The organism is Bradyrhizobium liaoningense (genome assembly GCF_018130955.1).
Lineage (GTDB): Bacteria > Pseudomonadota > Alphaproteobacteria > Rhizobiales > Xanthobacteraceae > Bradyrhizobium > Bradyrhizobium liaoningense_C.
The window spans coordinates 1-57671 of the sequence record NZ_JAFCJM010000023.1 but is presented as its reverse complement, the minus strand read 5'-3'; the positions used below and the strand labels follow the sequence as shown (position 1 = coordinate 57671).

The 57671-nt window shown below is 63.6% G+C and carries 48 protein-coding genes, 1 tRNA gene and 3 pseudogenes (1 of these 52 running past the window's edge); 28 read left to right on the top strand and 24 right to left on the bottom strand.

Annotation, left to right across the window (positions count from 1 at the left end; all coding sequences use genetic code 11):
* On the top strand, positions 1-149 hold the 3' end of the coding sequence (locus tag JQ632_RS20210) for a sterol desaturase family protein (protein WP_212404331.1). 589 nt of this gene lie to the left of the window's left edge; 149 of the gene's 738 nt are visible here — the last part of the coding sequence; the start codon falls outside the window, past its left edge; the stop codon is at positions 147-149.
* Between the two features lie 135 nt (positions 150-284).
* Here JQ632_RS20210 and JQ632_RS20205 read toward each other — a convergent pair whose 3' ends face one another.
* On the bottom strand, positions 285-1421 hold the full coding sequence (locus JQ632_RS20205) for an acyl-CoA dehydrogenase family protein (protein WP_212404330.1): 1137 nt from the start codon (positions 1419-1421) through the stop codon (positions 285-287).
* Positions 1422-1692: 271 nt separating this feature from the next.
* On the opposite strand from JQ632_RS20205, the gene JQ632_RS20200 reads away from it, so the two are divergent.
* Positions 1693-3246 carry a long-chain fatty acid--CoA ligase gene (locus JQ632_RS20200; protein WP_212404329.1) on the top strand — a complete coding sequence of 518 codons (1554 nt, stop codon included), beginning with the start codon at positions 1693-1695 and terminating at the stop codon, positions 3244-3246.
* Between the two features lie 94 nt (positions 3247-3340).
* Positions 3341-4552, top strand: a complete 1212-nt coding sequence (locus JQ632_RS20195) for a hypothetical protein (RefSeq protein WP_212404328.1) — start codon at positions 3341-3343, stop codon at positions 4550-4552.
* A gap of 3 nt (positions 4553-4555) precedes the next feature.
* Here the strand turns inward: JQ632_RS20195 and JQ632_RS20190 are convergent, their stop codons facing one another.
* A complete protein-coding gene (locus JQ632_RS20190) occupies positions 4556-6061 on the bottom strand; it encodes a glycosyltransferase family 2 protein (RefSeq protein WP_212404327.1) in 1506 nt (501 codons plus the stop codon).
* 42 nt (positions 6062-6103) lie between these two features.
* Positions 6104-6862, bottom strand: a complete 759-nt coding sequence (locus tag JQ632_RS20185; RefSeq protein WP_212404326.1) for a helix-turn-helix transcriptional regulator — start codon at positions 6860-6862, stop codon at positions 6104-6106.
* Between the two features lie 186 nt (positions 6863-7048).
* Here JQ632_RS20185 and JQ632_RS20180 point away from each other — a divergent pair, with 186 nt between their 5' ends.
* From JQ632_RS20180 to JQ632_RS20155, 6 genes are all read left to right on the top strand, one after another.
* Positions 7049-9319 carry a marine proteobacterial sortase target protein gene (locus JQ632_RS20180; RefSeq protein ID WP_212404325.1) on the top strand — a complete coding sequence of 757 codons (2271 nt, stop codon included), beginning with the start codon at positions 7049-7051 and terminating at the stop codon, positions 9317-9319.
* A 198-nt stretch (positions 9320-9517) separates the two neighbouring features.
* Entirely contained in the window at positions 9518-10084 is a 567-nt protein-coding gene (locus JQ632_RS20175) for a class GN sortase (protein ID WP_212404324.1), read from the top strand.
* A 182-nt stretch (positions 10085-10266) separates the two neighbouring features.
* The gene (locus JQ632_RS20170) at positions 10267-11259 is read left to right on the top strand and encodes a glycosyltransferase family 2 protein (RefSeq protein WP_212404323.1); all 993 of its coding nucleotides are present in this window, start codon (positions 10267-10269) and stop codon (positions 11257-11259) included.
* Positions 11260-11318: 59 nt separating this feature from the next.
* Positions 11319-11543, top strand: a complete 225-nt coding sequence (locus tag JQ632_RS20165; protein ID WP_212404322.1) for a hypothetical protein — start codon at positions 11319-11321, stop codon at positions 11541-11543.
* A gap of 10 nt (positions 11544-11553) precedes the next feature.
* On the top strand, positions 11554-13773 hold the full coding sequence (locus JQ632_RS20160; protein ID WP_212404321.1) for an acetate--CoA ligase family protein: 2220 nt from the start codon (positions 11554-11556) through the stop codon (positions 13771-13773).
* Between the two features lie 85 nt (positions 13774-13858).
* Complete coding sequence (locus JQ632_RS20155) at positions 13859-14683, top strand: MlaD family protein (protein ID WP_212404320.1); 825 nt, start codon at positions 13859-13861, stop codon at positions 14681-14683.
* Positions 14684-14694: 11 nt separating this feature from the next.
* On the opposite strand, the gene JQ632_RS20150 is transcribed toward JQ632_RS20155, so the two are convergent.
* From JQ632_RS20150 to JQ632_RS20140, 3 genes are all read right to left on the bottom strand, one after another.
* On the bottom strand, positions 14695-17820 hold the full coding sequence (locus JQ632_RS20150) for an autotransporter domain-containing protein (RefSeq protein WP_212404319.1): 3126 nt from the start codon (positions 17818-17820) through the stop codon (positions 14695-14697).
* A gap of 835 nt (positions 17821-18655) precedes the next feature.
* Entirely contained in the window at positions 18656-20158 is a 1503-nt protein-coding gene (locus tag JQ632_RS20145) for an NAD(P)/FAD-dependent oxidoreductase (protein ID WP_212404318.1), read from the bottom strand.
* 118 nt (positions 20159-20276) lie between these two features.
* Positions 20277-21038 (bottom strand): trypsin-like serine protease, encoded by a 762-nt coding sequence (locus JQ632_RS20140; RefSeq protein ID WP_212404317.1) that lies wholly within the window; start codon positions 21036-21038, stop codon positions 20277-20279.
* 93 nt (positions 21039-21131) lie between these two features.
* On the opposite strand from JQ632_RS20140, the gene JQ632_RS20135 reads away from it, so the two are divergent.
* Positions 21132-21767 (top strand): HAD-IA family hydrolase, encoded by a 636-nt coding sequence (locus tag JQ632_RS20135; protein WP_212404362.1) that lies wholly within the window; start codon positions 21132-21134, stop codon positions 21765-21767.
* Between the two features lie 72 nt (positions 21768-21839).
* On the opposite strand, the gene mtnA is transcribed toward JQ632_RS20135, so the two are convergent.
* From mtnA to JQ632_RS20120, 3 genes are all read right to left on the bottom strand, one after another.
* Entirely contained in the window at positions 21840-22943 is a 1104-nt protein-coding gene (mtnA, locus tag JQ632_RS20130; RefSeq protein ID WP_212404316.1) for an S-methyl-5-thioribose-1-phosphate isomerase, read from the bottom strand.
* A 16-nt stretch (positions 22944-22959) separates the two neighbouring features.
* Positions 22960-23835, bottom strand: a complete 876-nt coding sequence (locus JQ632_RS20125) for an S-methyl-5'-thioadenosine phosphorylase (protein ID WP_212404315.1) — start codon at positions 23833-23835, stop codon at positions 22960-22962.
* A gap of 274 nt (positions 23836-24109) precedes the next feature.
* Positions 24110-24382, bottom strand: a complete 273-nt coding sequence (locus tag JQ632_RS20120; RefSeq protein WP_212404314.1) for a phosphopantetheine-binding protein — start codon at positions 24380-24382, stop codon at positions 24110-24112.
* 312 nt (positions 24383-24694) lie between these two features.
* Between JQ632_RS20120 and JQ632_RS20115 the strand changes: the two genes are divergently transcribed.
* The 4 genes from JQ632_RS20115 (at position 24695) to JQ632_RS20100 (ending at position 28573) form a co-directional block, all read left to right on the top strand.
* Entirely contained in the window at positions 24695-25915 is a 1221-nt protein-coding gene (locus JQ632_RS20115) for an acyl-CoA dehydrogenase family protein (RefSeq protein WP_212404313.1), read from the top strand.
* A 68-nt stretch (positions 25916-25983) separates the two neighbouring features.
* Entirely contained in the window at positions 25984-26964 is a 981-nt protein-coding gene (locus JQ632_RS20110; protein ID WP_212404312.1) for an amino acid--[acyl-carrier-protein] ligase, read from the top strand.
* A gap of 13 nt (positions 26965-26977) precedes the next feature.
* Positions 26978-27850 (top strand): acyl-CoA acyltransferase, encoded by an 873-nt coding sequence (locus JQ632_RS20105; RefSeq protein ID WP_212404311.1) that lies wholly within the window; start codon positions 26978-26980, stop codon positions 27848-27850.
* 102 nt (positions 27851-27952) lie between these two features.
* Positions 27953-28573 carry a trans-aconitate 2-methyltransferase gene (locus tag JQ632_RS20100; protein ID WP_212404310.1) on the top strand — a complete coding sequence of 207 codons (621 nt, stop codon included), beginning with the start codon at positions 27953-27955 and terminating at the stop codon, positions 28571-28573.
* Positions 28574-28728: 155 nt separating this feature from the next.
* On the opposite strand, the gene JQ632_RS20095 is transcribed toward JQ632_RS20100, so the two are convergent.
* On the bottom strand, positions 28729-29616 hold the full coding sequence (locus JQ632_RS20095) for a branched-chain amino acid aminotransferase (protein ID WP_212404309.1): 888 nt from the start codon (positions 29614-29616) through the stop codon (positions 28729-28731).
* A gap of 150 nt (positions 29617-29766) precedes the next feature.
* Between JQ632_RS20095 and JQ632_RS20090 the strand changes: the two genes are divergently transcribed.
* The 4 genes from JQ632_RS20090 (at position 29767) to recQ (ending at position 35277) form a co-directional block, all read left to right on the top strand.
* On the top strand, positions 29767-30702 hold the full coding sequence (locus tag JQ632_RS20090) for an alpha/beta hydrolase (RefSeq protein WP_212404308.1): 936 nt from the start codon (positions 29767-29769) through the stop codon (positions 30700-30702).
* 303 nt (positions 30703-31005) lie between these two features.
* Positions 31006-32307, top strand: a complete 1302-nt coding sequence (locus tag JQ632_RS20085) for an O-acetylhomoserine aminocarboxypropyltransferase/cysteine synthase family protein (protein ID WP_212404307.1) — start codon at positions 31006-31008, stop codon at positions 32305-32307.
* Positions 32308-32319: 12 nt separating this feature from the next.
* Positions 32320-33315 carry a homoserine O-succinyltransferase gene (locus tag JQ632_RS20080; protein ID WP_212404306.1) on the top strand — a complete coding sequence of 332 codons (996 nt, stop codon included), beginning with the start codon at positions 32320-32322 and terminating at the stop codon, positions 33313-33315.
* A 96-nt stretch (positions 33316-33411) separates the two neighbouring features.
* On the top strand, positions 33412-35277 hold the full coding sequence (gene recQ, locus JQ632_RS20075; protein ID WP_212404305.1) for a DNA helicase RecQ: 1866 nt from the start codon (positions 33412-33414) through the stop codon (positions 35275-35277).
* Positions 35278-35555: 278 nt separating this feature from the next.
* Here recQ and JQ632_RS20070 read toward each other — a convergent pair whose 3' ends face one another.
* The gene (locus JQ632_RS20070) at positions 35556-36569 is read right to left on the bottom strand and encodes a 1-aminocyclopropane-1-carboxylate deaminase (protein WP_212404304.1); all 1014 of its coding nucleotides are present in this window, start codon (positions 36567-36569) and stop codon (positions 35556-35558) included.
* 163 nt (positions 36570-36732) lie between these two features.
* Here JQ632_RS20070 and JQ632_RS20065 point away from each other — a divergent pair, with 163 nt between their 5' ends.
* Positions 36733-37197 (top strand): Lrp/AsnC family transcriptional regulator, encoded by a 465-nt coding sequence (locus JQ632_RS20065; protein WP_212404303.1) that lies wholly within the window; start codon positions 36733-36735, stop codon positions 37195-37197.
* 108 nt (positions 37198-37305) lie between these two features.
* Positions 37306-38457: a PLP-dependent cysteine synthase family protein gene (locus JQ632_RS20060; protein WP_212404302.1), complete on the top strand. Its 1152-nt coding sequence runs from the start codon at positions 37306-37308 to the stop codon at positions 38455-38457.
* Positions 38458-38465: 8 nt separating this feature from the next.
* Here the strand turns inward: JQ632_RS20060 and JQ632_RS20055 are convergent, their stop codons facing one another.
* A complete protein-coding gene (locus JQ632_RS20055) occupies positions 38466-39641 on the bottom strand; it encodes a cupin domain-containing protein (RefSeq protein WP_212404301.1) in 1176 nt (391 codons plus the stop codon).
* A gap of 167 nt (positions 39642-39808) precedes the next feature.
* Here JQ632_RS20055 and JQ632_RS20050 point away from each other — a divergent pair, with 167 nt between their 5' ends.
* Complete coding sequence (locus JQ632_RS20050) at positions 39809-40369, top strand: carboxymuconolactone decarboxylase family protein (protein ID WP_212404300.1); 561 nt, start codon at positions 39809-39811, stop codon at positions 40367-40369.
* Positions 40370-40373: 4 nt separating this feature from the next.
* Here the strand turns inward: JQ632_RS20050 and JQ632_RS20045 are convergent, their stop codons facing one another.
* Entirely contained in the window at positions 40374-41210 is an 837-nt protein-coding gene (locus JQ632_RS20045; protein WP_212404299.1) for a hypothetical protein, read from the bottom strand.
* 263 nt (positions 41211-41473) lie between these two features.
* On the opposite strand from JQ632_RS20045, the gene JQ632_RS20040 reads away from it, so the two are divergent.
* Complete coding sequence (locus JQ632_RS20040; protein WP_212404298.1) at positions 41474-41722, top strand: hypothetical protein; 249 nt, start codon at positions 41474-41476, stop codon at positions 41720-41722.
* 459 nt (positions 41723-42181) lie between these two features.
* Entirely contained in the window at positions 42182-43513 is a 1332-nt protein-coding gene (locus JQ632_RS20035; RefSeq protein ID WP_212404297.1) for a TadE/TadG family type IV pilus assembly protein, read from the top strand.
* 30 nt (positions 43514-43543) lie between these two features.
* Here JQ632_RS20035 and JQ632_RS20030 read toward each other — a convergent pair whose 3' ends face one another.
* Positions 43544-45115 carry an amidase gene (locus JQ632_RS20030; RefSeq protein WP_212404296.1) on the bottom strand — a complete coding sequence of 524 codons (1572 nt, stop codon included), beginning with the start codon at positions 45113-45115 and terminating at the stop codon, positions 43544-43546.
* A 277-nt stretch (positions 45116-45392) separates the two neighbouring features.
* Between JQ632_RS20030 and solA the strand changes: the two genes are divergently transcribed.
* Positions 45393-46580 carry an N-methyl-L-tryptophan oxidase gene (gene solA, locus JQ632_RS20025; protein ID WP_212404295.1) on the top strand — a complete coding sequence of 396 codons (1188 nt, stop codon included), beginning with the start codon at positions 45393-45395 and terminating at the stop codon, positions 46578-46580.
* 168 nt (positions 46581-46748) lie between these two features.
* Here the strand turns inward: solA and panC are convergent, their stop codons facing one another.
* The 4 genes from panC to bioB all read right to left on the bottom strand — a co-directional run bounded on the left by panC (position 46749) and on the right by bioB (position 50413).
* Positions 46749-47600, bottom strand: a complete 852-nt coding sequence (gene panC / locus JQ632_RS20020) for a pantoate--beta-alanine ligase (protein ID WP_212404294.1) — start codon at positions 47598-47600, stop codon at positions 46749-46751.
* A gap of 13 nt (positions 47601-47613) precedes the next feature.
* Positions 47614-48486, bottom strand: a complete 873-nt coding sequence (gene panB, locus JQ632_RS20015; RefSeq protein WP_212404293.1) for a 3-methyl-2-oxobutanoate hydroxymethyltransferase — start codon at positions 48484-48486, stop codon at positions 47614-47616.
* A gap of 25 nt (positions 48487-48511) precedes the next feature.
* Positions 48512-48967, bottom strand: a complete 456-nt coding sequence (panD, locus tag JQ632_RS20010) for an aspartate 1-decarboxylase (protein ID WP_212404292.1) — start codon at positions 48965-48967, stop codon at positions 48512-48514.
* 393 nt (positions 48968-49360) lie between these two features.
* A complete protein-coding gene (gene bioB / locus JQ632_RS20005; RefSeq protein WP_409363501.1) occupies positions 49361-50413 on the bottom strand; it encodes a biotin synthase BioB in 1053 nt (350 codons plus the stop codon).
* A 121-nt stretch (positions 50414-50534) separates the two neighbouring features.
* Here bioB and JQ632_RS20000 point away from each other — a divergent pair, with 121 nt between their 5' ends.
* The 3 genes and pseudogenes from JQ632_RS20000 to JQ632_RS39505 all read left to right on the top strand — a co-directional run.
* Positions 50535-51173, top strand: coding sequence for a GntR family transcriptional regulator (locus JQ632_RS20000; RefSeq protein WP_212404291.1), 639 nt, complete (start codon positions 50535-50537; stop codon positions 51171-51173).
* Between the two features lie 97 nt (positions 51174-51270).
* Entirely contained in the window at positions 51271-51576 is a 306-nt protein-coding gene (locus JQ632_RS19995; RefSeq protein ID WP_212404290.1) for a Dabb family protein, read from the top strand.
* Positions 51577-51632: 56 nt separating this feature from the next.
* Positions 51633-51809: pseudogene (locus JQ632_RS39505) on the top strand (methylmalonate-semialdehyde dehydrogenase (CoA acylating)); the annotation flags it as partial.
* 87 nt (positions 51810-51896) lie between these two features.
* Here JQ632_RS39505 and iolB read toward each other — a convergent pair.
* From iolB to JQ632_RS19975, 5 genes and pseudogenes are all read right to left on the bottom strand, one after another.
* On the bottom strand, positions 51897-52703 hold the full coding sequence (iolB, locus tag JQ632_RS19990; RefSeq protein ID WP_212404289.1) for a 5-deoxy-glucuronate isomerase: 807 nt from the start codon (positions 52701-52703) through the stop codon (positions 51897-51899).
* Between the two features lie 154 nt (positions 52704-52857).
* Positions 52858-53100: pseudogene (locus JQ632_RS19985) on the bottom strand (3D-(3,5/4)-trihydroxycyclohexane-1,2-dione acylhydrolase (decyclizing)); the annotation flags it as partial.
* Positions 53097-55019: a bifunctional 5-dehydro-2-deoxygluconokinase/5-dehydro-2-deoxyphosphogluconate aldolase gene (iolC, locus tag JQ632_RS19980; protein ID WP_212404288.1), complete on the bottom strand. Its 1923-nt coding sequence runs from the start codon at positions 55017-55019 to the stop codon at positions 53097-53099. The gene iolC and the pseudogene JQ632_RS19985, both read right to left, overlap by 4 nt.
* 18 nt (positions 55020-55037) lie before the next feature.
* Positions 55038-55139, bottom strand: a pseudogene (locus tag JQ632_RS39500) (AP endonuclease); the annotation flags it as partial.
* Between the two features lie 483 nt (positions 55140-55622).
* Positions 55623-55712 (bottom strand) — tRNA-Ser (locus JQ632_RS19975).
* A gap of 195 nt (positions 55713-55907) precedes the next feature.
* On the opposite strand from JQ632_RS19975, the gene JQ632_RS19970 reads away from it, so the two are divergent.
* Entirely contained in the window at positions 55908-56249 is a 342-nt protein-coding gene (locus JQ632_RS19970; protein WP_212404287.1) for a hypothetical protein, read from the top strand.
* A gap of 29 nt (positions 56250-56278) precedes the next feature.
* Here the strand turns inward: JQ632_RS19970 and JQ632_RS19965 are convergent, their stop codons facing one another.
* On the bottom strand, positions 56279-57625 hold the full coding sequence (locus JQ632_RS19965; protein WP_212404286.1) for an IS4 family transposase: 1347 nt from the start codon (positions 57623-57625) through the stop codon (positions 56279-56281).
* Between the last annotated feature and the right edge of the window lie 46 nt (positions 57626-57671).

Below are 57671 nucleotides of genomic sequence, written 5' to 3'. Positions count from 1 at the left end.
GCAATTACGGCGACCTTCCGATCTGGGACAGATTGTTCGGCACCTATCGCGACGCCAACGAATTCGCGCCGCGCTGCGGCTTTCCGAATCACAATGAACGCCATCTGGCGCGGATGCTGATGTTTGAGGATGTGTATGACCGGCGGTAACCAACTTCGTTATTCCGGGGCGACGCGCAGCGTCGAACTATGATGCGCAATTGCGCATCGTAGAATCTCGATATCGTCACACTCATCTCCAGGTTCCGGGTTCGCGGCTAACGCCGCGCCCCAGAACGACGGCCGTCACAACCCCATCTGCCGCGACGCCAGGTCCTTCATGATCTCCTCGGTGCCGCCGCCGATCGCGTTGACCTTGACCTCGCGGTAGATGCGCTCGGCCTTGATGCCGCGCATGAAGCCGGCGCCGCCGAAGATCTGCACCGCTTCCGAGGCGCAGAACGCCATGGTCTGCGTGGCCTGGTTCTTCATCATGCAGATTTCGGCAACCGGGCTCTCGCCCTGCTCCAGCCGCCAGGCGAGCAGCTCCAGCATCGCCTGGGATGCGGCGACCTTCTGGGCCATGTCGACGATCTTGTGCCTGATGACCTGGTGCTGCGCGAGGGGCTTGCCAAAGGTCTTGCGTTCCCTGGCATAGGCGATCGCCTCGTCGACGCAGACGCGCGCAAAGCCGGTGCAGCCCGCCGCCATGCCCATGCGCTCGCTGTTGAAGTTCTGCATGATGATCTTGAAGCCCTGGCCTTCCTCGCCGATCAGGTTCTCGGCCGGCACGCGGCATTCGTCGAAATGCAGCGTCGCGGTATCGGACGCCCACCAGCCCATCTTCTTGAGCTTGGTGCGCGACAGGCCCGGCGTACCGCCTTCGATCAGCAGCAGGCTGACGCCGCCGGCGCCCTCGCCGCCTGTGCGCACGGCAACGGTCAGATAGTCGGCGCGCATGCCTGAGGTGATGAAGGTCTTCTCGCCGCTCACGACGTAGTGATCGCCGTCGCGGCGCGCCCTGGTACGGAGGTTCGCGACATCTGAGCCACCACTCGGCTCGGTGATCGCGAGCGCGGAGATTTTTTCGCCGGCGAGAATTTGCGGCAGCACTTTTGCCTTCACCTCGGGCCGCGCGGCGCGCGCGATCGGCGGCGAACCGATGGTGTGGCTCATCAGGGACGCACTGACGCCGCCAGCGCCGGCTCGCGCCAGCTCCTGGCTCGCCACGATCTTCATGAACTGGTCGGCGGCGATCCCGCCATATTCCTCGGGAAATCCGAGACCCAACAGGCCGATCTCGGCCGCCTTGCGATAGAGCGCGCGCGGAAATTCGCCGGCCTCGTCCCATTCATGCGCGAATGGCTCGATCTCCTTCTCGACAAAGCGACGCATCACGTCGCGAAACGCTTCGTGCTCGGCGGTATAGAACGGGCTCTTCATCGCTGTTGCTTTCGCTTGGCGCGCGATTCTCGTGAGCCACCATGGCCGGAACAGAGCGCATCCACTTGCGCGGAGTGGCTGCCAGCGGCAAGGCGCGCCGATCAAGCCACGCCCCAGCAACTCAACGCAAGACAGTTTTCGCAACGCAACGCCCAACTCCCGGACAAAAAAGAACCTTGTGCAATGACTTCCGGCCGGCCCTCCGGGGCCGGCCCGGCATGTTGCAAGACGTTGGAATTGGCGCGGCGCAAGACCACGCGTGGAGGACAGATTGCCCGTTCGCTACTACGACTGGATCGCCCATCACAGCCGCCGTACCCCTGACAAGGCCGCGGTCATCGACCTCGCAAGCGGACGCCGCTTCACCTATTCGGGGTTCAACGATCGCATCGCGCGTCTCGCGACGCATCTGCGCGACAGCCTGAACGTCTCGCGCGGCGACCGCGTCGCGGTGCTGGCACTCAACACGATCGATACGCTGGAGGTGCAGTTCGCCTGCGGACGGCTCGGCGCCGTGTTCCTGCCGCTGAACACTCGCCTCACCGTTTCCGAGCTGCAGTTCATCGCAGGCGACGCCTCGCCCAAGGTGATGATTTGCGACACCGATCTCGCCGAGACCGCGTTGAGCGTGGCAAAGCTCTGCGGCGTTGCCTCCGCGCTGCTGCTCGGCCCCGGCGGCTCCTATGAGGCCGGCATTGCCGCAGCGAAGCCGCTCGCGCGAAGCGAGGAGGTCACGCTCGATGACCTCTCAACCATCATGTACACATCGGGCACCACGGGCCATCCCAAAGGCGCGATCATCACCCATGGCATGACGTTCTGGAATTGCGTCAATCTCGGCGGCCCCGCCTACATCAGTCCGTCCACGGTGCTGCTGACCGTGCTGCCGCTGTTCCACACCGGCGGGCTCAATTGCTACACCAACCCCGCACTGCATGCCGGCGGCACCGTGCTGATCATGCGCGCCTTCGATCCCGGCCAGGCGCTGCAACTGATCGGCGATCCCGCGCAGGGCATCAACGTGTTCTTCGGCGTGCCCGCGATCTACCAGTTCATGGCGCAGCATCCCGCTTTTGCGACCACCGACATGAGTCGGCTCGTCATCGGCGGCGTCGGCGGCGCGCCGATGCCGGTGCCGCTGCTCAAGGCCTGGGAAGCCCGCGGCGTCGCGCTCCAGCAGGGCTATGGCATGACCGAGACCTCGCCGTCGGTGCTGGTGCTCGACCGCGAGGATGCGGCGCGCAAGGCCGGCTCCGCCGGCAAGCCGGTGCTGCACACGGAGGTCAGAATCGTCCGTCCCGACGGCAGCGACGCCGCCATCGGCGAGCTCGGCGAACTTTGGGTTCGGGGGCCGAACGTCACGCCCGGCTACTGGAATAGGCCGGAGGCCAACAAATCATCCTTCACGGACGGCTGGCTTCACACGGGCGACGCGACGCGCGTCGATGAAGACGGTTTTTACTATATCGTCGATCGCTGGAAGGACATGTACATCTCCGGCGGCGAGAACGTGTACCCGGCCGAGGTCGAGAACGTCCTGCATCAGCTCGGTGCCATTGCGGAGGCCGCGGTGATCGGCATTCCCGACGCGCAATGGGGCGAGGTCGGCATGGCCATCGTCGCGGTCAAGCCGGGCGAGCGACTGAGCGAGACTGACGTGATGGCGCACTGCGCGGCCAATCTCGCGCGCTTCAAATGCCCGCGCCAGGTCCGCTTCGTCGACGCGCTGCCGCGCAACGCCACCGGCAAGATCCACAAGCCGACCCTGCGCAAGGACTTTTCAGTGACCTCCGAAGTCGACAAGGCAAAAGCCGCGAACGCCTGAGCGCTGCGCCTGCATCGCGCTTTGGTTACGGCGCTGCGCAAGCTATGATACAGGTGCTCAAGCAGTGCGGGGCAGCCTGACCGGGGACAATTTGATGAAGCAGGCCGCGAGGCTGACGGCCGAAAGGCCGTTTTTCTTTCTTCATATCCGCAAGACCGCAGGCGTCTCGTTGCGCGGGCTGTTGGCCAACCGCTTTCCCGCGGACCGGATCCTGTATCAGGCTCATTCCGCGAGCGGCCCGCAGCAACCGGGCGACGCGCTGTTTGCCACCGGCCATGTCGGCTTCGACTATGCCGCGTCTTTCCCGACTCGTCCGACCATCTTCACCGTTCTGCGCGAACCGATGGCGCGCTGCATCTCCGCCTATGACTTCTTTCAAAGCCACAGCGAGCCCTTCTTCCGCACGCTGTCGACCGAGCTCAGCGCTGACGAATACGCGGCGCGGCGCCGGTTCCAGGAGCGAGCACGTGCCCTCGGCCTGCCGCGCTTTCTCGCCGAAGAGGAAACACTCGCGCGCTACTGGCTCGCCAACGTGCAGACACGGCAACTCGCAGGCAGCCCGTCGTCCGGCCTTCACGATGACGATCCGCGCCTCCTGGACGCAGCGTTGACCAATCTCGCACGCATCGACCTCGCCGGCATTCTGGAACGGCAAGCCGATACGCTGAGGCTGCTCGGACGGATGATGGGCTGGGGCCCGCTCGGTCCCCTGCCCTATCTCAACCGCACACCGCGATCAAGCCACCCCGAACTCGATCCCGGGTCCCTCCGAATCCTTCGCTCGTGGAATGAACTCGACCTGCGGCTCTATGACGAGGCGTCCCGGCTGCTCGAGCAAAAACTTGCGGCGCTGCCGTCAGGCGAAGATGCGGCAGAGCTTGCGACCCCGATCGAGGCCGATGGCTTTACGCCGGATCAGCCCCTGCATGGCGTCGGCTGGCACGAACGGGAGCATCACGAAGGCCACTGGCTGTGCTGGAATTCCGCTCCGGCCGCCACGCTGAGCCTGCGGGCGGCAACGACACCCCGGCAATTCCAATGTCTGCTGTCGCACGTGTTCAACGAGGATACGCTCAATCGGCTCGAGATCACGCTCAACGGCCGGCCGCTTCGGCTGTGCAAGCGCGTCGCCGAAGGCGGCATTCTCATCGAAAGCGAGATTCCCGAAGGCGCCTGGGCGAACGGCCCGGGCCGCGCTGCCCTGACCTTTCGATGTCCGGTCATGGGAAGCCCGCACGATCTCGATCCCAGTTCGCCTGACATTCGCCAGCTCGGCTTCGCGATCGCTCGGCTGCAACTCGACTGAACGTCAACCGGCTTTGACTCTTACAGGCGGCGTGTCGCTACGCTCGTCCGACGTGAGGTCGATGGCCGCGACCGGCAAGCCGAGACGACGTTCATCCCCGACCGCGGCAAAGCGCGCACAGATCCACGCCAGGACGAATGCATCGCCTGAAGGCCGATCGACGCTCACATCGAAGCCATCGCCGCGGACGACGATCGACGTGTCGGGCACGCGGGCGCCGTCGCAATAGAAGCGGACCCCGATCCCATCCAGCGGCCCGCGGACGTCGAGGCATTCGATACGGACCACAGTGTGGCCGGGCTCTACGCTGATCCGGACCGCCGCCTCGGGCTCGCTCCAGCGGAACCCGCGACCATGCCAGGTCTCCCAGGCGTGGAAGCCCGCCTGCGCAAGCACGCGCTCGCCCGATCGCATGAGCGCACGGCGTGCGACCGGGCGACAGCGCCGGATACAGTCGAGGCGCTGATAGTCGATCAGGGCCGCGATGTAGCGCTTCAGCCAGCGCGAGATGCTCGCGCGCGAGCCGGCGAGCCCCAGAACCGTCAGCACGCAGCACGCACGGAACGCCGCGAGCCGGGCGGCGCCGCGCTCGGGACGATCGCCGAGAGCGGCGAGCACAACCCAGCGCGACAACACCCGCAATTGCCGGAGGGATGCGCTTTCGCGCAGGTCGCGCGAAACACCGTCCCGCACGAGAGCGCCGACGAGATGACGCGCGAGACCAGAATCGAAATTGTCCTGACAGCTCCATTCGCGCGGAATCTCCAGGAGCTCGCTGCCGGGACCACGCTTGCCTTCGCTGAGGTAGCGGATCTCGCCCTGCACGAAGTCGAGCGTGAACATCGCGAGATCGCCGAGCCTGCCGATGTAGTAGTGATGGAAGCGGGCCTCCTCCAGATAGCCGATCGCGTGGCCACGCGCGTGATAGCTTGCCGCGAGCACCCATTCTGCGAAATGGCCGAGCTCCTCGCGCAAGCCGCCGCACTCCTCGTAGACATCGCGCCGCGTCACGAAGCACTGGTCGAGCACCTTGCGCCAGGGATGCACCTTCATGCCGTAGTCGATATCGGCCTGGTACATGTCGGCCTCTGCCTCCGAGAGGCGGTTGTGACAGATCGGAACCGATCGACAGGAGAACCCCGCCCAGTCGGGATGATTGTCGATGGCACGGGTGCAGAGCGCGAGTACGTCCGGCTCGGGCCAGCAGTGCGATTCCGTGAAGAACAGGTATCGGCCGCGCGCCTTGTGCGCGCCGATCGCACAGAGCCCGATGTCGTGGACCGATTCCGCGAACTCGAGCCGCGCGCCGTTGCCGGCAAGCGCGGCCAGGCTCTCCCGTGGCGAGAAGTCGGGCGGCACGACCAGGATGATCTCGTAGAGAGATCGTTCGACGGTCTGCTGCGTCCAGCCCTGCCACGACTGCTCCCACTGCCCGCGATGATACTCAAGCGGGATGATGATGGAGAACAATGGCGGTTCGGCGCCGCTTGCTGGCTGCGACTTCGGCATGATCATGTTGTAGGCGGAACGCGGCCAGATGAAGAACCGCTGCTAGACCGGAAGAAACAGCGCAAACGGCTCGTCCACGGTGCGGCGCAGATGGTTCTGGTACAGCGCATGATTGACATTGTCGATCGCAATCCGCCCCAAGGTCGGTTTCTCGACGTTTCTGAACGGGACGAAGGCGATCGGCGCAGCAATCGGCGTCAGTTGCGATCCGGGACCGGCACGGAGCGTCGAGATGATCCCGTACATCTCGCCGGCCACCGTCGGCCGCGACACGGTGATGACGCGGTGCTGGCCGTGGCGGTTGATGACGAGGTAGATGAAGCCCGACTGGTGGGGGACGGCGACCTCACCGGTGTGCTCATAGGCGGCATCGGTTCGGTCGCCCTCGCGGAAGACGAGTGAGGAGACGGCGGGCTCCCAGACGATTTCGGTGCGGTAGGCGAAGATCGCGTCCTTGTCGCCGAAGGACGGCCGCAGCGTGATGTAGACGTCCTCCAGCCAGGTCACGGCACGGTGTGAGTAGGAGCCGAGACTGTCGGGCGCGACATCGTTGCCGCCGGGGGCGACAGGCACAGGCGAACTCCGGCGCAGCGATACGCCCAGCGCCTGCTCCAGCCGCACCGTGGTCGCGAGCGTGAACGGCCGACGTCCGCCGAGCACTTTCTCCAGCGTCGACAGGCTGAGCTTTGCCTGCTCGGCCAGTGTCTGCCGGGAAATCCGGCGTTTCGCGATCTCTTCGCGAATCTTCTCGGCGACCTCACGGCTTTGCTCGTCCGTGAGCTGCTTGTCCGGCGTCTGCATCCCGTTTCCTGCTCCCATGGCGCCAGTCTAGCAGACGGACAAATCAGCACAAAACCGTACATCGCCACCTCCGCCGCACCGTCCCCGGATGGCGGGCGGCAGAACATTGCCGATCATTCTGCTCGCGAAAATCCGCCCTCCCGGCAGATTTGGAGCGTGGCCAGACGGTCTTCGGGAGCAGGCGAAATGAGCACCATCAGCGACATCGAAAGCGACGAGCACCCCATGCTGAGGCAATTGATCAAGCTGGGGCTGGTTCTCCTCGTGCAGGGCATCGCCGTGATCCTGATCGGTTTCGTGGCCCTCCTGGTCAGCCTTTTCGTCAGTCTCGACCCGGCCTGGTCGGCCACATCGGACCAGGCGACCCTGCTGCAACCCGCTGAGGCCCTTTCGGGGACGCTGCTGCTGAAGGACGACGGCGTCACGACCGAAGCCGTCAGGCTCGGCATCGACGTCGACATCACGGTCTCGGGCCCGACGCTGCGCGCCCGTGTCACCCAGATCTTCCGCAACCCCGGCAAGGACTGGGTGGAGGCGACGTACGTCTACCCACTGGCGACCAACGGCGCCGTCGACACGCTGAAGATGGTGGTCGGCGACCGCGTCATCATCGGCGACATCAAGGAGCGGCAGCAGGCGCGCGTGATCTACGAGCAAGCGCGCCGCGATGGCCAGAAGGCGGCGCTGACCGAGCAGCAGCGGCCGAACATTTTTACCAACTCGGTCGCCAATATCGGCCCCGGCGAGACCGTGCTGGTGCAGATCGAATATCAGGAGCCCGTACACCAGTCCGGCAACGAATATTCGCTGCGCGTGCCGCTGGTGGTGGGCCCGCGCTACAATCCCTCACCCATCGTGCAGAGCGTCGATTTCCGTCCGGACGGCTCCGGCTGGGGCGCGACCAAGACCGATCCGGTGCCCGACCGCGACCGCATCACGCCGCCGGTGCTCGATCCCCGGAAGAATCCGCCGATCAATCCGACCAGCATCACGGTTCGCCTGCAGGCCGGATTTCCGCTCGGCGACGTCAAAAGCCATCACCACGCGGTCAAGACCGACAGTCCCGACGCGACGACGCGTATTGTCAGGCTCGCCGATGATACCGTTCCCGCCGACCGCGATTTCGAGCTGACCTGGAAACCGGCGGCAGAGAAGGCGCCGTCTGTCGGCCTGTTCCGCGAACATGTCGGAGACGCCGACTATCTGCTCGCCTTCGTCACACCTCCGACGCTGGATCAAGCCACGCAGAAGCCGCTGCCCCGCGAAGCGGTGTTCGTGATTGACAATTCCGGCTCGATGGGCGGCACATCCATCGTGCAGGCCAAGGCCAGCCTGCTCTACGCGCTCGGCCGTCTGCAGCCCAACGACCGCTTCAACGTCATCCGTTTTGACGACACGATGGACGCTCTGTTTCCAGCCTCGGTGCCGGCCGATGCCGACCACATTCGCGAGGCGACCTCCTTCGTGAGCGCGCTGCAGGCGCGCGGCGGCACGGAAATGGTGCCGGCGATGCGCGCGGCGCTGACCGATGGGATCGGCGACACGAATATGCTTCGCCAGGTCGTGTTCCTGACCGACGGCGCGATCGGCAATGAGCAGCAATTGTTCGAAACGATCACGGCGATGCGCGGCCGCTCGCGCATCTTCATGGTCGGCATCGGATCTGCGCCCAACACCTATCTGATGACGCGCGCCTCCGAGCTCGGGCGCGGCGCCTTCACCCATATCGGATCGGTCGAGCAGGTCGAGGAGCGCATGCGCGGCCTGTTCGCCAAGCTGGAGAATCCGGCCGTCACCGGCCTGAGCGCCAAATTCTCGGACACCCATGCCGACGTCACGCCAGCGATGGTGCCCGACGTCTATCGCGACGAGCCGCTGGTGCTGGCCGCGAAACTCGACAAGCTCGATGGCTCCTTCGAGATCAAGGGCCGGGTCGGCGACCGGCCGTGGTCGGTGACGCTGCCGCTCAGCAATGCCGCCGAAGGCAAGGGCCTGTCAAAACTTTGGGCCAACCGCAAGATCGGCGACGCCGAAGTCGCGCGCACCATGCGCGAGCTGACCCAGGAGGATGCCGACAAGACCATCTTGGCGCTTGCGCTCGAGCATCAGCTCGTCACCCGGCTGACCAGCCTCGTTGCCGTCGACAAGACGCCAAGTCGTCCCGCCGGCGAGCCGCTCAGGCTCAGCGAGCTGCCGATCAACCTGCCGGCCGGCTGGGATTTCGAGAAGGTGTTCGGCGAACAGATGCAGCAAGTGCCGGCACAGCTCCGGGAGCGGCGTGCGGATGCGACCGGCCGGACAGCGACGCGACGGCCAGCGCCTGCCGCCCAGCCCGACACGGTCCGGCTACCGAAGACGGCGACGACCTCCGAATTGAAGATGATCGCAGGCCTCATCCTGCTCCTGCTCAGCCTGTTCCTGTTCGTGTTCAACCGGCGTCAACTCCTTGCTCATTGACGCCGGGTGAAAGAGGAGACCTCACCCGACTCCTCTTCTTGTGCGCGCGCGGCTGCCCGTCCCGTCCAACGGCCGCGCGCGCCTTTTTCTTCGCGATTGTCATTGCGAGGTGCGTGAATTCCGAAGCAATCCGGTCTGCCACCGCTGAGACGCACTGGATTGTTTCGCTTCGCTCGTAATGCAGGGAGTCCAGGCAAAATGCCCCGCTTCATCTCTCCGCTCGCCCTTGCCCTCGTCGGCGCCATCCTGTTCGGCGACGGCGCCTATATCCACGCCAAGGCATGGCTGGCGCAGGTGCTGCTCGAGCGCGCCTTTGCGCAGAGCGTCGCGACCGGCCAGCCGACCAAGCCGTGGTCGTGGGCGGATACCTGGCCGGTCGCCCGGGTCGAGGTGAAGCGGATCGGCGCGCACGCCATCGTGCTCGCCGGCAGCAGTGGCCAGGCGCTCGCCTTCGGGCCCGGCCATGTCGAGCAAACCGCCAATGCCGGCGAACGCGGCGTCGCCGTCTATTCGGCGCATCGCGATACGCATTTCCGCTTCTTGCAAAATGTGTCCGTCGGCGACGAGATCGACATCACGCGCAGCGACGGCAAGCGCTTCCGCTACCGCTCCGATTATTCTGCCGTGGTCCGTTTCGACGCATCCGGCATCGACCTTGCGACACAGGGTCATGAGCTGGTGCTATCGACCTGCTGGCCGTTCGACGCGCTGACGCCGGGGCCCGAGCGCTATATCCTGCACGCCACCATGATCGGCCCTGATTAACCAAACCCCGCCATTCGCTTCCCAAAACCTGCTATCTGCTTGTTCCGCTGGAGGCTTCTCATCTGAAGCACGATTCACGTTGCGGCCATTTTGGGCCGGAACTGAACTGGCATTAACGGCCGTAGACCTATAAAGGGGGTTGGCGCGCGGAACCCCCTTTTCTGCGGCTGCAGGACACGGGTATGGACGAGGAACTTCAGAAAAAACTCTTGCAGCAAGTGGAGGAACTCGAGAACCGCATTGCGCTTCTGGAAAGAAACCAGCACCTGATCGCAGCCGGCCAGCGGCGAACGACGCTGCGCAGCCTGTGGCGGCGTCCGCCGATGTGGACCTTCGAGCAATATCCACCGCGCCTGCTCAACATGAACAGCTTTCAGCCGGCGCCGCCTCCGCCGGCGAACGCGCCGCGCATTGCGATGGTCACGCCGAGTTACAATCACGCGCACTATCTCGGCGCCACGATCGACAGCATCGTCAGCCAGAACTATCCGAACCTGTACTATCACGTGCAGGATGGTGCCTCGATCGACGGCACGCTCGATCTCCTGAAGAGCCGCGGCGACAGCATCAGCTGGCGCAGCGAGCGCGACGCGGGTCAGTCCAACGCCATCAACCTGGGCCTGGCCGATGTCGATTGCGAGATCATGGCCTATCTCAACAGCGACGACATGCTGCTGCCCGGCACGCTCGCCTATGTCGCGAACTACTTCATGGCGCACCCGGACGTCGACATCGTCTATGGCCATCGCGTCTTCGTCGATCGTGACGGGCTCGAGGTCGGTCGCTCCGTGCTGCCGCCCTACAATGGCAAGGTGCTGCAATACGCCGACTACATCCCGCAGGAGACGATGTTCTGGCGCAAGCGCGTCTGGGACAAGATCGGACCGATCGACGAAAGCTTCCACTACGCGATGGACTGGGATTTCATCCTCCGCGCGCAGGCGACAGGATTCAAGTTCCGCCGCTTGCCGCGATTCCTTGCGTGCTTCCGCATCCACGATGCGCAGAAGACCGCCGCGACCTACGCGGTCGGTGTCAAGGAGATGGGTATCTTGCGGCGGCGCGCGCTCGGCTTCGATCCGACGCAAACGGAGATCCGCAGAGCCATCGCAGCATATCTGATGCTCCAGATCGCCTATCATTACGGCTACAAATTCGGCGCGCTGCGTTACTGATCGCGACTGATAGACCGCTTGAAGGCGATCGACGACCTTTGAAGCGCGATGAGACTTGGATGAATCGTCATCGTGCTTCAGGTGTTTTTTTGAGCATGATCTCCGCGCAAACGCGTTCCGCGTTTGTCGCGAGGGAAAACCGCTTCACACTTTTCCGGATCATGCTCCGGCGCATCGACGCCTATTCCGTCGCGCGGCATACGCGCACCAGGTTGCCACCCTCTGAATCTCACCCTACAAAAGAGAAACGCGCCGCCGAGAACGGCGCAGCTAACAAAATGTAGGGATCGCACCATGGAAGCTCAGGTGACCAAAGCATCCGTTTCTCCGAGCCCATGGTCGCCTGCATCAGATGCCAGCGACGTCGTCAAAGGCATCCACGCGATGCTGCATCCGCGCAACATCGTGCTGGTCGGCGCAACGGACAAGCCCGGCAACTATGCCGAGCGCATCTGGAACAATCTCGTCAAGTACGGATACGAAGGCGGGCTCTATCCCGTCAACGCCAAGCGCGAGGCGATCTGGGGCATCACCTGCTACAAGGACTTTGCGAGCCTGCCCGAAAAGCCCGATCACGTGCTGGTGCTGGTTCCGGCGCGCTTCGCCGTGCAGGTGATCCGCGACGCGGCCGCGGCCGGCGCGCGCTCGGCCACCATCGTGACCTCGGGCTTCAGCGAACTGCAGGACGAAGAGAGCCAGAAGCTCGCGGCCGAATTGCAGCAGGCGGTGCGCGAGACCGGGCTTGCGGTCACGGGGCCCAATTGCCTCGGAAACCTGAGCGCTGGCGAAAAGCTCTTCACCAATATCGACGACCGCGTCGTGACCATGGAACAGGGCGCGGTGGCGATCGCCGGCCAGTCCGGCGCCATCGTCATGGCGATCCGGCAGGCGCTGGAGGATCGCGGCGTCGGCGTCGGCTACATGGTCACGACCGGCAACGAGGCCGGGCTCGAGACGCCGGACCTGATGCGCTATTTCGCTGCCGATCCGAGCATCCGCGTCATCGTCGTCTATCTCGAAGGCGTGCGGAACACCAAGGCGTTCCGCGACGCCTGCAAGGTCGCGCGTGCGGCGAGCAAGCCTGTGATCGCACTCAAGCTCGGCGCGTCCGAAGGCGGGCGCGCGGCGGCCATGGCGCATACCGGGGCGCTCGCCGGTTCCATCGAAACGTTCGACGCGATCGCGACGCGCGAGGGTGTGATCCGGGTGCGCGGCCTGGACGAGCTGATCGAGACCACCGAGTGTTTCGTCCATGCCGCCGTGCCGAAGGCCGACCGGCTCGCCGCCGTGACCCTCTCGGGCGGCAAGCGCGGACTCCTGATCGACGCCTTTCATGCCGCAGGGCTGAACTTCGCACCGCTCAGCAAGCATGTCAGCGGCGAGCTCGCAAAAATGCTGGGGCCGGGCTCGATCGTCGGCAATCCGCTCGATGCCGGTTTTGCCGCCGTGGTCGATCCATCCGTCTACATGAAATCGATCAAGCTGATGATCGACGACCCCGACATCGACGTCGTCATCATCGACGCCGAGCTGCCGAAGGCGCCGCATGAGCTGCGCGAGCGGAATTTGCGCATCGTCGACGGCATGGCGAGCCGGGCCGGCAAGCCGGTGATCTACATCAGCGCGATGTCGATCGGCTTCACGGAATTCACCAAGGGCCTGCGCAAATCGCTGCCGCATATCGCGGTCATGCAGGGCCTGGATCGCGCGGTCACCGCGATCAAGTCGCTGCTCGACTATGCCAGGCTGCGCAAGGAAGTGCCCGACATCGTGTCGGGCTCGAAGGCATCCGCCCGCGCCGTGCTGGAGAAGACGCTGAGAGAGGCGCAGGGAGCGGCGCTCGACGAAGTCGCCTCCAAGAAGCTCTTGAAGGCGTACGGCATTCCGATCTCGAAGGAAGGCATCGCGCCGACGCCGGCAGAAGCGATCAAGCTCGCCAAGCAGATCGGCTTTCCCGTGGTGGCAAAAGTCGTCAGCGCCGAGATCCTCCACAAGTCCGACATCGGCGGCGTGGTGCTCAACCTCAATAGCGTCGCCGAGGTGAAGAAAGCGTTCAACGATATCACCGCGCGGGTGAAGAGGCTGAAGGGCAAGCCGAAGCTCGACGGCATTTTGATCGCCCAGCAGGTCAAGGCCGATCTCGAGCTCTTGGTCGGTGCCTCGCTCGATGCCGAGATGGGTCCTGTGGTGCTGTTCGGCACCGGCGGCATCGACATCGAGCTGTTGAAGGACGTTGCGCTCGCCGGCGCGCCGCTGGACGAAGCGGAGGCGCGGGCCTTGATCGGCCGCACCAAGGCCGGCGTCAAGATGGCGGGCTATCGCGGCAGGCCGGCACTGCATCAGGCGTCGGCCGTGAAGGCACTGGTCGGCTTGTCCAACCTGATCGCCGACGCCGGCGACCGCATCGCCTCGATCGACATCAATCCCTTCCTGATCAATCCCAAGACCGGCGTCGCCGTGGACGCCCTCATCGTCCTTAACAATGCCGCGGCAAAGCGGGCGGCAAGACACTAATCAAGGCACTGATCGGCTTCCACTTCGCCGCCTTTGCCCATAAAATCGGCGAGCGACTCCCTTCGGGGGTCGAGGCCGAGGAGCGATGGCGCGCAAGAGTAATTTGTTGAGCGGAACCGTGACGCTGGCGGCAATCGCCGTGGCGTTCGGGGGCATGCTCGCCGTGCAGAAATTCCGCACGGCCCAGCAGCGCAGCCTGCTGCGCGTGGTGTTCGAGGGTGGCTCCGCAAGCGGCCTGCGCAAGGGCGGGCCGGTCAATTTCGACGGCGTTCCGGCCGGTCAGATCCTGTCGATCAAGCTGGACAATCCGCGCAAGGTCGTCGCCCTGGTGATGCTCGACAACAATGCGCCGATCCGCAAGGACACGGTGGCCGGCATCGAGTTTCAGGGCCTGACCGGCGTTGCCGCGGTCTCGCTGATCGGCGGCGCCCCGGCCGCGCCCCCGGTGCCGCTGGACCACGACGGCGTCCCCGTGCTGGTCGCCGATCTCAGCGATGCCGAGTCCATCGTCGAGACCCTGCACAATGTCGATCGCATGATCGTCAGCAACGAAGCCCTGATCAAGGACGGCCTGCACAATTTCGAGAACTATACCGCCGACCTCAAGAGCAAGGGTGAGGCGATCGACGCCATCATGACCAAGACCGAGAGCGCGTTCGCGAGTGTCGACAGCGCGGTGAACAAGATCGAGGGCGTTGTGCCGAGCCTCGCCAACGGCAAGGCGGACGAGTTGTTCGAGAAGGTCAAATCGCTGCGCGAGATGGCCGACAGCATGAAGAAGAAGTCGGCGACGTTCATCGAGGACGGCCGCCGCATGCTGCTCGACGTCAGCGAGGCCGCCAACAAGATGGCCGGCACGCCCGCCCCTCCGCGTCCGCCGCGCAGGCCGCCGCAGCAACAGAAGCAGTGATCGGGTAGGCCTTACCAGGCATAGCGGACGACGCCCTTGCCGGCGTAGGATCGCGTCACATTCGAGAACTCGCCTTCGAACGTCCCGATCGCGGACCAGCCGTTCATCCATTTCACCTCGGCCGAGGCCGTGGTCAGCGCGGAGTCGCGGGAAAGCGCGGCGCCGTTGACGACGAAGGCGGCGCCCGGCAGCGTCTGGAACACCGCACCGATGGTACGGTCCGGATTGAAATCATGCGCCCAGGCGACGCGGCCGCGCAGCGTGATCACACTATTATAGGCGGCAAAGGATTTGTCGGTGCGCAGGCCGAGCTCCGTGCGGGTGTCGGTCACGCTCTTGGCCGCGTAAGTGAGCGCAAAGGCGTTGGAGCCGACAACAGCGTTTTCCGCATAATTCGGCAGGTTGAAGTTGGTCGCCTGCAACGCAGCGTAGGGCGTCACGCCCATCCAGGGCGTCACGTAGCGATAGCCACCCTCGAGACGGCCCGAAAATGCGTTGGCGTTGAACTGCGCGCGCAACTGATCGTAGCCGGCCGCCGTGACGATGCGGTTGGTGGTGACGTCCTGCCAGCCATAGGCCAGTGCCGCCGTGATGTAGGCCGGGCCCGAGGTGTGGCGAATGAAGGCACCGGCCTGGAACAGATCGGAGTGGCCCCAGCCGAGGCCGTTGACGCCAAAGTTGGTGGCGCCGCCGGCGAGCGCGAAACCGGCAATCGTCGCGGGCGAGAAGCGATAGTCGAAGCCGACGGCGGTACCGTAGACGTTGCTGGTCGTGCTGCTCGAGCCGAGCGCGGCATTGCCGTCGGTGGTCTGCGAACCGCCAAAGCCCGCCGCCCATACGCTCCAGCGCTGGTCGAAATTGGCCGGCGATGCCTTGCGGTAGATGGAGGCAAAGGCGTCGCGCGCATTCTTGCCGGTCGACGCATAGGCGTTCGCGCTGGTCTCTTCGGCAAACGGCGTAGCGCCGGGAGCGCCGCCGCCGGCCGAGAACGGGTCGGTCAGGAGGCCGAGGAACATGTTCATGGCGTTGAACGTCGCCTGCTGCGACCCGGTACCAGGCTCGCCCGAGGCCTGTGTCAGGCCCTGGGGCGTGAGGTTGGCCAACGCCACGGGAATGCTGCCCGTGGTGTTGAAGACGCGCGTCAGGGCGTTGGCCACGTTCTGCTGGTTGATGTTGAGACCGGGACCGTAGTTCAGCGCGAAATCCAGGAAGACGTTGTTCGGATCGTAGCTCAGCGTCGCGTGCAGGTTCGGCGAGAGACCTGCGACGACCGGGTTGAACTTGTCGAGGACACCGCCGGTCGCGCTCAGGATGGTGTAGTGCTTCTCGATCGTGCCGACCGGAACGGCCACGACGGTGGTGCCGTTGAGCGTTGCCGAGCCAAGGACCGCGGTAAAGCCGCTATTCGGACCCGAGATCTGAACCATGTAGCTCGATGCGCTCGTCATCGAAAGATTGCCGTTGACAGTGAACGTGCCGGTCGGGTTGCCCGGCGCCAGCGTGCCGCCGTTGATGATGGCGTTGCCGATCTCGCCCTCGCCGCTGAGCGTGCCGCCGGCGCTGACCGTGACATTGCCGTTGATCACGCCTTGCACGGTGAGCGTGCCGCCGAGCACGTTCCAGTCCTGGTTGCCGACGCCGGTCACGGTCCAGTTGGAGCTGTCGACCTTGTTGAACGTCGTGAACCCGTCGTACTGGAGGCCGGTGCCGATGTCGCTGAGGAAGAACGTATCCTTGCCGGTGCCGCCGAGCTGGAACGTGTCGGTGCCCGAGCCGAGTACCTGACCATTGATCACACTGCCAGGGCCGAGGGTGAGCACGTTGTTGCCACAGCCGCAGAACTCGATCGCCGTACCGCCCGCGGCATTGATGGTCCCCGAATTGAAGACGCTGCCACCGCCGGCCAGAGAAATGCCGACACCGCCGTTACCGACAGTAATCGTACCGGTATTGACGATCTGGTTGGTGATCACTCCCGGCCCGTTCACGTCGATGCCGACCCCGCCGTCACCGAGGGTAATCGTCCCGCGGTTGACGACCGTGTTGCCGTCGCCGACCACGAACATGCCCTCGGCAGAATCCAGACCCAAAATCGTCCCGCTGTTCGTGATCGTGGATGACGAGCCTGCATAGGCGATGCCGGCGCCGGCGAAGCCGACGGACACCGAACTGTTCTGGGTGATCGTGGCGCGATCGCCCTGCACCGAAATACCTGCCCCGAAGTCGTCGGATATGATCTTGCCGTCGTTCGTCACCTTCGCATCGTCGCCGAACACGGCAATGCCAACACCGATCTGGCCTGCCTTGATCGTGCCGGCATTGCCGACGGTGGCCAAATTGCCCTGCACGAAAATGCCGGCGCCGTTCTGCCCAACGGCGATGGTTCCGGTCGCGGTGTTGGTGATCGTGTTGTTGTCGTTGATCGCGGCGATACCGGCCCCCAGCGCGGCCGCATCGCCGATCGTGATCGACCCGGCGTTGGTGACGGTGCTGTTGCCCGCGACGAAGATGGCATTCGAGTCGTTGAGCGCGGTGATGATGCCGCTGACTGTATTGGTGACGGTGCTGTTCGCGCCGGCAAAGATGGCCGAGCTCGAAGCTCCGGTCAGAAGCGAGCCGCTGTTGGTGATCGTGTTGTTGTCGAAGACCGTGATCGCCACGCCAGCGTCGCCGGTCGCGATCGTTCCGTTGTTGGCGATCGTGTTGTTGTTCACAGCCTGGATGCCGATGCCGTTGTCGAGCGCCACGATCCCGGCGTTGTTGGTGATGGTGTTGTTGCTGCCCGCGCTGATGCCGGTCAGGCCCGAGGCAACCGAGATCGTCCCGTTGTTGTTGACGACGTTGACGTCGTTGACGCTGATCGCCGCCGTGCCGTTGTCGTTGACGGTCGCGCCCGTCAGCACATTCACGGTCAGATTGTTGACGCCGCCGCTGGCCGCAAAGCCATTGATATCGAGGCCGCTACAGGTGACCGTCTGGCCGCTTGCCGCCGGATCCGGCGCGCATTGGGCATGTGCGGATGTTGCAGAAAGGCAAAGGCCAAGCAGGACCGCCACGACGGACGACACGGCCGTGCTGCGGCACAGCCCACCCTGCCCGCTCGATGGCAACCGACACCCCACCCCAACGCCCCTCATTCCCGGCGCCACCTGCGGCGACGCCGGTAAAATAGGCGACTGGTTCCCTCCGTGAAACTACGGACGCCCGGGAATCGTCACAACTGGAGCAGATTTAGGCCGCGATGTTGCAACCGAGCCACGTTTTTGGGGCTCGATTGTCATTTCGGGCACGCAAATGCCCGTCGGCTATTATAGGGGCAGACGGCGGCGCCGCGCGCTTTCGCCGGAATTGATCATGCCGGAGTGGCCGCGGTGGACCAGAGATGGTGATCTTCGCCTTCTGCATCGCCGCGGTGTTCGCAGCGATCGGCGGCGCCGCGACGCGAACGAATTCGTAGTTTTGCTCGGAATGAGTTGGAAAGCTACAACCAACAACCGGCGTCGTCCTGGACGAGCGAAGCGCAGATCCAGGACCCATTACCCCAGGACGTGGTTTGGCGAAGACTCGGGGTCACCAGCTCGCATCAGAACATCTCCCTGGGGTTATGGGTCCTGGCGTTCCAGGCTGTGCAAAAACTCAAGATTCGGAGAGCTCGATAGAACAGGATGCTCCACCCCCCTGCTTTCAAGCTCTTTACTGACTACTTGGTTCTCTCTTCTGTCGCGCAAGAGAATCAGATTCTACGTCGAAACGAGCGCGCTGAGTTTTTTTTACGGCCTGGTTCGCCAGGACGACAAGGGAGTGTGTTGCGACAGCGTCGCCGTCATTCCGGGGCGCGCGAAGCGCGAGCCCGGAATCCATAGCCACGGGATTGGGTTTGGCGAAGACTCGGGGTTAACAGCTCGCGCCGCAATTTCTCCCTGGGGGTATGGGTCCTGCGCCGGGACGACCCGAGGAGAGCCCTAGCGCCCCTCACTTATACACAAACGCCGCATCGTCGAGATTCGTCTTCGGAATCTCGTCCTTCTCGGTCCAGTAGTCCTGGCTGTGCTGCCATTCCGGCTTGTCGCCGCGCTTGGGCAACAGGTTCATGTTGCGCATCATGTAGCCGGGATTGAAGTTTTTCGGATCGATCCAGGGCAGGATCGGCATGTTGTGGTCTTCGGGACGCAGTTTTACCTCGACCTTCTTCGTGCCCTTTTCCTTCATATGTCCGAGCAGGCGGCAGACGAAGTCGCCGACGAGATCGACGCGCAGGGTCCAGCTCGCGCGGAAATAGCCGAACACCCAGACCATGTTCGGCACGCCCGTGAACATCATGCCGCGATAGGTGACGGTGTCGCCGAAATCCAGCGGCTTGCCGTCGATCTCGAATTCGATGTCGCCGAGCGTAGAGAGGTTGAAGCCGGTCGCGGTGACGATGACGTCAGCTTCCAACAGCTTGCCGGATTTGAGCTGGATGCCGTTCTCGACAAAGCACTCGATCTCGTCGGTGACGACCGACGCCTTACCGCTGGCGATGCCCTTGAACAGATCGGCATCCGGCACGAAGGCGATGCGCTGCCGCCAGGGCCTGTATGTCGGCGTGAAGTGCGTCTTGACGTCGTAGTCCGGACCGAGGATCGCGGCGATCTGGCCGATCAGCTCCTTCTTGACCGCTTCCGGATTCGAGATGCAGAGCTTTGTGAACGCATCCTGCTCGAACAGGATTTTTCGCCTGGTAATCTCGTGGATCCACTCCTCGTCGACCTGGAGCCGGCGCAGCTCCTCGGCGATCTCGATGGCGTTGCGGCCGATCCGGAAATAAGTCGGCGAGCGCTGCAGCATGGTGGCGTGCGCGCATTTGTCGGCGATGTTCGGCAGCAGCGTCGCCGCGGTCGCGCCGGAGCCGATCACCACCACCTTCTTGTTCGTGAGGTCTAGATCGTCAGGCCAGCTCTGCGGATGGACGATGCGGCCCTTGAACTTGTCCGTGCCCTTCCATTCCGGCGTGTAGCCCTCGGAGTGGCGGTAATAGCCCTGGCACATCCAGAGGAAGTTCGCGGTGAAGATCTTGAGCTCGCCGGTGTCGGTCGTGACTGCCTCAATGGTCCAGAGATTCTTCTCGCTCGACCAGCTCGCCGAATTGATCTTGTGCTTGTAGCGGATGTGCCTGTCGAGATCGTTCTCCTCGACCACATCGTTCATGTAGGCGAGGATCTCTTCGGCCGTTGCGATCGGCGGCCCGACCCAGGGCTTGAAGCGATAGCCGAACGTATGGAGGTCGCTGTCCGAGCGAATGCCGGGATAGCGATGCGTGATCCAGGTGCCGCCAAAACTCTCCTTCGTCTCCAGGATGACGAAGCTCGTGCCCGGAAGCTGTTTTGTCAGATGATACGCGCTGCCGATACCGGAGATGCCGGCGCCGACGATCAGGATGTCGAAATGTTCTGAAGCCTGCTTGGTGTCTTGGGCAGTACGAACGGCGACATTCATTGTTGGTTCTTTGCCTTTATAGTCGCCCTTGACGAGACGACGCGTTTCCTCGCGGCACGCGTCATGGTCACCCATCGCGCCCGTTTCTCAAAATGACATAGATCAAATCGCAATCAATTCACAGCGCCGCACCCCAGCTCCGCGCTGTCTGCAATATCCAGTCGCGATAGAGCGTGAGCGGTGTGACGCCGGTCAGTCCGCCGCAACCGTCGCTGCCGTTCGGTCCCGTCGACCAGCTGATCACACCGATGATAGCGGGACCATTCGGCCTGTCCTCGAATACGGGTCCGCCGGAATCGCCAGTGCAGGCGCCGATTCCGTCGCTGATACCGTTGGTTACGGGATCGACGAGACGAATCTGCAAGGTGCCGGGCTTGCCCGTTGCAACGAGGCCTGCAACGCGCGTCGCACCTCCGCTCTTGCCGTCGCCGCGCACGGTGACGCCGATCCCGGCGATGGTGAAGCGGCTGCCGACCTGGATTGGAATCTGCGGCGCGCCGACCGGCACCGTCGATTTTCCTTTCAGTGGAATTTCCAACTGCAACAACGCGACGTCGGCGGTGGCGCGATGCGACTGCATCGCCTGCATGTTGAAGCCGGGATGAATCGCGACCGTCCGGATATTCTGCAGGTCCGGTTTGCCGTCCGCGCCATAGGCGACGATCTTGTAGTCGGCACCCGGCTGCACGCAATGCGCGACCGTGAGAACCAGCTTCGGTGCGATCAGGCTGCCGCTGCAAAAATTCCCGCGCGAGCCGACGATGGTGACGACCGCGCGCGCGACGCCGTCGGTCTGCGGCGTGCCGCCGTTCACGATGGCCTGGGCCGGGGCCGCGAACAGCAGCGCCGCGGCAATGGACGAGAATGTCGCTGTCTTCATGGAGACATGGCATAGCCGCTGGAAGCGCTGCGGGCTAGTCCCGGCCGACGCAGCATGCTAGCCGTCATGCCCTTAATCAGCGAGGGCAAGACATTGGCGATCGAGGCGGTGATCTGGGATTTTGGCGGCGTGCTGACGACCTCGCCGTTCGAGGCATTCGCGCGGTTCGAGACCGAGCGCGGCCTGCCCGCCGACATCATCCGGCGCACCAACGCGGCCAATCATCTGGAGAACGCCTGGGCAAAATTCGAGCGTGCCGAGGTCGACATCGAGACCTTCGACAAGTTGTTTGCCGCGGAATCGCTCGCGCTCGGCGCCGAGGTGCGCGGCCGCGACGTGCTGCCGCTCTTGCAAGGCAATCTGCGGCCGGAGATGGTCGAGGCGCTGAAGCGCATCAAGGCGCAGCACAAGACCGGCTGCATCACCAACAATTTGCCGGCCAACGCGATCGGCAGCATGACCGGGCGCACGCTCTACGTCGCCGAAGTGATGGCGCTGTTCGACCACGTCATCGAGTCCGCCAAGATCGGGCTGCGCAAGCCCGACCCGCGCATCTACCAGTTGATGGTCGAGACGCTGAAGGTGGACCCCAAGCGTTGCGTCTATCTCGACGACCTCGGCGTCAACCTGAAGCCCGCGCGCGAGATGGGCATGAGCACGATCAAGGTCACGAGCGGCGCGCAGGCGATCGCGGAGCTCGAGGCCGCGACGGGATTGAAGCTTAGGTAGGCGACGTAGCCCGCATGGAGCGCAGCGCAATGCGGGACCAGCGGCCCCGGATTACGCTTCGCTCCATCCGGGCTACGACCGAGCAATCCGCTCCGGAAACGCCGCCGCCAGTGACGCACGGTCCGGCTTGAGCACGCCGCGTTCGGTGATCAGGCCCGTGACCAGCCGCGCGGGCGTCACGTCAAACGCGTAGTTCGCGACCGGCGATCCCTCCGGCACGATGCGCACCGTCTCCAGCCGGCCATCGGCGGTGCGGCCGGTCATGTCGGTAACCTCAGTGCCGCTGCGCTGCTCGATCGGAATATCCTTGATGCCGTCATTAACCGCGAAATCGATCGTCGGCGACGGCAGCGCGACATAGAACGGCACATTGTTGTCGTGCGCGGCGAGTGCCTTGAGGTAGGTCCCGATCTTGTTGCAGACATCGCCATTGGCGGCGACGCGGTCGGTACCGACGATGGCGAGATCGACCATGCCGTGCTGCATCAGATGTCCGCCGGTGTTGTCGGGGATCACCGTGTGCGGCACGCCGTGATGGCCGAGCTCCCAGGCGGTGAGCGAGGCGCCCTGGTTGCGCGGCCGCGTCTCATCGACCCAGACATGGATGTTGATGCCGCGCTCATGCGCGAGATAGATCGGCGCCGTCGCCGTGCCCCAGTCCACGGTGGCAAGCCAGCCGGCATTGCAATGGGTCAGCACGTTGACGGTTTCGCCGGGCTTCTTCCTCGCGGCAATCGCCTCGATCAGCGCGAGCCCGTTGCCGGCAATGCCGCGGTTGATCTCGACATCCTGCTCGACGATCTCGTCGGCCCGCGCATAGGCGGCTTCCGCACGTTCCACCGGATCGACCGGCGCGAGCGCCTCGCGCATCTCGTCCAGCGCCCATTTCAGATTGATCGCGGTCGGCCGCGCCACGACGAGCGTGTCATAGGCACGCTTCAGGCCGGCATCGGAACTGTCCTCGCGCATGGCGAGCGCCATGCCGTAGGCCGCGGTGGCACCAATCAGCGGCGCACCGCGCACCAGCATGTCGCGGATCGCCACGGCCGCGTCTTCGCAGGAGGTCAGCTTCGCGACGACGAACTCGTGCGGCAGCCTCCGCTGGTCGATCGCGCCAACTGACCAACCATCGCGCTCGCGCCAAATGCTGCGATAATGCTTGCCATCGACCTTCATCGCGACCCCTTTCGTCTCAACCCTTCAGGATGCGACCCGCCACCGCGTCGAGTTTCTTCAGAAGTTCCGGATCGCGTGCCTCCGGCGCCGTGATCAATGCGGCGTCGAGCGCGCGGTCCGAGCCGATCGGGCACGGCTCATGCTCGCGCGGGAAATCCCTGGCCAGCCGCGCCACCAGCGCCTTCGCGCGGTCCGCATTCGAGGTCAGCATGCGGATGATATCCTGAACCGTGACGGCATCATGGTCAGGATGCCAGCAATCGAAATCGGTGACCATGGCGACGGTCGCGTAACAGATCTCAGCCTCGCGGGCGAGCTTTGCCTCGGGCATGTTGGTCATGCCGATCACCGAATAGCCAAGAGTCTTGTACGTCATGCTCTCCGCATAGGTGGAGAACTGCGGCCCCTCCATGCAGACATAGGTGCCGCCCCGCGCGATCGCGATACCCTCGGCGTCCGCGGCCGCGGCAAGGTGAATGCGCAGCCGCGGCGACACCGGATGCGCCATCGAGACATGCGCGACGCAGCCCTTGCCGAAGAACGAGCTCTCGCGCTTGTGGGTGCGGTCGACGAACTGGTCGACCAGCACGAAGGTGCCGGGCGGCAGTTCCTCCTTGAAGGAACCGCAGGCCGACAGCGAGATCAGGTCGGTGACGCCGGCACGCTTCAGCACGTCGATATTGGCCCGGTAGTTGATGTCGGAGGGCGACAGCCGGTGGCCCTTGTCGTGGCGCGGCAAAAACACGATCGGCAGGCCGGCGATGCTGCCGCGCCGCACCGGCGCCGAGGGCTCGCCCCAGGGGCTCTTGATCACCTCTTCACGAGCGTTCTCGAGTCCCGGCAGGTCGTAAATGCCGGAGCCACCGATGATACCCAATACCGCCTGCGTCATGCCTGCTCCACCCGTGTGTATGGGAGCAAGCTATGCCAGTTTTGGGAGGGTTTTGGAACGGGGAACGGCCGTCAGGAGCGCGACGACGCTTCACACCCTCGGTGTCGTCCCGGCGAGAGCCAGGACCCATTACCCCAAAAGCTCATTTTGCGAAGATCGTCATCGGGGACTAACACCATCCGCAATCGATAGATTCCGCGGTATGGGCTTTCGCCAGGACGACGTCGGGGAGACACAGTCGCGTGTCTTGCTCGCTGTTTTTTGGCGAGAGCGGCTACGCCACCTTCACCGCCTGCAGCTGGTTCAGCACCATCCGCAACAACGTCTCGACCGACTGGAAGTTCTCCGGCGTGATCTCGGCTTGCGGGATCGTGAAGTCGAACTCGGCTTCCACGCCCAGCATCAGATTGACCATGTCCATCGAGGTCAGCCCGATGTCGACGAGGCGCGCGGCCGGCGCAACATCCGCAGACAACGAATTCTGCGCGAGGATGCCCTGCACCAGCTTGATGATGCGATCCTGAACGTCGGTCTCAAAGGCCTGCATCTGAAAGCTCCCTTATTGTTATAGGCCGGTCCTGCAATCGGCGGCACCATAGCCGCGCCGTCTTAGGAAACGATGACTCACGTTGAATAAAATTATACTTCTTCGAAATTGCTAACCCGATGTTAGGAATTCGGGGGTCGCCGCAAACCAGGCCTTAACTGTTCGCTTCGATTGAATTTTGTTTACCCTCAATTTCGTCGACGAATTTGAATTAAATCCGTAGCCTCTGGTTCCAAGCAAACATGGTCGGATGATCGTTCGCGCATCGGCTGGTGCCGATCGATCTTGAACGACGAACCGGAGGCGGACAGCATGAACGTGCGTGAAGCGACCCTTCAACCTGTCGACGATGCCCAGGCGAGTTTTCTGGACCGGATGCCCTCGCTGGTCGAGCGCGCCGGCAAGATGGCCAGGGCCGCCGCGGCCGATGCCGACGGCGTGGACCGCGAAGCCCGCTTCCCGCACAAGGCGTTTGAAGTCGCGCGCGCGGAAAAGCTGCTCGGCATCATGATCCCGGTCGAGTTCGGCGGTTTTGGCGCCTCGATCTATGACGTCACCGACGTCTGCTACACGCTCGGGCGCGCCTGCGCTTCCACGGCGATGATCTATGCGATGCACCAGACCAAGGTCGCCTGCGTCATCAGACACGGCCACGGCATTCCCTGGATGGAAACCATGATGCGCCGGGTCGGCCGCGACCAGTGGCTGCTGGCGTCCTCCACCACCGAGGGCCAGAACGGCGGCAATATCCGCGCAAGCGCTGCGGCGGTCGGACACGACAACGACATGATCTCGCTGGTTCGCGACGCCACGGTCATTTCCTATGGCGCGGAGGCCGACGGTCTCGTGACCATCGCGCGTCGCTCCGGCGACGCCGCCGCTTCCGACCAGGTGCTGCTGGCGCTCGCCAAGGACGACTATGCGCTGAAGCGCACGCTCGGCTGGGAAACGCTCGGCATGCGCGGGACCTGTTCGACCGGCTTCGAGCTCCGGGTCGACTGCCCGGCCGACCGCGTATTCCCAGAGGCCTATGACAAGATCCACGCCCAGACCATGACGCCGTTTGCGCATCTGTGCTGGTCGTCGGCCTGGGCCGGCGTCGCCGCTGCCGCGGTCGAACGCGCGCAGGCCTTCATCCGCAAGGCGGCCCGTTCGTCCGGCGGACAGATGCCGCCGGCGGCGGCCCATTTCACCGCCGCGAAAATGTCGCTGGCAAAGCTTCGCGCTCTCATCGCCTCCAACGTCGGCGCCTTCGCCCGTCACGAGCATGACGAGCGGGCGCTCGGCTCGCTGGACTTCCAGTCCTCGATCACGCTGCTGAAGGTCCAGGCCTCCGAGCTCGCGGTCGAGACCGTGATGCACGCGATGCGGACGACGGGTCTCGCCGGCTACCGCAATGACGGCGACTTCACCATGGGCCGTCACCTGCGCGACATTCTTTCCTCGCCGATCATGATCAACAACGACCGCATTCTCGCCAATGCCGCAACCTCGACGCTGATGAGCGGCGTGCCGGCAAGCCTTCACGATTAGAGAGCCTTCACAACTGACAAGCCTTAGCAACCAACAAGAACAATTGCCGATAGCAGGAAGTTAGCCCCATGAACGTTGCCGTTCTCCCCAGTTCGCCCGACACCGCACCGGAAGTCGTCGATCCGCTCGACCATCTCACCGACATCCTGTTCCACCGCATGGGCTCCGACGGCGTTTACGCCCGCACCGCGCTCTATGAGGACGTCGTGGAACGGCTGGCCGCGTTGATCAACCGGCATCGCGAGGCCGGCACCGAGGTGATGCGCTTTCCGCCGGTGATGAGCCGCGCGCAGCTCGAAAAGTCCGGCTACCTCAAGAGCTTTCCGAACCTGCTCGGCTGCGTCTGCGGCCTGCACGGCACCGAACGCGAGATCAACGCCGCGGTGAGCCGCTTCGACGCCGGCGGCGACTGGACCTCGTCGCTGTCGCCCGCCGACCTCGTGCTGTCTCCGGCCGCCTGCTACCCCGTCTATCCAATCGCGGCGAGCCGTGGGCAACTGCCCAAGGGCGGCCTGCGCTTCGACGTCGCGGCCGACTGCTTCCGCCGCGAGCCGTCAAAACATCTCGATCGGCTGCAATCGTTCCGGATGCGTGAATATGTCTGCATCGGCAGCCCCGACGACGTCGCCGATTTTCGCGAGCGCTGGATGGTGCGCGCGCAGGCGATCGCGCGCGATCTCGGCCTGATCTTCCGCGTCGACTATGCCAGCGATCCCTTCTTCGGCCGCGTCGGCCAGATGAAGGCGGTGAGCCAGAAACAGCAGCAGCTCAAGTTCGAGTTGCTGATCCCGCTGCGCTCCGAGGAGCAGCCGACCGCTTGCATGAGCTTCAACTATCACCGCGAGCATTTTGGCACGACCTGGGGCATTCAGGACGTCAATGGCGAACCCGCGCACACTGGTTGCGTGGCCTTCGGCATGGACCGGCTTGCGGTTGCGATGTTCCACACCCACGGCACCGACCTCTCGATCTGGCCCGCCAAGGTCCGCGACATCTTGGGGCTTCAGCCGCCGGTCGCGGTCGATGCCCATGGCGAGGGCTGGCGCTAGAGCCAATGCCAACATGGCGCAGACCATGGTCCGATGCCGCGAGATCAGCGAGTCCGACGTCGATGCCGTCGCGGACCTGCTGACGCGCGGCTTCGGCCGGTCCCGCGCCTATTGGATGCAGGGCCTGCGACGCCAGGCGCTGCGCGGCGTGCCTGAAGGATATCCCCGCTTCGGCTACATGCTCGACCATGACGGCGCGCCGGTCGGCGTGCTGCTGCTGCTCTACACGGCACGGAGGGACGGCGGCGAGACCGCCATCCAGTGCAATCTGTCGAGCTGGTATGTCGAGCCCGGCTTCCGCAACTACGCAACGATGCTGACGAGGGTCGCGCAGCGGCACAAGGACGTCACCTATCTCAATATCAGCCCGGCAACGAGGACCTGGCCGATCATCGAGACGCAGGGCTTTCAATCCTATTGTCGCGGATTGTTCTTCTCGTTTCCGCTCTTGTCACGCGCCCAGACCGATGTCGCGATCGAGATCGTTCCGTCCGAGGCGACGCGGATCGAGGATGTGTCGGTGACCGAGGTGGAATTGCTCACCCGTCATGCCCGCTACGGCTGCCTGAGCCTGGTGTGCCGCACGCCGGATGGCGCCCTTCCGTTCATCCTGCAGCCGATGCGCATCCGCCGCGGCTGGATCGCGCCGCCGGTGATGCAGCTGATCTACTGCCGCGACATCGCCGACTACGTCACCTGCGCCCGCGCCATCGGCCGCGTTGTATTGCGTCATGGAAAGATTTCGGTGAGCGTCGATTCAAACGGGCCGATCAAAGGGCTCGCAGGCGTCTTCACCGAGGCGCGCGGGCGAAAATATTTCAAAGGCCCAAAACCGCCCCGGCTTGCCGATCTCACGGATACGGAGCTCGTGTTGTACGGGCCGTAGGGACGCGTGAACGGCGGCCCGCTCTCCGCTGTCGTCCCGGCCTTCGCCGGGACGACGTCGGGGGTTCTCTGCTAGAATCCCGGTCCAACCGGAGGCTCTTCCATGTCCACCCGCAGCACCCATTGGGAAAACGTCTACGCGACCAAGGGCGAGACCGAGGTGAGCTGGTTTCAGGACAGTCCCGCCATCTCGCTCGAACTGATCAAGGCCGCCAACCCTGACCACGCCGCCACCATCATCGATATCGGCGGCGGCGCATCGCGGCTCGTCGATGCTCTCTTACGGGAGGGATATTCATCGCTGGCCGTGCTCGACCTCTCAGCCAACGCGCTGGACGCCGCAAAGACGCGGATCGGTCCCGCCGCAGCAAATGTCGACTGGATCGTCTCCGACGTCACGACGTGGCAGCCGGCAAGATCCTACGACGTCTGGCACGACCGCGCAGCGTTCCATTTCCTGACCGAGCCGCGCGACCGGGCGGCGTATGTCGAACGCCTGCAATCCGCCGTCCGGCCCGGCGGGCAGGTCATCATCGGCACCTTCGCGCTCGACGGTCCGGAGAAATGCAGCGGCCTGCCGGTGCAGCGTTATGACGGAACGAGCCTGGCGGCCGAGCTCGGCACCGCGTTCGAACTGATCGAGACGCGCAACGAGATCCACAGCACGCCGTGGAAGTCGACCCAGGCGTTCCAGTTCAGCCGGTTCCGGCGACGAGCCCCATAGTTCGCTGTCATGCTCCGCGAAAGCGGGGCATCCAGTATTCCAGAGGCGTCGAGGTTCGCAACTTTCGCCGCGGCGTACTGGATCGCCCGGCTTGACCGGGCGATGACCGCGAAAACGATTGAGGCGTCCTTGCGCACACGCAGCGTCAGTGACGTCTACGCCGCCAGCCGCACCGCGTGCGAATAATCCCAGTAGAGCTTGCGCGTCCTGGTGTAGAACGGGCCCGGCGTCAGCTCGCGATCGTCGATGCGGATCACGGGCGCGACTTTTGCAAAATTGCCTGACGAGAAGATTTCGTCGGCGGCCTGGAAATCGGCATAGCGCAGCGTCTTCTCGACCACGGTGACGCCATCACCCCGCAACAGGGAGATCACACGCTGGCGCGTGATGCCGTTGAGGAAGGTGCCGTTCGGCGCCGGCGTGTAGACGATTCCGTCCTTGGCCATGAACACGTTGGAATTGCCGAACTCCGCGACATTGCCGAGCATGTCGAGCATCAGGGCATTCTGGAAACCGCGCGAGGCGGCTTCGGCCAGGGCGCGCGAATTGTTCGGATAGAGGCAGGCCGCCTTCGCGTCGACCGGTGCGCATTCGGCGGTTGGCCTGCGGAACGGCGACAGCGTGATGGCGTTGCCGACGGGTTTTGGCATCGGCGCCTCGTAGATGCACAGGCACCAGTTGGTGGTTTCAGGGTCGAACAGCACGCCGCCGCCCGCGCCATTTTGCGCCCAGTACATCGGCCGGACATAGAGCTCGGCATTGGGCGCAAAGCGCGCGATGCCTTCACGAGCGAGGTTGAGCCAGGTGTCGGTGTCGACGACCGGCTTCAGGCCAAAATTGATCGCGGATTGATTGGCGCGGGCACAATGGCGGTCGAGGTCGGGCGCGACACCCTCGAAGGCGCGCGCGCCATCGAACACGACCGAGCCCAGCCAGGCACCATGCGTCCGCGGCCCCATGATCGGCACGTTGCCGTCGTGCCATTGGCCCTCGAAAAAGGTCCAGCTCGGCGAGTATTCGATGGGTTTTTTGATCTCGGCCATGAACGGGCTCCCCTTAAAATTCGTCGCTGGCATAGTACCGCAATGTGGCGGCACTATTGTCCCAATTTCTAAAGGATTTGCTGCGGGGAACTTGACCGGCAGACCCCGATTCTGGATTGCTGCGCCACAAGACTTCGCGAGACATCCCCGATGCCGCTCGATCCGCTTGCAAAGCGTTTGTTGACCATGATGGCTGCGGCCGGGCCCGCCGGGCGCAGCCGACCGAGCGTCGAGGCACGGCGGCAGTCGCTGGCAAAGCTGATGCAGTTTGCGCGCGCCGAGGCGCCTGACGTGGTGACGTCCGACGGCACCCTGCCCGGCCCCGGCGGCGATTTGCCCTACCGGCTCTACGAGCCCGCCGACGCGGCGGCCGCAGCGCCGGGTTTTGTGTTCTTTCACGGCGGCGGACTGGTCGCAGGCAGCATTTTGACCCATGACCGGATCGCGGCGGCGCTGGCGCATGCGACGGGCTGCCGGCTCGTCTCCGTCGACTACCGGCTCGCGCCCGAGCACAAGTTTCCCGCCGCTGTTGACGACGCCATTGCGGCGACCGAATGGGTGGCGCGGCGGGCGTCTTCGCTCGGCATCGATGCCGACAGGCTGGTGGTTGGCGGCGATTCCGCGGGCGCGACACTCGCCGCCGTCGTGTGCCAGGAGGCGGCGCAGAACGCCGGCCTCTCCATCGTCGCGCAATGCCTGATCTGCCCGGTGCTGGATTTCGAGGAGACCTCGCCCTCGCGCGAGGCGTTTGCCGAGGGGCATCTGATCGACCGTGTCACGTTAGAGGCCGATCTCGCCGATTATCTGCCTGACGGTATCGACGCCGCCGATCCCCGCATCTCGCCATTGCGCGCCACGCGGCTCGCCGGCCTGCCGCCCGCGATCGTCCACACCGCCGAATTCGATCCGATGCGCGACGAAGGCAATGCCTATGCGCGAAAGCTGCTAGCGGCGGGCGTCGTCGTCGAGCACGTCTGCCACGACGGCATGGTTCACAATTTCCACGCCATGGGCGCGATCCTGCCGCAGGCGCAGCTCGTGCTGTCACAGATCGGTGAGCAGGTCCGGCGCGCGGTCGGTTCGTGACGCCGTTCTTTGCCCTCTCCCCTTGTGGGAGAGGATGGCTCGCCGCGTAGCGGCGAGACGGGTGAGGGGTTTGTCTCCGCGGATAGAGACCCCTCATCCGGCGCTTCGCGCCACCTTCTCCCACAAGGGGAGATGGGAGGAAGCGCGCAATTTCACTTAAATTTTAGCTAATTCGGCAGCGTTCGTTAGGGTTACTTCGTCGATCTCTAGACGAATTATTGCCGGCTTTACCACCCGCCTCTAACACGAAGACGACGGCCAACGCACATCCAAAAGTGCGGCCCGTCATCGCGGAGGTGGACGATGCGCAACGAAACGATCGCTATTCACGCCGGCTACGAGCCCGAAGCCACCACGCACGCGGTCGCCGTTCCGATCTACCAGACCGCAGCCTACGCATTCGACAGCGCCGACCATGGCGCAGCGCTCTTCAATCTCGAAGCCGAAGGTTTTCGCTACAGCCGCATCGCCAATCCGACCTCCGCCGTGCTCGAGAAGCGCATCAGCGAGCTCGAAGGCGGCGTCGGCGCACTCGCGGTCGCGACCGGACAGGCCGCGCTGCATTTCGCTTTCGTCAACGTCGCCGATCATGGCGGCAATATCGTTTCCGTGCCGCAGCTCTACGGTACCACGCACACCCTGCTCTCCCACATCCTGCCGCGCCAGGGCATTGTCGGCCGCTTCGCCGAGAGCGACAAGCCCGAGGCGATCGCAAAGCTGATCGACGAGAACACGCGCGCGGTATTCGCCGAGACCATCGGCAACCCCGCCGGCAATGTCTGCGACATCGAGGCGCTGGCAAAAATCGCCCATGCCCACGGCGTGCCGCTGATCGTCGACAACACCGTAGCAACGCCGATCCTGATGAAGCCGTTCGACTACGGCGCCGACATTTCAGTGCATTCGCTGACCAAGTTTTTGGGCGGCCATGGCACGACGCTCGGCGGCGCCATCGTCGATTCCGGCAACTTCCCCTGGGCCGCTCACGCCGACCGCTTCCCGGCCTACAACAAGCCGGACGCTTCCTATCACGGACTCGTCTATGCCGAACGCTTTGGCAAGACCGCCTTCATCGAGCGCGCCCGCAGCGTCTATCAGCGCACCATGGGTTCGGTGATGTCGCCGTTCAACGCCTTCCTGCTGCTGCAGGGCATCGAGACGGTGGCGCTGCGCATGGAGCGCCACGCCGAGAACGCGCGCAAGGTCGCCGAATTCCTCCGCGCCGATCCGCGCGTCGCCTGGGTCAACTACACCGGCTTCCCGGACAGCCCGTACTATCCGATGGTGCAAAAATATCTCGACGGCAACGCGTCCTCGCTGTTCACCTTCGGCATCAAGGGCGGCATGGAAGCCGGCAAGGCGTTCTACGACGCGCTGAAGTTGATCACGCGGCTCGTCAATATCGGCGACGCAAAATCGCTGGCCTGTCACCCGGCCTCGACCACGCATCGCCAGATGTCGCCCGAGCAGCAGCGCGCCGCGGGCGTGTTGCCGGAAACGATCCGCCTCTCCATCGGCATCGAACATTCCGCTGACATTATCGAGGACATCGACCAGGCGCTGGCAAAGGCCTGCCCGTCGGCGCGCCTCCAGGCCGCGGAGTAGACGAGACCGCTGATGTCCATCTTGATCGACAAGGATCAGGGTGTGCGGAGCCCGGCGCTGGTGCCGGCGGCTGATGATCTCGCGCGCGACGACACGGCGCTCACTATCGGGCTGATCAACAACATGCCGGATACCGCGCTGAAGGCGACCGAGCGGCAGTTCATGAAGCTGCTGCAGGCCGCGGGCGGCTCCCGCCGCATCCGCTTCCACTGCTTCTCGCTGCCGTCGGTGAAACGCTCGCCGGAAGCGCGCTGGCATGTCGAAAGCGAATATTCCGATCTCGCCGACCTCAAGCGCCAGAAGTTCGACGGGCTGATCGTGACCGGCGCCGAGCCGGTGACGCCAAATCTGGACCAGGAGCCGTACTGGCGCGACCTCACCGACATCATCGACTGGGCCAAGACCAACACGCGCTCGACGATCTGGTCCTGCCTCGCCGCCCACGCGGCGGTGCTGCATCTCGACGGGATCGAGCGGCGGCGGCTGCCTGGCAAATGCTCCGGCATCTTCGATTGCGAGCCAATCACCGGCGATCCCTTGACCCGGGCCGCGCCCGCGCCGCTCAAGGTCTCGCATTCACGGCTCAACGAAGTGACGGAGGGCGACCTCACCCGGCGCGGCTACGCGGTGCTGACGCGCTCGGCCCGGGCCGGCGTCGACATCTTCGTCCGGCAATATGCCAGCCGCTTCGTGTTCTTCCAAGGTCATCCGGAATATGACGCGCTGTCGCTCCAGCGCGAATATCTGCGCGACATCGGCAGGTTCCTTGCGCGCGAGCGCGAGACCTATCCGGCCGTTCCGGTCAGCTATTTCGACACCGCGACCGAGGAGAAGCTGGCGCGCTTCGAGAAGCGGGCAAAACACCAGCGCCATCCGGCTCTTGCCAGCGAGCTGCCGGCCCTGAACCTGCGGTCCGATATCGCCGCCGGTTCCGCTGCAGCCGTGATCTTCAAGAATTGGCTCGGCTTTCTGGCCGAGGACGCCGCCACGACCGTGCCTGCGCGGTAGAAGCCGGCGGAAGCAACCTCATCAACAGGCTTGTCTTGGGCTGACAGCCATGCGACTGGCGATCAGCGCAGTCCAAAAGCCGATTCCGTCACGCCGATGCCCGTATCCTCGACCGCTCCGCAGACCGCACCGGAAAACGGCCGCGATGCGCTCTCCGTGTTGCATTCGGTGTTCGGGCTGTCAGGCTTTCGCGGCGCCCAGGAGCAGATCGTCTCCCACGTGACAGCCGGCGGCAATTGCCTCGTGCTGATGCCGACCGGCGGCGGCAAATCGCTGTGCTATCAACTGCCGGCGCTGCTGCGCCAGGGCTGCGGCATCGTGGTCTCGCCTTTGATCGCGCTAATGCGCGACCAGGTTGCCGGCCTGATCGAGTCCGGCGTCAATGCCGCCGCGTTGAACTCGTCGCTGACACCACAGGAAGCGTCCGAGGTGGAACGGCGGCTGATTGCCGGCGATCTCGACCTGCTCTACGTCGCGCCGGAGCGTCTGGTGACACCGCGCTGCCTGTCGCTGCTGACGCAGGCCAATGTCGCGCTGTTTGCGATTGACGAGGCCCATTGCGTTTCGCAATGGGGCCACGATTTCCGCCCGGAATATGTCGCGCTGTCCGTGATCGCCGAGCGCTTTCCCGACGTGCCGCGGATCGCGCTTACCGCGACCGCCGACGAGCTGACGCGCAAGGAGATCGTCGAGCGGCTCCAGTTGACGGACGCCCCGCAATTCGTCTCGAGCTTCGATCGGCCGAACATCCGGTACGAGATCGTCGACAAGCGCAACGCCGTATCGCAGCTCAAGGAGTTCATTCGTGAGCGTCACGCGGGCGATGCCGGCGTCGTCTACTGCCTGTCCCGCAACCGGGTGGAAGAGGTCGCGACCGCACTCAGTGACGCCGGCATTCCCGCCCTGCCCTACCACGCCGGCCTCGACGGGGCGTTGCGCTCACGCAACCAGGACCGCTTCCTCAACGAGGACGGCATCGTGATCGTGGCGACGGTCGCCTTCGGCATGGGCATCGACAAGCCGGACGTGCGCTTCGTCGCGCATCTCGATTTGCCCAAGAGCATCGAGGCCTATTACCAGGAGACCGGGCGTGCCGGGCGCGACGGAAAACCGTCCGCGGCCTGGATGGCCTATGGCCTCCAGGACATCGTGCAGCAGCGCCGGATGATCGACGAATCAGGCGCCTCCGACGAGTTCAAGCGGGTGTCGGTCGGCAAGCTCGATGCGCTGGTTGGCCTCGCCGAGACCGCGCATTGCCGACGCAAACGGTTGCTCGCCTATTTCGGCGAGACGTTGCGGGACGAGAGCTGCGGCAATTGCGACAACTGCGTCTCGCCGCCACGTTTGCGCGATGGCAAAGTGCTGGCGCAAAAGCTGCTCTCCTGCGTCTATCGCACCGGGCAGCGCTTTGGCGCGATGCATCTGATCGACGTGCTGATCGGGCGCCTGACCGAGAAGGTCACGCAGTTCGGCCACGACAAGCTCACCGTGTTCGGCATCGGCCGCGAGCTCAACGAAAAGCAGTGGCGCACGGTGCTGCGGCAACTCGTGGCGATGGGCCATCTGCAGAGCGACAGCGAGGCCTTTGGCGCGCTGAAGCTGACGGAATCTTCGCGCGCGGTGTTGCGTGGCGAGACCGACATCTGGCTGCGCGAGGAGACACCAGGCACGCGTATTCGCGCCAGCCGCGCCAAATCCCGCCGCGGCGATCTCGCGCCGGCGGCTTCCGCACCGCAAGGCGACGTCGACCCCGAGCTCCGCACGCGGCTACGCGCCTGGCGCTCCGACATCGCCCGCGAGCGCGGCGTCCCGGCCTATGTGGTGCTGCACGACGCCACCATCGACGGCATCGTGCGCGCCTGGCCGACAACGCTCGACGAACTCCGCAACGTGCCCGGCATCGGCGACAAGAAGCTCGAGCACTATGGCGAAGAGCTGTTGCGGCTGGTGCGGACGCGGTAGTCCCAGCTCGTCATGCGCAGGCTTGACCCGCGCATCCATCAGATCTTCGAAAGAAGATGGATTGCCGGGTCAAGCCCGGCAATGACGAGAGTTGCGCCCCACTCTCTCCTCGTCGTCATCCCGGACAAGCGAGCGAAGCGAGCGCTGATCCGGGATCCATACCGCGTGATTCAACTTGGGGCATGCGGGACGACGTTCTTCGCCGAACCACTCCCTGTGGTTATGGGTCCCGGCCTTCGCCGGGACGACGGCGGAGAAGAGGTGCGAGCCGGGCTCACTCACCCATTCCGGAACGCATACGCATAACCGTTTAGCGCCGGCGCGCCGCCGAGATGGGCGTAGAGGATCTTTGCACCCTTCTCGAAATGGCCCTTCCTGGCGAGATCGATCAGGCCCTGCATCGATTTGCCTTCGTAGACGGGGTCGGTGATCATGCCCTCCAGCCACGCGGTGAGGCGGATGGCTTCCTTGGTCTCGTCCGAGGGCACGCCATAGGCCGGATAGGCATAGTCCTCGATCAGCACCACGTCGTCGGCGACGATCTCCTTGCCGAGCTCGACCAGCTTTGCCGTGTTCTGCGCAATAGAGAGCACCTGCTCCTTGGTCTGATCAGGCGTGAAGGAGGCATCGATGCCGATCACTTTTCGCGCGCGACCGTCCGCGGCGAAGCCGACCAGCATACCGGCGTGGGTCGAGCCGGTGACCGTGCAGACGATGATGTAGTCGAACTTGAAGCCGAGCGCCTTCTCCTGCGCGCGCACCTCTTCGGCGAAGCCGACATAGCCGAGCCCGCCATATTTGTGCACGGAGGCGCCGGCCGGAATCGCATAGGGTTTGCCGCCGGCGGCCTTCACCTCCTCGATCGCCTGCTCCCAGCTCTTGCGGATGCCGATGTCAAAACCGTCCTCGACCAGGCGCACGTCGGCACCCATCACGCGGCTGAGGAGAATGTTGCCGACGCGGTCATAGACGGCGTCCTCATGCGGCACCCAGGCTTCCTGCACCAGGCGGCACTTCATGCCGATCTTGGCCGCGACGGCCGCGACCATGCGGGTGTGGTTGGACTGCACGCCGCCGATCGACACCAGCGTGTCGGCGTTCGAGGCGATCGCGTCGGGGATGATGTATTCGAGCTTGCGCAGCTTGTTGCCGCCATAGGCGAGACCGGAGTTGCAGTCCTCGCGCTTGGCATAGATCTCGACTTGGCCGCCGAGATGCTTGGACAGCCGCTCCAGCTTCTCAATGGGGGTCGGCCCGAAGGTGAGCGGATAGCGCGCGAATTTCTCCAGCATGCGAGGTGATCCCGATTTGGCGTTGATGTCGGGGAAGCGACTAGCATCGGTTACAGGAAATGTGCTCTCGAATATTGCGTCGATTCTGCGCTTTATATTGCGCAATTTTCGCCATGAGATATCATTTCTTCCGTAAACTAATTATACTACGGAAGTTTCTTCCATGTCCGCCCGACTCGACCGCACCGACCTTAAGATCCTGAGATTGCTTCAGAATAATGGCCGCCTCAGCAATGCGGAGTTGGCCGAGACGGTCGCGATCAGCCCCGCGACCTGCCACCGCCGCACCCAGCGCCTGTTCGAAGACGGCTTCATCCCTTCCGTCCGCGCCATGGTCGCACCGCGCAAGGTGGCCAAGGGTACGCTTGTGATGGTCGGCGTGGTGCTCGACCGTTCCACGCCGGAAAGCTTCGCCACCTTCGAGCAGGCGATCGCAAAGCTGAAATTCGTGCTCGACTGCCACCTCGTCGCCGGCGACTTCGACTACTTCCTCAAGATTCGCGTCGGCGACATGGAGGATTTCAACCGCATCCATGGCGAGCAGCTCATCGCGCTGCCCGGCGTGCGCCAGACCCGCACCTTCTTCGTGATGAAGGAGGTCGTCGACAACGCGCCGCTGGAGTTTTGAGCAGACCGCGTTTTCCAGCGAAGTGGAAACCGGTGCGCCTCAAGAAAACGCGTCAAAACAAAATCCAGAGCTATTGATGCGCGATGCGCATCATGAGAGATTCGTCCGATGCAGCCACTTCCCTTCTGCCAGCAAAATCCTGTCGCACCGGCCTACCGGCGAGGCTGGGTGGACGAGGCGGTTGCTGCGATCGAGGCGGACCAGTGTCGCACCGCCGACACCCATCTGATCCGGCTGATCGTACCCGCGCTCGCCGGGATCGACATCTATCTGAAGGACGAATCCACGCACCCGACCGGCAGCCTGAAGCATCGCCTCGCGCGCTCGCTGTTTCTCTACGCGCTGTGTAACGGGCATATCAGCGAGGGCACGCCGGTGATCGAGGCGTCGTCGGGATCGACCGCGGTGTCGGAGGCCTATTTCGCGCAGATGATCGGCGTGCCCTTCTATGCCGTGATGCCGCGCACGACGTCGGCGGAGAAGATCGCCGCGATCGAGCATTATGGCGGCAAGTGTCATCTGATCGACGACGGCCGCGCGCTCTATGCCGAGGCCGCCGCGCTCGCCGCGCGCCTGAACGGCCACTACATGGACCAGTTCACCTTTGCCGAGCGCGCCACCGACTGGCGCGGCAACAACAACATCGCCGAATCCGTCTTCACACAGTTGAAGGGCGAGCCACGCCCGATCCCGGACTGGATCGTGATGGGCGCCGGCACCGGCGGCACCTCGGCGACGATCGGACGGTACTTGCGCTATCGCCAGTATCCGACGCGGCTCTGCGTTGCCGATGTCGAGCATTCCGCCTTCTTCGATTGCTTCCGCAACCGGAACCGCACGGAAGTCTGCGAGCGCCCCTCGCTGATCGAGGGCGTCGGCCGTCCCCGCTGCGAGCCGTCGTTCGTCCCCAGCGTGGTCGACCGCATGATGAAGATCCCGGATGCCGCGACGATCGCGGCGATGAACGTGCTGTCGCGCCGGCTGCGGCGAGCCGTCGGCGGATCCACCGGTACCAACTTCCTCGCACTGTGCCGGCTCGCATCCGAGATGCGGAAGGCGAACGCGACGGGGTCGCTGGTGACGCTGATCTGCGATTCCGGCGAGCGCTACCGGCAGACCTATTACGAGCCCGCCTGGCTCGCCACACGCGGTCTCGACCCCGCGCCTACTGAGGCCGCATTGTCGTCGTTTCTCGCAACGGGCGAGCCGCTGACGCTTGCCGTCGATGACGCCGCCAATCCACAGCAGGCGCGCTACTGAACGTTATCTCAACCGCGCCCATTCTTGTCAGCGATGAACACATCCTGGTGCGGAAATTTTTCGAACAGCTCGGCCGGCTGACCGAAGTTCGTCGCGAGCACGTCCACCGGATTGCCCGCGATCCATTGCGACAGGTCGATTGTCTCATAGAGGCCGGCGTTGAAGCCGATCAGGATGCGCGCCTGCCGGTCGCCGGTATTCTCGATGGAATGACCATAGCCCTGCGGGATGTAGCCGACGTCGCCGCGCGTGAGCTCTTCGGTGCGGAAGCGGCCGTGCGAGCCGAACAGCGTGACGCTCACCGTGCCGTCGACGACGTATTGCCACTCGTCGGCATTCGGATGCCAGTGCAGCGTGCGCAGGGCACCGGGATCGAGATCGAGGATAACGCCGGTGATGGTTTTCGAAATCGGGAAGCGGCTGGAATCCACGCGCCACTCGCGCCCGCCCGGATAGGTCGCATGCGGCGGCTGCGCGAGCAGGCGATATTTGTGGGTCTCCGCCGGCAGCTTCCATCCCTGCAACGGCACCGACGGCTCGGCCGGCGGCTGCTTGCCGCGGGCAAAATACACCTCGTCCTTCGGGAAGCTCGCGAACGCCGCCTCCGGCAGGCCAAAGTTCTTCGCAAGCAGCGGCTTTGGAGCATGGCCGACCCAGTCGATGATCGAGAACGTGCCGAATTCCGAGAAATAGCCGTTGTCGAAAATCAGGATGAAATGGCACGGCTTGTCGCCGAGGCATTGCAGCATGTGGCCGTGCCCGCGCGGAAAATACCAGACGTCGCCGGGATCGAAATCATCGGTCTCGGCAAATCCCTTGGGATCGATCACGGTGGTGCGGACGCGCCCTTCGAGGACAAGTGCCCATTCGGCCGCCGTGGCGTGCCAGTGAAGCTCGCGCATCGCGCCTACCTCGAGCCGCATCGAGACGCCGGCGATGCCCTTGGAGATCGGCAACTGCGTGACGGTCGCTTCCTTGCCAAAACTGCCGCCGATCACCTTGCCCTGTGACTTCTCCAGGGCGAACTTGAAGGTCGGCAGCTCCTTGCCCGAGAGATCGGGATCGGGAACGTTGTTCATGAAGCTTGGATCGCCGGCCGCGGCAGGCTGCGCACCGCTGAGTGCAGCCAGCGTCGCGACGCCGGCAGCCGCGACCAGAAACTCCCGGCGCTGCGAATCGGACATGCTGCTCTCCCGCTGGCGTTTCTTCGTTTGGCACGGGCAGACATAGCACGGTTGTGCCGGCACCTCCATGCCACCCTACGACCGGCAGACGCCTGTCACTTTAACTTCACTTGCCTTGCGCGAGACTGCGGGCGACGGTCCGCCGTTCTCAACGAGGAGATCTCCCCGTGCGCCTTCCCATTCTCGATCCGAAAGATTTGCGCAAAGAGCAGAAGCCGCTCTATGACGACATGCGAGCCGGCATCACGGACCATTTCAAGGGTTTTGTGAACATGCGCGACGACGGCGCGCTGCTCGGGCCCTGGAATCCCTGGCTCCGCGAGCCGCGCTTTGGCAAGCCGGTGTGGGAGCTCGTCAAGGCGATCGCGTCGAATCCGTTGCTGCCGCCAAACGTGCGCGAGGTGGCGATCCTCGTTACCGGCTCGCATTTCCGCTCCGGCTACGAGCTCTACGCGCATGTACTGGTCGCCGAGCAGCGCGGCCTGCCCGACGACAAGCTCGCGACCATCGTGGCCGGACAGCGGCCCGTCGACCTGACCAGGCAGGAGGCTGTGGCCTACGACATGGCCTCCGCCCTCGTCGGCGGCGGCGTGCTGCCGGAACTGACCTGGCGCGCGGCGGTCAAGGAGTTCGGCGAGCATGGCGCCGCAGAGCTGTCCTATCTCGTCGGCGTCTACTGCATGGTCTCGGTCACGCTGAACACGTTTGACGTGCCAGTGCCGGACTGATGCTCTAGTTGCGCACGGCGTAGAGCGGCGTGCGCAGCGTCACCTGGTAGGCCGGCTTTGGCATCCACGCGATCTGCGCGGTGATGCCGAACAGGCGGTTGTCGTTGTCGTCCATGCGGTCGAGATCGAGCCGGACGATCGGCTGGGTGAAGGGCTGGAACGGCGTCTGGTTCAAAAGCTGCGCGCCGGCGAACGACTGGATGCCGACGCGTCCGGTGAACTTCCAGTTGCTCGGCCATTGATAATAGCCACCGACATAGAAGATCTTGTTGGTTCCGATACGTGCGGCCTGGCTGTTGATGTCGGTATAGGTGTGCTGCGTGCCGGCAAGCCAGCCTCGCGTCTCGTCCGCGTCGAGCGCGTAGTCGAACTCCACGATGTTGTTGAACGAGGTCGTCGCACCAGGCACGTTCGGTATCGACTGGGTCACCGTCGATTGCAGTGTGACGGTCGGGATCACGCCGCCATTCTGCTGGTACAGATCGGCCTGAATGCCGATGTTCCAGCTCGTGATCTCCAGCGACGACCAGCCGGTGTTGCCGAGATTGATGCTGCTGGCCGACACGCCGCCATAGAGCGACACGCGATCGGTGACGTCGACGGTGAGTGGAAGATCGATCGCGACCGTCTGCGCAGCCGGCAGGCCGCCCGGAAACGAGGTGCCCTTCAAGGCTGCGAGCGCTTCGAGCGCCGCCGAGATCGACGAGTGGCCGAAGCCGAGGCCGAGCGCTCCGGCAGGGATCGCCGCATAGATCGTTCGCAGGTCGAGATAGATGTTCGGGACCGACGGCTTGGCGGGTTTTTCCTCCTCGTCCTCGGCGCCAAGCGCCACAGAGGTCATCGACAGGACGCACGCCAGCGCCGCCCCCGGAAGCCATCCGAGCGCCCCGAACGCCGATCTTGATGGTTGACCAGGGATCGCCACGTGATCGTCCGACAGCCTGCGGTTCGATACCATATCCGTCCCTAGATGGAACGCGGGCACTCCAAGCGTCAAGCTGTTTCCACGGCTCCTAGACTGTTGGCGCCGGCGCAGGTACCCTGCTGCAACAGCGACGACGCTAGCCCGCCAAATACGTCAGCAGACCAGATAGGATAATAGCGATGAAGACGTCACGCCGTACCATGCTTGCCGGAATGGCCGGGCTTGTCGCAGCACCGCAGGCCGCCTCTGCCTTCGTAGCGCCCGTCGCGACATCCGACATGACGGTGGCCGAAGAGCGCTACGCGCGAATGATCGCCGCCGCCCATGCGCCTGACGTCACCTGCGCCCGACAGGCAGAGCGTTACGCCGAAGCCCATTGGCCGGACTATGTCGGCGCCGCGCGGGCCGTGTTGAACGCGCGGGCCTAGGCCCGCGCGGGCGCGGCAGAAGCACGATGAATTTGGGTTAAATCGTCATCGCGCTTTGGCTCCTTGTTTGGGCACGATCTCCGCGCAAACGCGTTCCGCGTTTGTCGCTGGGGAACACCGCTGCGCACTTTGCTCTAATGCGGCCCTGCGGGTCCGGATCGTGCTCCAGGTTGCGCGTATCGCCACGAAGAACGCCTTCGCCTGCGCGCGAAGCTCCGACGATTGCTACGCGAGCTCGTCCGCCGAGCCAAGCAATCGCGTCACGGCCTCCCCCGCTGGCGTCACGAAGACCTCCACGCACACCCGCCTCCAGGGCTTGCCGAAGCGGCCGCACCGAACTGCTATCGTTTCAAGATGCATGCGAACGCCGTTCCGGAAACCGACGGCAACCTGCCGAAACCAGCGCTCACAGGATTGGCAACGGCTGCGTAAGCACCTGATCCCTAGGCTCGATGCATCATGGCTCCGGTCAAGGTGCGTTTCTCGTTGGACATCGTCACGGCAAGTTTCTCCCGCCTGCTCGCGCGCTTCTGCGCGGACCGCCGCGGCAATATCGCGATCATCTTCGCCCTGTCGTTGCTGCCGATCCTCTCCTTCATGGGCGCGGCCGTCGACTATTCGCTGGCCGTTCGCGCGCAAGCGAAGCTGATGTCGGCGCTCGACGCCGCCGTGCTGGTCGCCACCGCCAATACCGAGATCACCAGGACGGCGGCGGCGGCGCAAAGCGACGCGCAGGCCATGTTCACCGCGCAGATGTCGGCCTACGGCATGGCCAGCACATCGCTGACGATCACCGTCACCGACAGCGTCACCACGCGGACCGCAACCGGGACGGCAACCGCGTCGGTGACGACCTATTTCATGGGAATCCTCGGCTACGCGACAATGACGATCTCGGCGAGCTCGTCGGCCGCGGCCTCGCTGCCGACCTATATGGATTTCTACGTGTTGCTGGACAATTCGCCGTCGCAGGGCCTCGGCGCAACCACGGCCGACATGACGGCGTTGCAGAACGCCACCTCGGATAGCTGCGCCTTCGCGTGCCACGACACCTATACGTCGAGCTCGAAGAAGACGCTGCAGACCAAGAGCTACTATTCGATCGCCAAGAAGCTCGGCATCACCATGCGGATCGACGTCGTGCGGGATGCCACCCAATCGCTTACGGATACCGCAGCTTCCAGCGAGCTCGTCAGCAACCAGTTCCGCATGGCGGTCTACAGCATGGGCAGCGATTGCAGCTCGGTCGGGCTGACGACGATCGCCGCGCTCTCGTCGAGCCTGTCGTCGGTGAAGACTGCGGTCTCGTCCGTCGACCTGATGACCATTCCCTACACCAATTACAACAACGACATGTGCACCGACTTCGACGGCATCCTGTCGTCGATGAACAAGGCCATTCCGACGCCGGGCGACGGCTCCTCCTCTTCGCCGCAGAAATGGCTGTTCTTCGTCTCGGACGGCGTGGCCGATTACTACTACCCGTCGACCTGCACGCAAACCGTGATCGCCTCGTCCGGCAGATGCCAGGAGCCGCTGACGACCACCATCTGCGACACGATCAAGGCGCGCGGCATCAAGATCGCCGTCCTCTACACGACGTATTTGGCGATCACCAGCAATAGCTGGTACACCACCTACATCGCACCCTGGCGCAGCTCGATCGCGACCAAGATGGAGGCCTGCGCAACGTCGGGCTATTACTATGAGGTGTCGAGCGACTCCAGCATCAGCAGTGCACTGAATGCGCTGTTCCAGAAGGCGGTCGCATCGGCGCATCTGACGAAATAGCCGGGCCGCTTGGGCCCGGCTATTCGGCGGCTAACCCATCTGCTCCCACAATTGATGAGCCAGCACGCCGGCGCGCTTCTCGATCGCGGCTGCGGCATCCAGCGCGAGGTCCTCGCGATAGCGGCCGGCGATGAGTTGCACGCCGATCGGCTGACCGCCATGCACTGTCACGGGCACCACAGCGCCGGGCAGGCCCAGCACGTTGATGGCGGAGATGAAGCGGATCTCGCCCCAGAAGATCTCGCGCACGCGCTCGGCGCTGACCGTGTCCTCGCGCGGGCCCGGCGTCGGCTTCACCGTGGTCGGCGCGAGCACGACCGGATACTCTTCGAAGAACAATTGCCAGGCGCGGATGTGGCCGTTGCGCGCGGCCGTGGCCTGCATCCAGGCCTTGAGGTCGAGCACGTTGGCCTTGGGCTTCATGCCGTTCCACGCCTTGTGAAAATCCTCCGAGGTCACCTTCAGCATTCCGGCTTCCTGCATCACCACGGTCTCGTTGGTGATGATGTCGCACCAGGTCTGCCAGACCCCGCTGACATCGGGCACCGCAACCTCTATAACGCGATAGCCAGCGCGCTCCAGGTGATCGGCCGCCTGCCGCAGCGCCGCGGCGACCTGCGGATCGACGTCCATATCCTCGGGGATCTTGGCCAGCGCGACCTTGATCGGCCCCTTCGGCTTCGGCCCGACCAGCGGCGCGGGTACCCACCAGGGATCGCGCGGATCGCGCTGGCTCATCACCTCGAGCGCCAGGCGGACGTCGCCGACATGGCGCGCGAGCGGCCCCTGCGCCGACATCAGATGCGCGAGCATCGGACGTTCCGCCGTGGCGCTCTGGTTGAACGCGGGGATGCGGCCTTGGGTCGGCTTGATGGTCGCTACCCCGTTGCAATGGGCCGGCCAGCGCAGCGAGCCGCCGATGTCATTGCCATGCGCGATCGTGCCGATGCCGGCGGCGACTGCCGCCCCGGCGCCCCCCGACGAACCGCCGCAGGTAATGTCCGGATCCCACGGATTGAGCGTGAGGCCATGCAGCGGATTGTCGGTAAAGCCGCGGAAGGAGAATTCCGGCGTGTTGGTGAGGCCGATCACGATCGCACCGGCCTTCTTCAGGTTACGCACAACGGGCGAGTCCGACGGCGCAATGAGGTTCTTGTTCGCCGGCACGCCGTTGAAATTGGGCCGGCCCTCATAGTCGACGTTCTCCTTCACGGTGACGGGCACGCCAAGCAGCAGGCCGAGCGCGCCGCCCTTGGCGCGCTGCTTGTCCGCGGCATGCGCCGCGGCAAGCGCCTCTTCGGAGAGGTCGACGACGACGGCGTTGAGTTTTGGATTGACCGCACGCATGCGCTCGAGATGCGATTCCACCGCTTCGACGGCGGAGACGGCGCCTGAGCGGATGGCTGCCGCCGTGTCGACGGCGGACCATTGCCAGATCTGCCCCTTCGGGCGGCGCGGCTGACTGGCGGCCTTGGCCGGAGCGGCCTTCGTGCTCAACGCTTTCTTCGCCTGCTTGCTCGCCTTCCTGGTGGTGTTCGCCGCACCCTTGCGGGCAGCCGCGGTCTTGCCCGATATTTTCTTCACCGCCGTCTTCTTCGTCACAGCCCTCTTCCCCACGTCGCATCTCCAAAAAAAATTGCGCGGCGGAGGTTATGGGGGATGCAAAGATGTGTACAGGTCCGTTTCTGCATGGGCACTGGCGCGCCGATGCGGCGAGTCGTCAGCGACCAATGTGACTTTCGATTGCCAAGGGGAGCAGCTTGCAGGATGCTAAGGGCTTTCGGATTCCGAGGGCGCGCCATGGAGCGGCGTCGATGGATCATTCGGTAGCGGGGGCGGCCGTCCCGCGACATGATCCCGGACGGCACAAGGGAGCAAGATGAAGCATTACGACGTGATTGTACTCGGCCTCGGCGCCATGGGCTCTTCGGCGCTCTATCAGCTCGCATCGCGGAATGTGAGCGTGCTGGGAATCGATCAGTACGATCCTCCACACCGGCTCGGCTCTACGCATGGCGAGAGCCGGATCACGCGCGTGGCCTTCGGTGAAGGCCCCATGTATTCGGCTCTCGCAAGGCGCTCGCATCGCATCTGGACCGAGCTAGAAGAGCAGCTTGATGTCAGTCTCATGAGGCTGAATGGGCTTGCCGTCATAGGCGGCCCGAGGGGTGCGCATCGACACCAGAATCCCCGCTTTGTCGAAACGACCGAAGAAGCGGCCGATTTGGCCGGTGTGACGTATGAGCGTCTGTCACCGGCCGAATTGATGGCCCGACATCCAGCGTTCCGGATCTCGGACGACGAAAAAGTCTATTACGACAGGGACAGCGGTTACGCGATGCCTGAAGCGTGCATCCGCGCGCAGCTTGTCCGCGCGCGTCAACAAAACGCTGACATCAGAATCAACGAGCGCGTCCTTTCTTATGAGAATGTATCCGGCGGCGTTTCCGTCGTGACGGATCGCGGCGTCTATCACGCCGGTCAACTCATCATCACCGCGGGGCCCTGGCTTCCGCAGTTGCTGCGTTCACCCGTGGAGCTCAAGGTGCAGCGCCAGGTGCTGTACTGGTTCGCGCTTGCAGACCGGAAAGCTCTTGAAATGTACCGGCCGGATAATTTCCCTACCTTTATCTGGATGGTTCCGGATCGAGATCAGAATATCTATGGACTTCCTGCGCTGGGCGGCGTTTCGGATGGCGTGAAGGTCGCGACGGAACAGGAGTTGACGGAAGACACGCCTGAAAGCGTGTCTCGGATCGTTTCCGAGGAGGAACGGCGCTCGATGTTTGCGACCTATGTCGAGCCGTTCTTCAACGGCGTGACATCGCAATGCGTCAGGGCCGAAGTCTGCCTATATACGAAAATCAAGGATGCGCGGTTCATCATCGATCGCCATCCGGACATGCCGAACGTCCTCGTGGCCTCGCCGTGCTCCGGGCACGGCTTCAAGCATTCCGGCGGCATCGGTGAAGTTCTGGCAAAGCTGGCGCTTGGCGAGACAATTCCAGCCGATATCGATATGCGACAATTTACGTTCGGGGATCCGCCGCGGTCAGGTGCAGCATAACGGGCGCTCAGGGAGTTGGGTTGCCGTCCCGGCATTGAGCGGAAGGAGCTGCCTCAGCGGACAATTGGAGCATAGCCGGAGTTTGTGATCTGGGAACAGGCCCCTAACGAGGATCTTGCGCAATGATCCCGATATGCTGCGTAGTTTATTGCTTGGCTTTGAATTGCGCTACGGAGTTGGCAACGCCAGTATCACGTTGTCGATCAGCCGGGTCGAGCCCACATAGGCTGCGACACAGAGCACCGCGGGGCGCCGCAGCGGACTGTCGGCAGTCTTGAGCGTGTCACCGTCGACAAGTTCAAGATACTGCAGTCGGTCAACTGTCTTTAGGTGCCTGCTGGCGATCGCAACCAACTTTTCCACGTTGCGCTCTCCTGAGCGAAACTCGTCGGCCGCAGCGAACAGTCCACGACTGATGGCGAGCGCCCGCCGCCGTTCTTCCTCGCTGAGATAGCGGTTACGACTGCTCATCGCGAGCCCATCGGGCTCCCGAACGGTTGGCACGGTGACGATCTCGATCGGAAGATTGAGATCATTGGTCATGCGACGCACGACCGCGCATTGCTGAAAGTCCTTCTGTCCAAAGAACACGACGTCCGGCTGCACCATGTTGAACAGCTTGCATACGACCGTCGCAACGCCGCGAAAATGCCCAGGCCTAAAGGCTCCGCATAGAGGTTTCGCGAGTTCGCCCGGATCGACGAAGGTCTCAAATTGAGTCGGATAAACTTCTTGCGCATCCGGTGCGAAGAGGATCGCAACACCGGCATCGCGGCACAGTTTCTCATCGCGCAGGAAGTCGCGCGGATAGGTGCTGAGATCCTCGTTTGGTCCGAACTGGGTCGGGTTGACGAAGATGCTAACAACAGTGACGTCGCATTGCGCCCGGCTCGCCGCGACCAGCGCCAGGTGGCCATCGTGGAGATAGCCCATCGTCGGCGCGAAGCCGACCCGTTTGTCGGCGCTGCGAGCCTTTGCGAGAGTGCGGCGAAGCTCAGCCACCGTCGTAATTGTTTGCATGTCGCGCTCTACATCAGGTTGGGTTGGAAGGGGCCCAGTTTGTGATTGCGTCGCCAAGGCCTTCGGGAAGACGATAGGACTCCTGGGGTCCCGGAAATGCACCACTGCGGACATCCGCCGCCCAGCGCGACAGCGCCCCGTGCAGCAGCTGAAATCCGTCTGCATAGGCGCGAACGAATTTGGGGCGGTGACCTTCAGTCAGGCCCAGCACGTCGTGAAACACGAGCACCTGCCCCGAACAGTCCGGACCGGCGCCGATTCCAATTGTCGGTATGGTCAAGGACTCTGTGGCTCGCGCAGCAAGCTCGGCCGGAATGCCTTCCAACACCAAAGCGAAACAGCCGGCCTCCTGCAGACGGTGGGCGTCATCGAGCAAACGCAGCGCCTCCTCGGCTTTCCGGCCCTGCACCTTGAAGCCACCCATGACATTGACGCTCTGGGGGGTAAGACCCAGATGGCCCATCACGGGAATCTCGCAATCGACCAGCGCACGTACCATATCGATACGTTTGCCGCCGCCCTCGAGCTTCACTGCGGCTGCGCCCCGCCGTAGGAATCCGCCGGCATTGCGTATCGTTTCCTCGACGCTGAGGTGAAAGCTGAGAAACGGCATGTCGGCCACGAGCAAGGCGCGAGGCTTGGTACGTGCAACGGCCTCCAGATGATGGTTCATCATCGCCATGCTGACCGGCAGCGTGTTCTCAAATCCGAGGCAAACATTACCGACACTGTCACCGACAAGAATGATATCGACCGCGGGATCCGCGATATGTGCCGCCACCGCGTCGTACGCGGTGGTCATGACGATCCGGCGGTGCTCCGCCTTCCACCGCTGCAGCATGGGACTCGTAACGCGCTCAACCGGCAGCTCCGAAACGCGGCTCATTCTAGATACCCATCCGTCGAGGATCTCAGTTCGATTCTGCGGTGCGAAGCGGCACGGCTTTGATGTCGCCAAACTCGCCGACTATCTCAAAGCCATACCGACCCAGAGCGTCCGAAGTGACCGAGTATGTCAGGCGATCAGCAATCTGGTTGCTGCGATCGAAGGTGAGAATCTTCGGCTTCAATTCAACAATTCGCTGCTCGTCCAAGTAGGACGAACTGCAGATGATGAGCTGGTCACCTACCTGACAGGTCCGCGCAGCGGCGCCGTTGAGGACACAGCAACGCGAACCGCGTGCGCCGAAAATGACATAAGTCGAGATGCGCGCTCCCGAGTTCTTGTTCCAAATCTCCACGAACTCCATCGGCAGAATGCCAACCTCGTGGCAGTGATCTGGATCGAGGGTGACTGAACCGTGGTAATGAAGATTGGCCTCCGTAACATGGATGCCGTGCAGCTTTGCAGCGAGTACTTTTCTCATTCGAACTACCGTTGAGCTTAGGGCACCCCGTGCTTCCTAGAAAGCGCGGAAGAAAACTGTCAACCGGGCGAGGAAAAAAGAAATCGACGCCTCGAAAATGACCCGCGAACGCATGGAAATTCCCTTTGGTTGCGCGATCACGAGACGAAGACTTCTCGACCCGTGCATTGGGTCATGCGGGCGCGGCCAACGGCTTCGGCAGACTCGTCGACAAGCCGTCGCGATCGGCGCTCGATCCGGCCTGCTTCTAGACTAGCTCATCGGCTGCATCCCTTATTGGGACGTAGATTTCGGCGAGTTCCGCCGCCGTGATGCAATTCGGCTGCATGAAGTAAGTCGTATTGCCAGGCGGGCGCAGCAGTAGATCTCGATCGCCAAGAGCGGGGTTGGGCGTCAACTGCTCGGAACACTCTCGTGAACCGGCGAAGGCTGCCCATTGACCGGCTGCGCATGGTCTAGATTGGATTTGATGCCGAGCCGCTTGAGCAGTTCCGCGTCGCGGTCGCGCTGCGGGTTGCGCGTGGTGAGAAGCACGTCGCCGACGAAGATCGAATTGGCGCCGGCGAGAAAGCACAACGCCTGCAATTCGTCAGTCATGTATTGCCGCCCGGCAGACAGCCGCACCACGCTTTGTGGCATCATGATGCGGGCGACTGCGACTAGCCGCGCGAGCCCGATCGGATCGGGCCGCTCCGCCGTGTCGTTGACCGGCACGCCCTTGACCTCGTTCCAGAGGTTGATCGGCACACTCTCCGGATGGCTCGGAAGATTGGCGAGCAGCACCAGCATGCCGAGCCGGTCAGCGACGCGCTCCCCCATGCCGATGATGCCGCCGCAGCAAACCTTAATGCCCGCCGCGCGCACCTCGGTGAGCGTGTCAATACGATCCTGCAAGGTCCGCGTGGTGATGATCTGGCCGTAGAATTCAGGCGAGGTGTCGACATTGTGGTTGTAGAAGTCGAGACCGGCTTCGCGCAAGCGCTGCGCCTGCGGAGCCGTCAGCATGCCAAGCGTCACGCAGGTTTCCATTCCGAGGCCCTTCACGGCGCTAACCATGTCGCAGACCTGATCGAGGTCGCGGTCCTTCGGGCTGCGCCACGCCGCTGCCATGCAGAAGCGCGCCGCGCCTGCCGCTTTCGCGCGCTCGGCGGTCGCGATCACATCCGCAATGTCCATCAGCCGTGTCGCTTTCAGCCCCGTGCCATAGTGCGAACTCTGCGAGCAATAACCGCAATCCTCAGGGCAGCCACCCGTCTTGATGCTGAGAAGGCTCGCGGTCTCCACGTGATTGGGATCGAAGTGGCGGCGGTGAACGGCCTGGGCACGGAACATCAGGTCGGAAAACGGCACATCGTACAGCGCCTCCGCCTCCGCACGCGTCCAGTCATGGCGGACAGGTTCGATGTCGCAGCCATCGTACGGTTTTGCTTTCACGCCAGGGACTATCTGAGCCACGAGGCCTCCTATGCAATCATAGATAATCCGTACGATTATCTATGATATTCTGCCTTGAGGTATGCTAGTCGACGCCAATCCGCTCTGCACGCGGTTTTATGATAGATAATCTATGATGAGCGAAAGCGAGAACGCTACGACTGCGCAACGCATTGCCCGGTCGATCGGGGAGCGCATCATCAGCGGTGCGCTACAACCAGACGCACCGCTGCGGCAGGACCATATCGCGCGCGAATTTAACTCGAGCCACGTCCCCGTGCGGGAAGCTTTTCGACAACTGGAAGCACAACATCTCGCTATTGCCGCCCCCCGTCGCGGCGTGCGCGTGGCACCGCTCGACGCCAAGTCGGTGAAGGAGATCGCCGAGATGCGCGCCGCGCTGGAAGTGGTCGCGTTGCGGAATGCCGCGCCGAAACTCACGTCGGCTCATCTGGCGCGGATTGAGTTGGCCCTGATCGAAGCAGACAACGCAGAGACGCTTCAGGAGTTCGAGATCGCCAATCGCACATTTCACCACGCCCTGGTGGCGCCCTGCGCAATGCCTCGATTGCTCGCCTGCCTCGATGGGCTGCAACTCGCAAACTCGCGATTGGTATTCGCGATGGCGCGCAGCGCCGGATGGCGTCCGCGCTCCAATCAGGATCACCGCTTGATTCTGCAAGCACTACGATCGCGCAATATCGACCAGGCCTGCGATCTGCTTGCGCGCCATATTCAAACCATTGAGCGCCTCACCTTCCCGGCGTCATGATCAGGAATAACAATGCATTCGCCGAGCACGCACGCGGTGTCTGTTGCAGGCGCGATACCAAGATCGCCCTTTCATCTCACACGAGCGAAAGACAGCCATGATCCGTCACATCGTCTTATTCAGCGCCAAGGAAAAGGTCGACATCGACCGAATCGTGGACGGACTCTCGGTTCTCACCGCCATCCCGCATGCACGCCGGCTCGAGATCGGGCGCAATCGCAAGACCGACCAGCTCGGCAATGACATTGACGTCGTGGTTTACGGCGAATTCGAGAACGAGGCACAGCTCGCCGCCTACAAAGCACACGATCTCTATAAGGAATCGATCAAGCGGGTGCGGCCACTACGGGAACTTCGGTTCGCGGCCGACTTTGATTCGACGGATGTTTCCCCGCAAACATAATGTACGTGCGAGAACTGCCCTGGATCGAGCCGGTAATGGCGATGCGCTGTCGCGCTATCCCGGTCCCGATGGCATTTCATTCGTTCGGCGGTCGGAAGGCTTCGCTGTTCGGCGATCACCACATACACGGTCCCTAAGGCGTTCGGTTCTATACCAAGCTGAAAACCATCACGACGCGGTGGCCGACGGGTATTCGGGCCGGCGCTGAGTTCGTGATGCCGACGATGAGCTGACGGCTCGGGCAGCTGCAAGCCGGCGCTTTATGACCGCACATGCTGTGAAAGCCCAAGGGCTGTGTCGGCGCAAAGCACGCCGTATCGTCAGGCATCCCGTTTCAGTATCCACTCGACGGCAGGGTCTGGAACAAAACGCCATTTGCGCAGCGGCCCCGCCATGACATTGAGATAGTACATTTCAAACCCATAGGGTGCGCCGCACGGGTGGTGTCCGCGCGGCACCAGGACCACGTCGCCGTCATACACGGCCATGGTCTCGTTCAGCTGCAGATTGTCGGTATAGACGCGCTGAATGCCGAAGCCGTTTCCGGGACTGATCCGGTGGAAATAGGTCTCTTCCAGATAGGTTATGCGGGGGTAGTCGTCCTCATCGTGACGATGGGAGGGATAGCTCGACCAATGGCCGGCGGGTGTAAAGACTTCGGTCACCAGGAGCGAGTCGCAATAATCCTCATTCTCCATGGCGATGTTGTTGATGTAGCGCGTATTGGCGCCCTTGCCGCGCTCGGTCAGTGTGATGCCATCGGGGCCGATGCGGCGTGCCTTGTGTCCGCTCCGCCCAGGGGCGGAACAGACGGCAATGGTGCAGTCGGTCTCGGCGACGGTCTCCCATGCCTCGCCATTCGGTACATAGAGGCAGTGAGGCGGCGTCCTCTCGAAGACATTCATCCGTTCGCCGAGCGTGCCCCAATCCTGGCCGGCAGCGATCATGGCAGCCTTGCCCTCGACCATCACGAGAATGACCTCGCGGTCTCCAGTCGCTTCGGCCGCACGTTCGCCCGCGCGGAGACGATAGAGTGAAAAGCCGACATAACGCCAATCGGCATTGACTGGGGTGATCTCATGGACCTTGCCATGAGTGCCAAAGGGCTTGCGCAGCAGATTGGTCATTCGTTGTCCTCCGGGTTGGCCAGCACGATCAGCCGAAAGCACGCTGGCCGGCGGCGTTCCGGTTGTAGCGTATGGACCGCGCATGACCCACAAAATCGATTTCGGGCTGCACCTCGACGTTGGTGTCCTTGTACATGTTGTTGAACTCCGCCCGCCGCACTCGCCTTTTCGTCTTGGCGTAGGCGACGGCGGCGTGAGCCATTGTTTGTTCGTTCTGCCCGCGCCACGTGGGCAGCGCGTCGCCGATGCCGTGCAGCGCCTCGCCCAGCCCGGCTACGTTGCCGTGTCCGAAGATGGCCCAGACGCCCTCGATGAAGCACTCATCCTGTTCGGTCATCTGGACCGAAAGCCAGCGGACCATCGCCTGCGCGGCAGTCAGCCGGATTGTCTTCGTCATGCTGCCGTCTCCCGTGCCGCTGCCCTGGCTTCATCCCAGATCGAGCACAGGCGTTGATAGCGTTTCGCCATCTCGGCAACGGCCGCGCTGTCTTCTATCTCGCCTTTCATCCAGCCCCGCGCCACATCGCCGAAGATCGTCCGGCCCACGGCAAAGCCCTTGACGAGATCAAAGCCGGCGGCGACTTCGAAGCTCGCTGCCAATTCTGTCTCTGGCGCATCGAGTCCCAGCACCACGATGCCGCGCGTGTGCCGGTCGTTGTTCTCGATCGCGGAAATGGCATTCGCCCAAGCAGTTGCAGTCTTCATGGGCTCGAGCTTCCACCAGTCGGGAAAGACGCCGATGTCGTAAAATTGCTGGATCAGGATCGCCGTGGTCTCGTCGTCCACCGGTCCCACCTTGGACGGAATGATCTCCAGCAGGAATTCAAGGTCGTTGCGTCGCGCCGCCTCGAAAAGGCGTTTCACTGTCGCTTCCTGGCGCACGCGCGTGGCTGCATCGTCGTTCGGATGGCAGAAGCACAAGACCTTGACGACATTCTCGCGAGCCCATGCATCCAGCCCGCCGCAATCGCTGCCCAGTTCCGGTTCGAGCTCGAGCGGCCGCGAGCCCGGCCATTCGCAGGGCCGCCCGATCCATAGACCGGTGCCGGACGCCGCGTGCAGAGCGCGCCGGCCAATACGGTTGTCGCAAAGGATGCCGTAACCAGGCCGCCCGGCCTGAACTTGCAGAGCGGCCTTCAGACATAGCTCCTTGAATGCGGCGCCCTTTCCGGGTGTGTAACCCGCCATCTCCTCAAGCTGCATACGATGGTCAAAGGCGAAGACCCGGCATTCTGACCAGTCGCCTCCATGATTGCGATGGCGGTTGCTCGACCAGTGGATCTGTTCGAGCTCCCGATCGTTCCGCAGATCGGGCCGCTTGATTCCGCGTTGAAGAAAGAAGCCGAGTTCTTCAAGCGACGGGTAAGCTGGCGTGCATCCGTGGCGCGAGACGGCAAACGCTCCGCAGGCGTTCGCGCATTTCAGCGCCGTCGGCCAATCCGCGTCCTCCAACCAGCCCTTCAGCAAGCCGGCGAAGAACCCGTCGCCCGCCCCCAGCACGTTGAACACCTCGATCGGGAAACCGGGACCGGTTTGCCCATCGTCCAGCTTGGCCGGAATCGCACCCACGTAAGCCGCAGCGCCGGCAGCGCCGCGCTTGCATATGAGCGTGGCGCCGGAAACCTTGCGCACCGCGCGCAATGCTTCAAGCGTGTCGGTCGAGCCGCCAGCAATGTGAAACTCCTCTTCGGTGCCGACGATCAGATCGAACAGATGCAGCGTCGATTGCAGCTTTGCCGTGACCTTCCCGCTTTCCACGAAGCGGCTTTCACCTGCGCCGTGGCCGGCCACGCCCCACAGGTTCGGGCGATAGTCGATGTCGAGCGCGGTGCGCAGCCCGTTCTTGCGGGCGAGCGCCAGCGCCTTCAAGACCGCGGCTTCGGTACGAGGGTTGCTCAAATGCGTGCCCGTCACAACCAGCGCGCGCGCCGAGGCGATATAGTCCTCGTGGATGTCGTCCTCGCTCAGCGCCATGTCGGCGCAGTTCTCGCGATAGAAGATCAGCGGGAAACGCTCCTCATCGCGGATGCCCAGGAGTACCAGCGCCGTCAGCCGCTCCGGGTCAGTCACGACCCCTCCGACATCCACGCCCTCGCGTACGAGTTGTTCGCGGACGAAACGGCCCATGTGCTCGTCACCCACGCGAGTAATCAAGCCGGATTTCAGGCCGAGCCGCGCCGCGCCACACGCGATATTGGTCGGAGAACCGCCGATATATTTGTTGAACGACCCCATATCCTCAAGGCGGCCGCCGACCTGGGCTCCGTAGAGATCGACCGAGGATCGGCCAATGGTGATTACGTCGAGTGATTTCATGTCAAATCTTCCCGCCTCTCAGAAACCAGTGCGCGCCAGAAAAGTCCGGCTGGACGCCAGATCGTCCAGGATGCTGCCGGCGTTGCGCGGGTCGCGCTCCTGTTCGATCGTGATGTAGCCTCTCTTGGCTTATCGAGATTGTAGAACACGGCGCCAGCGGCTTCGAGCTTGGGTACGTCAAGCATCAGCAAGAACGCTAGGTCGGGCGCGCCTCCATCCACACCATCCCACACGACCAAACTATCTGTGTAGAACATAGACAATCGGTAGTTCTGAATCTCTGTGAGGAAGGGCGGGAGAACCGGACAAGACCGACCTCCTTGCAGTGGGCGACTCGAGCAAATTCCGAACAACGTGCGCGGCGGTAAGAATCCCCCGAGGTGGCCAAGCCTTGCGAAGGTCCCTGATCCTGCCAAGGACCCCGAGCCATCTTCCGCGAACTTCAAGAATCCGACGACTGAAAAGCAAGCATCGGCCACGGCCTGATCATCAATTGCGATCGTAATCGCTTGTCCCAACCCTGGTCAGAACGTGGTCAGGTCACGAAAGCGCAAATGGACCAAGTCTTTGATTTTTTTCTACAATCAATCGCGGGGACGATGATGGCGGAGAGAGTGGGATTCGAACCCACGGTACGGTTTCCCGCACACACGCTTTCCAAGCGTGCGCCTTAAGCCACTCGGCCATCTCTCCGGAGCGCCCTCTCTTGAAGGGGCGCCGCCGATTTTGCAAGGGACTGCTTGGCCCTCCGGCGAAATTTCCTTAAGTATTTGTATTTTAAGTGGAATATTATACTGGCCAGTGGCGTGCGGGCGGCCCGGCGGCTGAACCGGACGCGGCTCTGGCGCGACGATTCACAAGAAACCAGGGGACGCCGAGAGGGGCACCATGACCAAGCATCGATCCATCGCCGCGCTGGGCGTCCTGTCGGCGCTCACCTTTGCCGCGATCGCGCCCGCCGCAGCGCAGGTCTGCTCGCGCCAGGGCATCGACGTCACCTGCAATGACGGCCGGCGCGGGGTGCTGGCGGGCGAAGTCATTATCTGGGCCGACGGCACGCGCTCGAGCGCCGCGCCGCATCCGAGCGTCATCATCGGCAACAAATCGTCCGTGCATGTCGGTACCGGCGTCTTCGTCGGCGAAGGCAACGGCAAGGTGCCGCTGGACGATCCCAACGCGCCCAACAAGACGCGCTGCGCGATCCTCGACGGCGTGTCGTATTGTTATTGATTGGAGCCTCCCCCTCTCCCCGTCCTTACCTAGGGGATTCCCGGATTTTGTTCTTGGGTGGCAAGAGCATAGCCCTCGAGCGTGGCGGCGAGGCGGCTCCAGCCGTCTCGCATGGTCTTTGGTCCTGGTGGCTTATAGTAGCAATTCCATCCCCCGAGCCGGGCTGCGATCCAGGAGATGAAGGCGAGTGAGTCGGAAGGATGTGGATTTTTCTGACGTGACGTCTTGCCTTCCAGCTTCTTCGACAAGCGTTCGAGAGCCGTGGTGAAGTTGGTATCGATGACGTCGCTGGCGGGCCGAGGCCCGCCGTCTCTGGCATCGACCAGTTGGATGGTTCGAATGGCGCCGGCGAGGCCTATCGCTGCGAGATTGAACATACGCTCGGCGTCGGCGAGCTGACTGTCATCAAGCGCCAAGCCGTCGCTCTTGAGCGCGCGGAAGGTCTGCTCGATCCGCCAGCGCAAGCGATAGAGTCGGACAATATCTTCGGCGTCAGCAACGCAGGCAACGCTGTGAGTTGTGAGCAAGCGCCACAGAATTGGTGTCTTGCCGGGCGGCGCATCGATCTCCCGAACTTCCACTAAAGTAAGCTCGACCTCATCGGGGGCCTCGGACCGCCTCATATTGGGCGGGCGGGCAATCCGCACGCCTCCGGCGTATAACTCCACGATTGCCTTGCGCCCTTTATCGCCCGGCCCGCGAGGCGCCACTTGCACCGTACGGCTCCCTAGCGGCTGGGCAGCAGCAAGTGCCGTGAACAGCGATCCTTCATTCGCCAGGGATCGATCTTGACCCGAACGCACGATCAGATGGAGCCGCTTCGGTTTGCGGGCGAACAACAGGTAAATGTCACCTTCGCGATCGGCCACCATCGTCACTTCGGCTGCCTCGGACAAGACGCTGGCCGCGGCTTGGCAGCCCGACAGCCAGCGCGCCGATTCCTTGTCCTCAATCGCGCGGCTGCGGCGGGACGTGACGCGATCCGCCGAACGCGTCCAAATCTCCGCATCAACGAGGCCCACCATCGCCTCACACGCGACATCAATGGCAACCACCGGATGAATGAAGAAGCCGGGCGTCTTGCCGTCGCCTGCAGGCCCAAAGCCGCGACGCTTCTTGTCACGGCCAGCAAAATTGATCTCCGTCGTGTCCTGAACCGCCAGAACTCGGCAGCCGACGCATTGCTGGGCCGTGCGCGCAGCCAGCGTCTCTACGATCCGGTCAACCGAGACGTAGGGCGACGACAGGAACCTGTGCACCGCCTTCTCGCCGGCGCGGGTCTCCCCCAGCTTGCGCAGCACCAGCGTTCCCGCCGTGGCCACCCGCTCAATCAGCCAATCAGCTCGCTCAGCAACCCGAATATCGCCAAAAGACATCCCATGCCTCCCGTCCCAAACAGGTCGAAAGGCCTTGAATCACATT

Excerpts from the sequence above, each read along its gene's own strand:
- JQ632_RS20205 (WP_212404330.1), bottom strand. The coding sequence starts at position 1,421 with ATGAAGAGCCCGTTCTATACCGCCGAGCACGAAGCGTTTCGCGACGTG.
- JQ632_RS20195 (WP_212404328.1), top strand. The coding sequence starts at position 3,341 with ATGAAGCAGGCCGCGAGGCTGACGGCCGAAAGGCCGTTTTTCTTTCTT.
- JQ632_RS20190 (WP_212404327.1), bottom strand. The coding sequence starts at position 6,061 with ATGCCGAAGTCGCAGCCAGCAAGCGGCGCCGAACCGCCATTGTTCTCC.
- JQ632_RS20185 (WP_212404326.1), bottom strand. The coding sequence starts at position 6,862 with ATGCAGACGCCGGACAAGCAGCTCACGGACGAGCAAAGCCGTGAGGTC.
- JQ632_RS20180 (WP_212404325.1), top strand. The coding sequence starts at position 7,049 with ATGAGCACCATCAGCGACATCGAAAGCGACGAGCACCCCATGCTGAGG.
- JQ632_RS20175 (WP_212404324.1), top strand. The coding sequence starts at position 9,518 with ATGCCCCGCTTCATCTCTCCGCTCGCCCTTGCCCTCGTCGGCGCCATC.
- JQ632_RS20170 (WP_212404323.1), top strand. The coding sequence starts at position 10,267 with ATGGACGAGGAACTTCAGAAAAAACTCTTGCAGCAAGTGGAGGAACTC.
- JQ632_RS20165 (WP_212404322.1), top strand. The coding sequence starts at position 11,319 with ATGAATCGTCATCGTGCTTCAGGTGTTTTTTTGAGCATGATCTCCGCG.
- JQ632_RS20160 (WP_212404321.1), top strand. The coding sequence starts at position 11,554 with ATGGAAGCTCAGGTGACCAAAGCATCCGTTTCTCCGAGCCCATGGTCG.
- JQ632_RS20155 (WP_212404320.1), top strand. The coding sequence starts at position 13,859 with ATGGCGCGCAAGAGTAATTTGTTGAGCGGAACCGTGACGCTGGCGGCA.
- JQ632_RS20150 (WP_212404319.1), bottom strand. The coding sequence starts at position 17,820 with ATGAGGGGCGTTGGGGTGGGGTGTCGGTTGCCATCGAGCGGGCAGGGT.
- JQ632_RS20145 (WP_212404318.1), bottom strand. The coding sequence starts at position 20,158 with ATGAATGTCGCCGTTCGTACTGCCCAAGACACCAAGCAGGCTTCAGAA.
- JQ632_RS20140 (WP_212404317.1), bottom strand. The coding sequence starts at position 21,038 with ATGAAGACAGCGACATTCTCGTCCATTGCCGCGGCGCTGCTGTTCGCG.
- mtnA (WP_212404316.1), bottom strand. The coding sequence starts at position 22,943 with ATGAAGGTCGATGGCAAGCATTATCGCAGCATTTGGCGCGAGCGCGAT.
- JQ632_RS20125 (WP_212404315.1), bottom strand. The coding sequence starts at position 23,835 with ATGACGCAGGCGGTATTGGGTATCATCGGTGGCTCCGGCATTTACGAC.
- JQ632_RS20120 (WP_212404314.1), bottom strand. The coding sequence starts at position 24,382 with ATGCAGGCCTTTGAGACCGACGTTCAGGATCGCATCATCAAGCTGGTG.
- JQ632_RS20115 (WP_212404313.1), top strand. The coding sequence starts at position 24,695 with ATGAACGTGCGTGAAGCGACCCTTCAACCTGTCGACGATGCCCAGGCG.
- JQ632_RS20110 (WP_212404312.1), top strand. The coding sequence starts at position 25,984 with ATGAACGTTGCCGTTCTCCCCAGTTCGCCCGACACCGCACCGGAAGTC.
- JQ632_RS20105 (WP_212404311.1), top strand. The coding sequence starts at position 26,978 with ATGGCGCAGACCATGGTCCGATGCCGCGAGATCAGCGAGTCCGACGTC.
- JQ632_RS20100 (WP_212404310.1), top strand. The coding sequence starts at position 27,953 with ATGTCCACCCGCAGCACCCATTGGGAAAACGTCTACGCGACCAAGGGC.
- JQ632_RS20095 (WP_212404309.1), bottom strand. The coding sequence starts at position 29,616 with ATGGCCGAGATCAAAAAACCCATCGAATACTCGCCGAGCTGGACCTTT.
- JQ632_RS20090 (WP_212404308.1), top strand. The coding sequence starts at position 29,767 with ATGCCGCTCGATCCGCTTGCAAAGCGTTTGTTGACCATGATGGCTGCG.
- JQ632_RS20085 (WP_212404307.1), top strand. The coding sequence starts at position 31,006 with ATGCGCAACGAAACGATCGCTATTCACGCCGGCTACGAGCCCGAAGCC.
- JQ632_RS20080 (WP_212404306.1), top strand. The coding sequence starts at position 32,320 with ATGTCCATCTTGATCGACAAGGATCAGGGTGTGCGGAGCCCGGCGCTG.
- recQ (WP_212404305.1), top strand. The coding sequence starts at position 33,412 with ATGCCCGTATCCTCGACCGCTCCGCAGACCGCACCGGAAAACGGCCGC.
- JQ632_RS20070 (WP_212404304.1), bottom strand. The coding sequence starts at position 36,569 with ATGCTGGAGAAATTCGCGCGCTATCCGCTCACCTTCGGGCCGACCCCC.
- JQ632_RS20065 (WP_212404303.1), top strand. The coding sequence starts at position 36,733 with ATGTCCGCCCGACTCGACCGCACCGACCTTAAGATCCTGAGATTGCTT.
- JQ632_RS20060 (WP_212404302.1), top strand. The coding sequence starts at position 37,306 with ATGCAGCCACTTCCCTTCTGCCAGCAAAATCCTGTCGCACCGGCCTAC.
- JQ632_RS20055 (WP_212404301.1), bottom strand. The coding sequence starts at position 39,641 with ATGTCCGATTCGCAGCGCCGGGAGTTTCTGGTCGCGGCTGCCGGCGTC.
- JQ632_RS20045 (WP_212404299.1), bottom strand. The coding sequence starts at position 41,210 with ATGACCTCTGTGGCGCTTGGCGCCGAGGACGAGGAGGAAAAACCCGCC.
- JQ632_RS20040 (WP_212404298.1), top strand. The coding sequence starts at position 41,474 with ATGAAGACGTCACGCCGTACCATGCTTGCCGGAATGGCCGGGCTTGTC.
- JQ632_RS20035 (WP_212404297.1), top strand. The coding sequence starts at position 42,182 with ATGGCTCCGGTCAAGGTGCGTTTCTCGTTGGACATCGTCACGGCAAGT.
- solA (WP_212404295.1), top strand. The coding sequence starts at position 45,393 with ATGAAGCATTACGACGTGATTGTACTCGGCCTCGGCGCCATGGGCTCT.
- panC (WP_212404294.1), bottom strand. The coding sequence starts at position 47,600 with ATGCAAACAATTACGACGGTGGCTGAGCTTCGCCGCACTCTCGCAAAG.
- panB (WP_212404293.1), bottom strand. The coding sequence starts at position 48,486 with ATGAGCCGCGTTTCGGAGCTGCCGGTTGAGCGCGTTACGAGTCCCATG.
- panD (WP_212404292.1), bottom strand. The coding sequence starts at position 48,967 with ATGAGAAAAGTACTCGCTGCAAAGCTGCACGGCATCCATGTTACGGAG.
- JQ632_RS20000 (WP_212404291.1), top strand. The coding sequence starts at position 50,535 with ATGATGAGCGAAAGCGAGAACGCTACGACTGCGCAACGCATTGCCCGG.
- JQ632_RS19995 (WP_212404290.1), top strand. The coding sequence starts at position 51,271 with ATGATCCGTCACATCGTCTTATTCAGCGCCAAGGAAAAGGTCGACATC.
- iolB (WP_212404289.1), bottom strand. The coding sequence starts at position 52,703 with ATGACCAATCTGCTGCGCAAGCCCTTTGGCACTCATGGCAAGGTCCAT.
- iolC (WP_212404288.1), bottom strand. The coding sequence starts at position 55,019 with ATGAAATCACTCGACGTAATCACCATTGGCCGATCCTCGGTCGATCTC.
- JQ632_RS19970 (WP_212404287.1), top strand. The coding sequence starts at position 55,908 with ATGACCAAGCATCGATCCATCGCCGCGCTGGGCGTCCTGTCGGCGCTC.
- JQ632_RS19965 (WP_212404286.1), bottom strand. The coding sequence starts at position 57,625 with ATGTCTTTTGGCGATATTCGGGTTGCTGAGCGAGCTGATTGGCTGATT.